Source organism: Flavobacterium chungnamense, from assembly GCF_039539165.1.
GTDB lineage: Bacteria > Bacteroidota > Bacteroidia > Flavobacteriales > Flavobacteriaceae > Flavobacterium > Flavobacterium chungnamense.
The window spans coordinates 115344-173014 of sequence record NZ_BAABCS010000015.1; the positions used below are offsets into that span (position 1 = coordinate 115344).

The 57671-nt window shown below is 31.2% G+C and carries 59 protein-coding genes and 2 tRNA genes (2 of these 61 cut by a window edge); 40 read left to right on the forward strand and 21 right to left on the reverse strand.

Translation table 11 applies throughout. The features are described from left to right. A protein-coding gene (gene pruA / locus ABD771_RS07620) for an L-glutamate gamma-semialdehyde dehydrogenase (RefSeq protein ID WP_345093002.1) crosses the window boundary here: on the forward strand, nt 1–743 show its final stretch. It extends 886 nt beyond the left edge of the window; the window shows 743 of its 1629 coding nt (coding positions 887–1629); the start codon falls outside the window, past its left edge; the stop codon is at nt 741–743. A 108-nt stretch (nt 744–851) separates the two neighbouring features. Further along, complete coding sequence (locus ABD771_RS07625) at nt 852–3134, forward strand: T9SS type A sorting domain-containing protein (protein WP_345093005.1); 2283 nt, start codon at nt 852–854, stop codon at nt 3132–3134. A gap of 31 nt (nt 3135–3165) precedes the next feature. On the opposite strand, the gene rsmG is transcribed toward ABD771_RS07625, so the two are convergent. Next, a complete protein-coding gene (rsmG, locus tag ABD771_RS07630) occupies nt 3166–3786 on the reverse strand; it encodes a 16S rRNA (guanine(527)-N(7))-methyltransferase RsmG (protein WP_345093008.1) in 621 nt (206 codons plus the stop codon). A 110-nt stretch (nt 3787–3896) separates the two neighbouring features. Here rsmG and ABD771_RS07635 point away from each other — a divergent pair, with 110 nt between their 5' ends. Genes ABD771_RS07635 through ABD771_RS07645 form a run of 3 tightly spaced genes read left to right on the forward strand, consistent with a single transcriptional unit; the run spans nt 3897 to nt 6663 of the window. Next, nucleotides 3897–4994, forward strand: a complete 1098-nt coding sequence (locus ABD771_RS07635) for a fatty acid desaturase family protein (protein ID WP_345093204.1) — start codon at nt 3897–3899, stop codon at nt 4992–4994. A 21-nt stretch (nt 4995–5015) separates the two neighbouring features. Then, on the forward strand, nt 5016–5444 hold the full coding sequence (locus ABD771_RS07640; RefSeq protein ID WP_345093011.1) for a copper resistance protein NlpE: 429 nt from the start codon (nt 5016–5018) through the stop codon (nt 5442–5444). A 28-nt stretch (nt 5445–5472) separates the two neighbouring features. After that, nucleotides 5473–6663 carry a pyridoxal phosphate-dependent aminotransferase gene (locus tag ABD771_RS07645; RefSeq protein ID WP_345093013.1) on the forward strand — a complete coding sequence of 397 codons (1191 nt, stop codon included), beginning with the start codon at nt 5473–5475 and terminating at the stop codon, nt 6661–6663. Nucleotides 6664–6717: 54 nt separating this feature from the next. On the opposite strand, the gene ABD771_RS07650 is transcribed toward ABD771_RS07645, so the two are convergent. Next, nucleotides 6718–7275: a sugar O-acetyltransferase gene (locus ABD771_RS07650; RefSeq protein ID WP_345093016.1), complete on the reverse strand. Its 558-nt coding sequence runs from the start codon at nt 7273–7275 to the stop codon at nt 6718–6720. Nucleotides 7276–7473: 198 nt separating this feature from the next. Between ABD771_RS07650 and ABD771_RS07655 the strand changes: the two genes are divergently transcribed. From ABD771_RS07655 to ABD771_RS07680, 6 genes are all read left to right on the forward strand, one after another. After that, nucleotides 7474–8049 carry a Crp/Fnr family transcriptional regulator gene (locus ABD771_RS07655; RefSeq protein WP_345093018.1) on the forward strand — a complete coding sequence of 192 codons (576 nt, stop codon included), beginning with the start codon at nt 7474–7476 and terminating at the stop codon, nt 8047–8049. Between the two features lie 78 nt (nt 8050–8127). Beyond that, nucleotides 8128–8844, forward strand: a complete 717-nt coding sequence (locus tag ABD771_RS07660) for a pirin family protein (protein ID WP_345093021.1) — start codon at nt 8128–8130, stop codon at nt 8842–8844. 25 nt (nt 8845–8869) lie between these two features. Further along, complete coding sequence (locus tag ABD771_RS07665) at nt 8870–9151, forward strand: GNAT family N-acetyltransferase (RefSeq protein WP_345093024.1); 282 nt, start codon at nt 8870–8872, stop codon at nt 9149–9151. Nucleotides 9152–9166: 15 nt separating this feature from the next. Beyond that, complete coding sequence (locus ABD771_RS07670; RefSeq protein ID WP_345093027.1) at nt 9167–9403, forward strand: (4Fe-4S)-binding protein; 237 nt, start codon at nt 9167–9169, stop codon at nt 9401–9403. Further along, the gene (locus ABD771_RS07675) at nt 9387–9599 is read left to right on the forward strand and encodes a putative antibiotic biosynthesis monooxygenase (protein WP_298305707.1); all 213 of its coding nucleotides are present in this window, start codon (nt 9387–9389) and stop codon (nt 9597–9599) included. Before ABD771_RS07670 ends, ABD771_RS07675 begins: the two co-directional genes overlap by 17 nt. Nucleotides 9600–9602: 3 nt before the next feature. Next, entirely contained in the window at nt 9603–10127 is a 525-nt protein-coding gene (locus ABD771_RS07680) for an NADPH-dependent FMN reductase (protein WP_345093031.1), read from the forward strand. 44 nt (nt 10128–10171) lie between these two features. Here ABD771_RS07680 and ABD771_RS07685 read toward each other — a convergent pair whose 3' ends face one another. After that, a complete protein-coding gene (locus tag ABD771_RS07685; RefSeq protein WP_345093032.1) occupies nt 10172–11800 on the reverse strand; it encodes a hypothetical protein in 1629 nt (542 codons plus the stop codon). A gap of 138 nt (nt 11801–11938) precedes the next feature. Between ABD771_RS07685 and fabD the strand changes: the two genes are divergently transcribed. From fabD to ABD771_RS07705, 4 genes are all read left to right on the forward strand, one after another. Beyond that, nucleotides 11939–12811 carry an ACP S-malonyltransferase gene (gene fabD, locus ABD771_RS07690; RefSeq protein WP_345093034.1) on the forward strand — a complete coding sequence of 291 codons (873 nt, stop codon included), beginning with the start codon at nt 11939–11941 and terminating at the stop codon, nt 12809–12811. Between the two features lie 10 nt (nt 12812–12821). Beyond that, nucleotides 12822–13499, forward strand: a complete 678-nt coding sequence (locus ABD771_RS07695; protein WP_345093038.1) for a peptidoglycan DD-metalloendopeptidase family protein — start codon at nt 12822–12824, stop codon at nt 13497–13499. A 2-nt stretch (nt 13500–13501) separates the two neighbouring features. Beyond that, nucleotides 13502–13756, forward strand: a complete 255-nt coding sequence (locus tag ABD771_RS07700) for a hypothetical protein (RefSeq protein ID WP_345093041.1) — start codon at nt 13502–13504, stop codon at nt 13754–13756. Between the two features lie 75 nt (nt 13757–13831). Further along, entirely contained in the window at nt 13832–14071 is a 240-nt protein-coding gene (locus ABD771_RS07705; protein ID WP_345093044.1) for a hypothetical protein, read from the forward strand. 57 nt (nt 14072–14128) lie between these two features. Here ABD771_RS07705 and galE read toward each other — a convergent pair whose 3' ends face one another. Both galE and ABD771_RS07715 read right to left on the reverse strand, forming a co-directional pair. After that, nucleotides 14129–15142: a UDP-glucose 4-epimerase GalE gene (galE, locus tag ABD771_RS07710; protein ID WP_345093047.1), complete on the reverse strand. Its 1014-nt coding sequence runs from the start codon at nt 15140–15142 to the stop codon at nt 14129–14131. A gap of 78 nt (nt 15143–15220) precedes the next feature. Continuing rightward, nucleotides 15221–16351: a DegT/DnrJ/EryC1/StrS family aminotransferase gene (locus tag ABD771_RS07715; RefSeq protein WP_345093051.1), complete on the reverse strand. Its 1131-nt coding sequence runs from the start codon at nt 16349–16351 to the stop codon at nt 15221–15223. Nucleotides 16352–16591: 240 nt separating this feature from the next. Here ABD771_RS07715 and ABD771_RS07720 point away from each other — a divergent pair, with 240 nt between their 5' ends. From ABD771_RS07720 to ABD771_RS07735, 4 genes are all read left to right on the forward strand, one after another. After that, complete coding sequence (locus ABD771_RS07720; RefSeq protein WP_345093054.1) at nt 16592–17824, forward strand: 3-deoxy-D-manno-octulosonic acid transferase; 1233 nt, start codon at nt 16592–16594, stop codon at nt 17822–17824. Nucleotides 17825–17850: 26 nt separating this feature from the next. Beyond that, nucleotides 17851–18294 carry a GNAT family N-acetyltransferase gene (locus tag ABD771_RS07725; protein ID WP_345093057.1) on the forward strand — a complete coding sequence of 148 codons (444 nt, stop codon included), beginning with the start codon at nt 17851–17853 and terminating at the stop codon, nt 18292–18294. A gap of 34 nt (nt 18295–18328) precedes the next feature. Next, nucleotides 18329–20476 (forward strand): S46 family peptidase, encoded by a 2148-nt coding sequence (locus ABD771_RS07730; RefSeq protein ID WP_345093060.1) that lies wholly within the window; start codon nt 18329–18331, stop codon nt 20474–20476. A 155-nt stretch (nt 20477–20631) separates the two neighbouring features. Further along, nucleotides 20632–20847 (forward strand): hypothetical protein, encoded by a 216-nt coding sequence (locus tag ABD771_RS07735; protein ID WP_345093063.1) that lies wholly within the window; start codon nt 20632–20634, stop codon nt 20845–20847. Between the two features lie 70 nt (nt 20848–20917). On the opposite strand, the gene ABD771_RS07740 is transcribed toward ABD771_RS07735, so the two are convergent. The 4 genes from ABD771_RS07740 to mutS form a co-directional block, all read right to left on the reverse strand. Then, on the reverse strand, nt 20918–21121 hold the full coding sequence (locus tag ABD771_RS07740; RefSeq protein ID WP_345093066.1) for a hypothetical protein: 204 nt from the start codon (nt 21119–21121) through the stop codon (nt 20918–20920). Between the two features lie 223 nt (nt 21122–21344). Continuing rightward, nucleotides 21345–21430 (reverse strand) — tRNA-Leu (locus ABD771_RS07745). Nucleotides 21431–21444: 14 nt separating this feature from the next. Next, nucleotides 21445–21517: transfer RNA gene (locus ABD771_RS07750), tRNA-Gly, on the reverse strand. 132 nt (nt 21518–21649) lie between these two features. After that, on the reverse strand, nt 21650–24217 hold the full coding sequence (gene mutS, locus ABD771_RS07755) for a DNA mismatch repair protein MutS (RefSeq protein WP_425556461.1): 2568 nt from the start codon (nt 24215–24217) through the stop codon (nt 21650–21652). 193 nt (nt 24218–24410) lie between these two features. Here mutS and ABD771_RS07760 point away from each other — a divergent pair, with 193 nt between their 5' ends. Both ABD771_RS07760 and ABD771_RS07765 read left to right on the forward strand, forming a co-directional pair. Beyond that, the gene (locus tag ABD771_RS07760) at nt 24411–24950 is read left to right on the forward strand and encodes a DUF1573 domain-containing protein (RefSeq protein ID WP_345093072.1); all 540 of its coding nucleotides are present in this window, start codon (nt 24411–24413) and stop codon (nt 24948–24950) included. A gap of 70 nt (nt 24951–25020) precedes the next feature. Further along, a complete protein-coding gene (locus tag ABD771_RS07765; protein WP_345093076.1) occupies nt 25021–25554 on the forward strand; it encodes an RNA methyltransferase in 534 nt (177 codons plus the stop codon). On the opposite strand, the gene folK is transcribed toward ABD771_RS07765, so the two are convergent. Beyond that, complete coding sequence (gene folK, locus ABD771_RS07770) at nt 25547–26680, reverse strand: 2-amino-4-hydroxy-6-hydroxymethyldihydropteridine diphosphokinase (RefSeq protein ID WP_345093079.1); 1134 nt, start codon at nt 26678–26680, stop codon at nt 25547–25549. The two genes, ABD771_RS07765 and folK, sit on opposite strands and share 8 nt — an antisense overlap. A 140-nt stretch (nt 26681–26820) precedes the next feature. Between folK and sppA the strand changes: the two genes are divergently transcribed. Together sppA and ABD771_RS07780 are read left to right on the forward strand one after the other, a co-directional pair. Beyond that, nucleotides 26821–28587, forward strand: coding sequence for a signal peptide peptidase SppA (gene sppA / locus ABD771_RS07775; RefSeq protein WP_345093082.1), 1767 nt, complete (start codon nt 26821–26823; stop codon nt 28585–28587). A 210-nt stretch (nt 28588–28797) separates the two neighbouring features. Then, nucleotides 28798–31410, forward strand: a complete 2613-nt coding sequence (locus ABD771_RS07780; RefSeq protein ID WP_345093085.1) for an AsmA family protein — start codon at nt 28798–28800, stop codon at nt 31408–31410. Between the two features lie 34 nt (nt 31411–31444). Here ABD771_RS07780 and ABD771_RS07785 read toward each other — a convergent pair whose 3' ends face one another. Together ABD771_RS07785 and ABD771_RS07790 are read right to left on the reverse strand one after the other, a co-directional pair. Further along, entirely contained in the window at nt 31445–32239 is a 795-nt protein-coding gene (locus tag ABD771_RS07785; RefSeq protein ID WP_345093088.1) for a DUF2797 domain-containing protein, read from the reverse strand. Nucleotides 32240–32271: 32 nt separating this feature from the next. Continuing rightward, on the reverse strand, nt 32272–33393 hold the full coding sequence (locus tag ABD771_RS07790) for a hypothetical protein (RefSeq protein ID WP_345093091.1): 1122 nt from the start codon (nt 33391–33393) through the stop codon (nt 32272–32274). 85 nt (nt 33394–33478) lie between these two features. Here ABD771_RS07790 and ABD771_RS07795 point away from each other — a divergent pair, with 85 nt between their 5' ends. From ABD771_RS07795 to ABD771_RS07810, 4 genes are all read left to right on the forward strand, one after another. Then, the gene (locus ABD771_RS07795) at nt 33479–35011 is read left to right on the forward strand and encodes a GH3 auxin-responsive promoter family protein (protein ID WP_345093094.1); all 1533 of its coding nucleotides are present in this window, start codon (nt 33479–33481) and stop codon (nt 35009–35011) included. 11 nt (nt 35012–35022) lie between these two features. Continuing rightward, nucleotides 35023–35163, forward strand: coding sequence for a hypothetical protein (locus ABD771_RS07800; protein ID WP_345093097.1), 141 nt, complete (start codon nt 35023–35025; stop codon nt 35161–35163). Between the two features lie 15 nt (nt 35164–35178). Beyond that, on the forward strand, nt 35179–36060 hold the full coding sequence (locus ABD771_RS07805; protein WP_345093100.1) for a DMT family transporter: 882 nt from the start codon (nt 35179–35181) through the stop codon (nt 36058–36060). Between the two features lie 71 nt (nt 36061–36131). Beyond that, nucleotides 36132–38336, forward strand: a complete 2205-nt coding sequence (locus ABD771_RS07810; RefSeq protein ID WP_345093103.1) for a TonB-dependent receptor domain-containing protein — start codon at nt 36132–36134, stop codon at nt 38334–38336. A 65-nt stretch (nt 38337–38401) separates the two neighbouring features. Here ABD771_RS07810 and clpX read toward each other — a convergent pair whose 3' ends face one another. From clpX to ABD771_RS07840, 6 genes are all read right to left on the reverse strand, one after another. Next, nucleotides 38402–39634, reverse strand: a complete 1233-nt coding sequence (clpX, locus tag ABD771_RS07815) for an ATP-dependent Clp protease ATP-binding subunit ClpX (RefSeq protein WP_345093106.1) — start codon at nt 39632–39634, stop codon at nt 38402–38404. Between the two features lie 79 nt (nt 39635–39713). Beyond that, nucleotides 39714–40370, reverse strand: coding sequence for an ATP-dependent Clp endopeptidase proteolytic subunit ClpP (clpP, locus tag ABD771_RS07820; protein WP_298305780.1), 657 nt, complete (start codon nt 40368–40370; stop codon nt 39714–39716). A 179-nt stretch (nt 40371–40549) separates the two neighbouring features. Continuing rightward, nucleotides 40550–41884 (reverse strand): trigger factor, encoded by a 1335-nt coding sequence (gene tig / locus ABD771_RS07825; protein ID WP_345093109.1) that lies wholly within the window; start codon nt 41882–41884, stop codon nt 40550–40552. 87 nt (nt 41885–41971) lie between these two features. Next, nucleotides 41972–42319, reverse strand: coding sequence for a phage holin family protein (locus ABD771_RS07830; protein ID WP_345093112.1), 348 nt, complete (start codon nt 42317–42319; stop codon nt 41972–41974). A gap of 28 nt (nt 42320–42347) precedes the next feature. Next, nucleotides 42348–43109, reverse strand: a complete 762-nt coding sequence (locus ABD771_RS07835; RefSeq protein WP_345093115.1) for an alpha/beta fold hydrolase — start codon at nt 43107–43109, stop codon at nt 42348–42350. A 1-nt stretch (nt 43110) separates the two neighbouring features. After that, entirely contained in the window at nt 43111–43824 is a 714-nt protein-coding gene (locus ABD771_RS07840; protein WP_345093118.1) for a pyridoxine 5'-phosphate synthase, read from the reverse strand. A gap of 114 nt (nt 43825–43938) precedes the next feature. On the opposite strand from ABD771_RS07840, the gene ABD771_RS07845 reads away from it, so the two are divergent. From ABD771_RS07845 to ABD771_RS07905, 13 genes are all read left to right on the forward strand, one after another. Next, nucleotides 43939–44598, forward strand: a complete 660-nt coding sequence (locus ABD771_RS07845; RefSeq protein ID WP_345093121.1) for a CBS domain-containing protein — start codon at nt 43939–43941, stop codon at nt 44596–44598. 3 nt (nt 44599–44601) lie between these two features. Beyond that, the gene (locus ABD771_RS07850) at nt 44602–45486 is read left to right on the forward strand and encodes an NAD kinase (protein WP_345093124.1); all 885 of its coding nucleotides are present in this window, start codon (nt 44602–44604) and stop codon (nt 45484–45486) included. 167 nt (nt 45487–45653) lie between these two features. Continuing rightward, on the forward strand, nt 45654–46334 hold the full coding sequence (gene porG / locus ABD771_RS07855) for a type IX secretion system protein PorG (RefSeq protein ID WP_345093127.1): 681 nt from the start codon (nt 45654–45656) through the stop codon (nt 46332–46334). 6 nt (nt 46335–46340) lie between these two features. Then, a complete protein-coding gene (gene uppS / locus ABD771_RS07860; protein ID WP_345093131.1) occupies nt 46341–47087 on the forward strand; it encodes an undecaprenyl pyrophosphate synthase in 747 nt (248 codons plus the stop codon). Beyond that, nucleotides 47014–49779, forward strand: a complete 2766-nt coding sequence (locus ABD771_RS07865; RefSeq protein ID WP_345093134.1) for a BamA/OMP85 family outer membrane protein — start codon at nt 47014–47016, stop codon at nt 49777–49779. Before uppS ends, ABD771_RS07865 begins: the two co-directional genes overlap by 74 nt. A 33-nt stretch (nt 49780–49812) precedes the next feature. Continuing rightward, nucleotides 49813–50802 (forward strand): OmpH/Skp family outer membrane protein, encoded by a 990-nt coding sequence (locus ABD771_RS07870; protein WP_345093137.1) that lies wholly within the window; start codon nt 49813–49815, stop codon nt 50800–50802. A 33-nt stretch (nt 50803–50835) separates the two neighbouring features. Continuing rightward, complete coding sequence (locus tag ABD771_RS07875) at nt 50836–51333, forward strand: OmpH/Skp family outer membrane protein (protein WP_345093207.1); 498 nt, start codon at nt 50836–50838, stop codon at nt 51331–51333. 71 nt (nt 51334–51404) lie between these two features. Next, on the forward strand, nt 51405–52184 hold the full coding sequence (murI, locus tag ABD771_RS07880; RefSeq protein ID WP_345093140.1) for a glutamate racemase: 780 nt from the start codon (nt 51405–51407) through the stop codon (nt 52182–52184). A gap of 68 nt (nt 52185–52252) precedes the next feature. After that, nucleotides 52253–53122: a pseudouridine synthase gene (locus tag ABD771_RS07885; protein ID WP_345093143.1), complete on the forward strand. Its 870-nt coding sequence runs from the start codon at nt 52253–52255 to the stop codon at nt 53120–53122. Between the two features lie 29 nt (nt 53123–53151). Next, nucleotides 53152–53514, forward strand: coding sequence for a nuclear transport factor 2 family protein (locus tag ABD771_RS07890; RefSeq protein WP_345093146.1), 363 nt, complete (start codon nt 53152–53154; stop codon nt 53512–53514). A 101-nt stretch (nt 53515–53615) separates the two neighbouring features. Then, nucleotides 53616–53816: a dodecin family protein gene (locus ABD771_RS07895; protein ID WP_298305198.1), complete on the forward strand. Its 201-nt coding sequence runs from the start codon at nt 53616–53618 to the stop codon at nt 53814–53816. A 37-nt stretch (nt 53817–53853) separates the two neighbouring features. Continuing rightward, nucleotides 53854–54243, forward strand: coding sequence for a YtxH domain-containing protein (locus ABD771_RS07900; RefSeq protein WP_345093149.1), 390 nt, complete (start codon nt 53854–53856; stop codon nt 54241–54243). Between the two features lie 61 nt (nt 54244–54304). After that, the gene (locus ABD771_RS07905) at nt 54305–55129 is read left to right on the forward strand and encodes a mechanosensitive ion channel family protein (RefSeq protein ID WP_345093152.1); all 825 of its coding nucleotides are present in this window, start codon (nt 54305–54307) and stop codon (nt 55127–55129) included. On the opposite strand, the gene tsaB is transcribed toward ABD771_RS07905, so the two are convergent. From tsaB to ABD771_RS07920, 3 genes are all read right to left on the reverse strand, one after another. After that, nucleotides 55122–55790, reverse strand: a complete 669-nt coding sequence (tsaB, locus tag ABD771_RS07910; protein WP_345093158.1) for a tRNA (adenosine(37)-N6)-threonylcarbamoyltransferase complex dimerization subunit type 1 TsaB — start codon at nt 55788–55790, stop codon at nt 55122–55124. The two genes, ABD771_RS07905 and tsaB, sit on opposite strands and share 8 nt — an antisense overlap. Nucleotides 55791–55813: 23 nt before the next feature. Next, nucleotides 55814–57109, reverse strand: a complete 1296-nt coding sequence (locus ABD771_RS07915; RefSeq protein WP_345093160.1) for an efflux RND transporter periplasmic adaptor subunit — start codon at nt 57107–57109, stop codon at nt 55814–55816. Nucleotides 57110–57285: 176 nt separating this feature from the next. Then, nucleotides 57286–57671 carry the end of a TolC family protein gene (locus ABD771_RS07920; protein WP_345093163.1) on the reverse strand. The gene runs 988 nt beyond the window's last position, so only the last 386 of its 1374 coding nucleotides appear in the window; its start codon lies beyond the right edge, outside the window — the gene reads right to left on this strand; the stop codon is at nt 57286–57288.

A 57671-nucleotide genomic window follows, 5' to 3' on the forward strand; every position in this document is an offset into this window, starting at 1 on the left:
GAAAAGATTTTGTCGTAGCTCATCCATCAGCAAATGTTAAACAAGTCGTTACCGGAATTACTCGTGGTGCCTTTGAATTTCAAGGTCAAAAATGTTCGGCAGCTTCAAGAGCTTACATTCCTCAAAGTTTATGGCCAGCCGTAAAAGAGCAATTAATTATTGATGTAAATTCTATGAAAATGGGAAGTCCAGAAGATTTTTCAAATTTCATTACAGCAGTAATTCACGAAGGATCTTTTGACAAATTAGCAAGCTACATCGACCAAGCAAAAAAAGATGCTGATGCTGAAATTATTCTTGGTGGAAATTATGATAAATCAAAAGGATATTTCATCGAACCTACAGTTATAGTTACCACAAATCCTAAATATACTACAATGGAAACAGAACTTTTTGGTCCTGTAATCACTATTTATGTGTATGAAGATGCTAAATGGAACCAAACTTTAAAATTAGTTGACGAGACTTCAGAATATGCATTAACTGGTGCAATTTTTAGTCAAGACCGATATGCAACAATTGAAGCTACAAAAGCTTTAGAAAACGCTGCAGGAAATTTCTACATCAACGACAAACCAACAGGAGCTGTTGTAGGAATGCAACCTTTTGGTGGCGCAAGAGCATCTGGAACAAACGATAAAGCAGGCTCAATGCAAAACTTATTGCGTTGGGTTTCGCCAAGAACTATAAAAGAAACTTTCGTAACTCCAGAAGATTATAGATATCCATTTTTAGGAGAATAATTTCAAAAACAAAGTAAAATTTTAAAAGCTCATTCAGAAATGTTTGAGCTTTTTTTATTTGGCTGATTACTAATTTTTTGTATCTTCGAAAATCAAAACTAAGAAACTATGAAGTCAAAAATTACTTTATTATTTATTTTTCTTATTTCAATATTTGGCTATAGCCAAGATAAGACTTATGATTTATTGAAAGAAAGAACTGAAACTAAAATCCTACACGATAGAGTTTTTGATTTGTCAAAAGCAGCAACAATTGACTCTAAACCCATTGATGCAAATACTTTCAATCAGTTTTACCATGAAATTCAAAGAGCTGATTTTTTACAACGCTTACCAAAATATGAAGTTTTAAAAAACGAAGCCAATTTTGGAAAAGCAACTAAACAAATTCCGTTAGCTATTTTAATCACTGAGTATGAAACTCTAAAAAGAACTTCAATTGATAATGGTGATGTTTTTCTTCAAAACAATCAATATAATGTTAAACCAAATGCTACTGGGCTTTTTGAAAAACATACTATTAGTCTAGTATCGCCTTTATTAAGTAAATCAAATAGTAACACATTTCTACTTAAAGATGATTTTATTTTAAATTCTACCATTAAAAAAATTCTTTCTGTTGAACTAAAACTGGAAGATTCTAAATGGGTAAAAATCAATTTTAACAAACCTTTTCAACTAAATTTCAAAGAAACTGACAAACAAATAGTCGATTATAAAATTGAATTTACTGATGGAAGCAAAGTTCAAAATTCATTTGAATTTGAAATCATATCTATTGAAAATATTCAAGGAAAAAATAATGAAGCCCAAGCTCCAAATATAGTTTTACCTATCACCTCAACCATTGCTTATCAAGGTTATAACGAAACTGCTCCTTATTTTGGGCAAGGTGAATATGAACTTTTTATGGATACTACAAATGGAGTTTTAGACAAACCTATTTTTTTAGTAGATGGTTTTGACCCAGGTGACTCAAGAAACAGTACAATAATTTATCAATCTTTAAATTATGGAACTGGTCAAAATTTGGCTACCGATTTAAGAGCACAAGGATTTGATATAATTATTTTAAATTTTCCTGTTTATACCAGAACAGGAACAACAACAGTAGTTGATGGTGGCGTTGATTACATTCAACGAAATGCAATGATTTTGGTTGAATTAATAAACCAAATCAATGCACAAAAAGTGGGCAACGAACAGAATGTGGTTATTGGCCCAAGTATGGGCGGATTGATATCGCGTTACGCGCTTCGCTATATGGAAATGAATAATTTAACTCATCAAACAAGATTGTACATTTCTTTTGATTCACCACATCTTGGCGCAAACGTTCCAATTGGTTTTCAACATTTATTTAATTACATGGCTTACGGACCACTTGGAAGTACAGCAGTTCAGCCAGTAGTTGATGGTTTAATTAAAAGTCCTGCCGCTAAACAAATGTTGATTGATCATTTTGAAGGACACCTGCAATCGGGAAGTGTATTTGAATTTAACACAGCTTCAAACTCTCTACTTCCAACTGGAGCACCTAATTTTAGAAATGCATTTCAAACTGAACTCAACACTATGGGATTTCCTGTTAACACAAGAAATGTTTCTATTTCAAATGGCGCAGGAAATGGCACTATGAATTACGCTCCAAATTTTGAAGCGATGAACCATACATTTAACGTAACTTCATCACAGAGAGCCATAATTAATTTAAGATTTACACCAGCTGCGAATCAAACTAATGAAGTTAGCCGATTTAGAGGACAACAATATTTTTTATTTTTCTGGATAACTGGTTATGAAAGCGCTGCTAACTCAAAATCGCCAACTTATACAGATGGTTTAGATTCTGCGCCAGGAGGAAGATTTGACATGGCTGGTTTTCAAGCTGGAGCAGGAACAGATCCTTTACTTACAGAGTTTTTTGATAATTTATTAGTTGACTATTTTTGTTTTATTCCTGCATGGAGTTCTATGGCAGTTTCAAATTCAACAAATCTTTATGCTCCAATAAATAGCAGTTCAACTACGCCATTTGCAGCCTCTTCAATTCCAACAGTAAATGAAAATCACGTTACTTTAAACGCCCAAAACACAGCATTTGCTTTAACAGAAATTTTAAATCCAGTTTTGGCAAACAATGAAAATTTAGCTTTGAATAGTTTTTGGATTCAAAATCCGATTCAGAATAGTTTACAAATTAACTCTAATTACACTATCGAAAACGCCTCAATAGTTGTGAAAGACATACTTGGAAAAACTATTGTTGAAATGAAAAATCAAACTATTAATGGTTTACTTGAAATCCCAATTTCACTATCAAACGGTGTTTACTTAGTAACATTAAAAAATAGTCAAGGAAGTGTGACTAAGAAAATAATAAAAGGTTAAAAACTAAAAAGTCTCCAAATTGGAGACTTTTTTATTTCAAAGGTAAATGAACTACTTTTTTGGTTTCAAAGAATTCATCAGAAAAATAATCAGATAAATTGTATACGGTTGCTTTTGAAAAATCTTTCAACTCTTCAGACAAATCGCCACCTTTTAAATATAAAATTCCGTTTTCTAACTCGTGTTTTGATTTTGTTTTCATTTTTCCTTTTACCCAACTAACAAAATCAGGCATATTGGTAACAGCACGACTAACAATAAAATCAAAATCATGCGTAACGATTTCGGCTCTTCTTTGTTCGGCTTTAATATTTTTTAACCCTAATGTTTTAATAACTTCATTAACTACTTTTATTTTTTTAGCAATAATATCAATTGCATAAAAATTACATTCAGGAAATAAAATAGCCAATGGAATAGCAGGAAAACCTCCACCAGTTCCAACATCCATAATTTTAGAACCCGATTTGAATTCTAAAATTTTAGCAATTCCTAACGAATGTAAAACGTGACGTGTGTACAATTCGTCAATATCTTTTCTCGAAATTACGTTGATTTTTGCATTCCAATCTTCATATAAATTTTGCAACTTTTCAAATTGTTGTATCTGATTATCAGTAAGATTTGGAAATTGCTTCAAAATTTCTTCCATAAATTGAATTTTCAACAAAAATAGTCTTTTTGGTTAATAATTATGATTTGTTTTTACTTCTAAAAAAAATATAATATTTACCTTTGAGCAAATTATTAGAATATCAAATTATGAATACCACAACTCCTGTCTTCTCAAAAAGTGACAATCTTAAATTTTTTAGAACTTTAAATAAAAGAGTAAACGATTATTTTAAAGAAAATAACATTGATAAAACTGGAAATTGGAAATTACATTTAAAAACAATTGTAATGTTTACCATTTTCTTAACACCATACTTTTTTTTACTTACAATGCAAATGCCTTTTTGGGCCTATCTTTTACTTAGCGCAGTAATTGGTGTTGGAATGGCTGGCGTTGGAATGAACGTGATGCACGACGGAAATCATGGCGCTTATTCTAACAAATCATGGTTAAACAAATTGATGGGCGGAAGCATTTACATTCTTGCTGGAAATGTTTACAATTGGCAAGTGCAACACAATGTTTTGCACCATACTTATACTAATATTTTAGGTCACGATGAAGATTTAGAAGCTGGAAGAATTTTGCGTTTCACCAAAGAGGCAAAATGGTACAGCCATCACAAATTTCAACATTATTATTCATTTATTCTTTACGGATTATTGACTTTCAATTGGGCAATTACAACCGATTTTCAACAAATGAGACGTTATTTAAAGAGAAATTTATCTTATGGAGAGTTTAAAAAACCTGTAATTCGTTGGACAACTTTAGTGATTACAAAAGTGATTTATTTTTCAATGTGGATTGTTATTCCAATTCTTATTGGACATGTAAGTTGGTGGCAAGTTTTAATTGGATTCTTCATTATGCATTATACTGCTGGAGTTATTCTGAGCGTTGTATTCCAATTGGCTCACGTAGTTCATGAAACGGATAATCCAATTCCAAACGAAGAAGGTGAAATAGAAAATACTTGGGCAATTCACCAATTATATACTACTGCTAATTTTGCTCCAAAAAATTGGTTAGTAAACTATTACACTGGCGGATTAAACCATCAAATTGAACATCATATTTTTCCAAATATCAGCCACATTCACTATAATAAAATAGCTGAATTTGTAAGAGAGACTGCTAACGAATGTAATCTTCCATACTACGAATTCAAAACTACAAGAGCTGCTATTTATTCGCACTTTACGCATTTGAGAGATTTAGGAAGACAACCACAATTATCATAAATCAATTATTGATTCTTAAAAATGAAAAAACTTATATTCGTTTTAATCTGTTTAACTTTTATTTCGTGTAAAAAAGAAAATGAGAAGCCACAAACCGAAGAAGAAAAATATAATATAATTGTTGACCAAGCTGATGAAATAAATTCGAAATCAATGTCAGGTAGTTATTCTGGCATGATTCCTTGTGCAGATTGTGAAGGCATTGCTGTTTTGATGACTTTAAAAGATGACAAGACCTATTCTTTAGAAACGTTGTATCTTGGAAAAGAAAAAAACCAAAAAGAGAACCAAAAAGGCACTTATAAAATCAAATCTGATTTATTAATTTTAGATATATCTGACGCTCCCAACCAATATAGAATCGGAGAAAATTACTTGCTTCAACTTGACATGGAAGGACAAGAAATTACAGGTGAAACTGCTAAAATGTATAAACTTGTAAAGAACTAATTTCAAAAAACAACAACACAACACAACAATGAGCAACCCATTATCAGATAGAATTAATCAACTATCTACATCACAAACTCTTGCTATGGCAGCATTAGCAAGAGAATTAAAAGCACAAGGAAAAGACATTATCAGTTTAAGTTTGGGCGAACCCGATTTTAATACACCTGATTTTATCAAAGAAGCTGCTAAAAAAGCTATCGATGAAAACTACTCAACCTACTCTCCTGTTGATGGTTATATGGAATTGAAAGAAGCTATTTGCAGAAAATTTAAACGTGATAATAATTTAGATTACAAACCTGCAAATATTGTGGTTTCTACTGGAGCAAAACAATCTTTATACAACATTGCCCAATGCATGATTAATGAAGGTGATGAAGTTATTCTTCCTGCGCCATATTGGGTTTCTTACTTTGAAATTATAAAAATGGCTGGTGGAATTCCAGTTGAAGTTCCAACTTCGGTTGAAAGTGATTTCAAAATTACACCGGAACAATTAGAAAAAGCTATTACTCCAAAAACTAAAATGATTTGGTATAGTTCGCCATGTAATCCTAGTGGTTCTGTATATAATCGTGAAGAATTGACGGCTTTATCAAAAGTGATATTGAATCAAACAAACGAAATTTATGTAGTTTCAGATGAAATCTACGAACACATTAATTTCTCAGGAACTTTTTGTAGTATAGCTACTATTGATGGAATGTTTGACAGAACGATTACCGTAAATGGTGTTGCCAAAGCATTTGCTATGACTGGATGGAGAATTGGATATATTGGTGCTTCTGAAATAATCGCAAAAGCTTGTACAAAAATGCAAGGACAAGTTACTTCTGGAGCGAATTCTATTGCTCAAAGAGCTACAATTACTGCAGTTGATGCTGATCCAAGCGTGTTGAACGAAATGGTTACAGCTTTCAAAAATCGTAGAGATTTAGTAGTTGGTTTAGTAAAAAAGATTCCTGGATTAAAACTAAATGTACCCGAAGGTGCTTTTTACGTTTTCCCTGATGTTTCTTATTATTTTGGAAAAACTTTACGTGGAAAATTAATCAATAATGCTGATGATTTTTCGATGTATTTATTGGCAGAAGCTAATGTTGCAACTGTAACAGGTGATGCTTTTGGAAATCCAAATTGTATTCGTTTTTCTTATGCAACTAGCGAAGCATTATTAGCTGAAGCTATGAAACGTATTAAAGAAGCGGTTTCTTAAAAAAAATAAATTTAAATAAAAAATAGACCTCAAAATTCAAACTTTGAGGTTTTTTTATTGGTTTAATTTCCGAATCACTTTTGCAGGATTTCCAACGGCGAGTGAATTGTCAGGAATATCTTTTGTTACAACTGAACCAGCTCCAATCGTGCATCCGTTTCCAATTTTTAGACCGGGACAAATTACAGAGTTACCTCCTATCCAACAATCGTCACCTATTGAAACAGGTTTTGAAAACTCAACGGTTCGTCTTTCAACAGCGTCAAGTGGATGCGTTGCTGTGTAAATATGAACATTTGGACCAAAGAAAACATTATTACCGATTTCGATTTTCATGGTATCAAGAACCACACAATTCACATTGAAATACACATTTTCACCTGAATGAATATTATAACCATAATCGCAGTGAAATGGTGGTTCGATATATAATCTTTTGTGCGCATTAGGCATTAGTTCGCGTAGAATATTTCTTGAATTTCCATTCATAACATACTCAGTAACATTCAATCTATGAAGTAACTTTTTGGCTCGTAATCTTTCAGCTATTAAAACTTTATCATTAGCAAAATAGATTTCTCCATCGAGCATTTTTTCTTTTTCGGTTTTCATATTTGCAGAATTTATTTTTTAGAGCTCAAATATGGTATCGCTTTATTTAAAAGTGTTTGCTTAGCAAACTTTTTGTTGATGCGATTTCATAATTCAATTTTAAACGATCAAATATACTATTTTGCCACAGATTAAACAGATTAAACAGATTAGAAAAATATTTGTTAGAAAAACTATTTTAATTGTATTTTTGAGCTGATGCAATCTATCCTACAAAATATCGCTAAACATGTTTCTTTAACTTCTGATGAAGAATCTTTGTTTTTATCTAAAACCGAAACCAAACACTTAAAAGCTAAAACTATTTTATTGAGTTCGGGCGAAATTACTGATTGTACTTACTTCGTTAATTCGGGTATTTTGAGAAGTTTCAATATAAACGACAACATTATCGAACACGTTTTGCATTTTGCTTGTGAAGGCTGGTGGATTGGCGATATGTACAGTTATATATCAGGAAAACCTGGTAATCTTTTTATAGAAGTTTTAGAAGATGCCGAAGTGGTCATCATTACTAAAGAAAATCACCAAGAATTATACAAGGAAATTCCAAAATTAGAACGTTTTTTCAGAATTTTAGCTGAGAACTCATTGGTTTCACACCAAGAACGCTTAATGGATAATTTAAGTTTATCTGCAGAAGAACGCTTTGAAAAATTCTGTTCTAAATATCCAACATTAATTCAAAAAATACCACAAAAACAAATTGCTTCTTATATTGGAGTTACACCTGAGTTTTTCAGTAAAATGAAAGCTCGTTTACTTAAAAAATAATTTCTTAATCTACATTAAGTGCTTTTGGAATCTTATCGCTGTAAATTTGTATCATAATAATTAATACATTTATACATTATGAAAAATACAGTTTTACATACAGCAGATTCAAGAGGTCACGCCAATCATGGTTGGTTGAATGCTTATCATAGTTTTAGTTTTGCAAGTTGGTACAATCCGGATAGAGTTCAGTTTGGAATGTTACGCGTTTTAAACGACGACACTGTTGCTGCAGGAATGGGTTTTGGAACTCATCCACACGACAATATGGAAATTATAACTATTCCATTAGAAGGAGATTTGGCTCATAAAGACAGCATGGGAAATACTGAAACCATCAAAACAGGTGACGTGCAAGTTATGAGTGCTGGAACTGGAGTGCAACACAGCGAATTCAATCCGAATGCTGATCAACACACTAAATTATTTCAAATTTGGTTGTTTCCTAAAGTTAGAAACGTTGAGCCACGTTACCAACAAATTACTTTAGATGTAGCCGAGCAAAAAAATAATTTTGCACAAATTCTTTCTCCAAATGCTGATGATGAAGGTGTTTGGATTCATCAAGATGCGTGGTTTTATTTGAGTGATTTTGACAAAGATTTCTCTAAAAAATTGACTCTTAAAAAAGAAGGAAACGGATTTTACATCATAAACATTGAAGGTGAAATTGAAGTAAATGGAGAAAAATTAGAAAAAAGAGATGCGATTGGAATTTGGGAAACTTCTGAAATTGAAATTAAAGCGAATACTGATGCTAAGTTTTTAGTAATGGAAATTCCGATGGAACAGTAATTAGTGTTCAGTTAAAAAATAAATTATGGACGAAGTACAATTAAAAATCAATGATAAAAACGGTATTTTTTATATTGATGTTGATGGGAAACATGAAGCCATGATGACTTTTGTTTTTGCATGCGTTGACAAAATTATCATCGACCACACCGAAGTTAATCCCGGAAATGAAGGTAAAGGCTTTGGCAAAAAAATGGTGGTAAAAGCAGTAGAATACGCTCGTGAAAAAGGAATTAAAATTATTCCGCTTTGTCCATTTGCTAAAAGTGTATTTGATAAAACACCTGAATTTAGAGACGTTTTATAATTTAAAAAATCAATCATGGATGCAAAAGAACTAACCAAAGAATACACCAATGGCGAAGTTACCATTGTATGGAAAAATAGCCTGTGCAAACACGCTGCCGAATGTGTAAAAAACAATCCAGATGTTTTTAAACCTAAAGAAAAACCATGGATTCATGCAGAAAATTCGACTACTGAAAAAATTATTGAAACTATAAAGAAATGCCCTTCTAGTGCACTAACCTATTATATAAACAATGAAACAACCACCTAGATGGAAGTTTGCTGTAATGGTTTGGATAGCAATTTATCCAACAATTACATTAGTTTCTCTTTTAATTGGAGATTACATTAAAAATTTACCGCTACCTTTAAAAACATTAATCATGACTGGAATTTTAGTTCCCTTAATGGTTTTTGTTTTACTTCCTTTTTTAGGAAAAATATTAGGTAACTGGCTGAAAAAATAAATTATGAAAAAAATCATCGCTTTTGGAGCATCGTCAAGTAAGACTTCAATAAACAAACAATTAGCAACCTATGCTGCTAATCAATTTCAAAATGCTTCGGTAGAAGTTTTGGATTTAAACGAATTCGAAATGCCAATTTATTCGGTAGACAAAGAAAAGGATAACGGAATTCCTCAATTAGCTCAAGATTTTTATGCCAAATTGGGAACTGCAGATGCTATAGTGATTTCTTTTGCAGAACATAATGGTGCTTATTCGGCTGCTTTCAAAAACATTTTTGATTGGACTTCAAGAATCAATGCCAAAACGTTTCAAGAAAAACCAATGCTTTTACTTTCAACTTCTCCAGGACCTCGTGGCGGAAGTTCGGTTTTAGAAATAGCAAAAAATCGTTTTCCTTTTCAAGGCGCTGTTGTAAAAGGTAGTTTTTCTTTACCAAACTTCAATGATAATTTTGATGCTGAAAAAGGAATAACCAATGAAGATTTAAAAAATCAATTACTGGGAATTATAAGTTCAATCGAATAATATAAAAAAACGCCTGATAGATTTCAGGCGTTTTTACTTCTATTCTATTTCTTCTTCATTGTGGTATTTTCAAATGTAGCTACATCAATTACTTCTTCATTATCTATATCAAATGAAATTCTGATACTATCACCCACAATTGTTACAGGCAACTGATTGGATATTTGAGAAGAACCTACAAAAATATTCGGATAGTCTTTTGTTGTAAAATAATAAAAACTATTTCCATTTTTAACATCATTAGTTATTCTTGTTACAATGCTCTTAAGTTGCTTTTTATTTGTCAAACTGGAAGCATTCAATTTATTTCCAGTCATATTGTAAGCACTTTTAAAAGAAGTTAGCGCTTCACGCATCGAATTTCCAACACCCACAATAGTGTAATCACTAATGGCTACCATTGCGTACATTTTTACCAAACCTCCATCATCTTTTAAAGTCATAACATAAGTTGGTATCGAATTGATATTATAAGGAATTGGTAAAGATGATTTATATCCTTTTTCTTGAACTTTTCCCTCTGCCGAGCCTTGAGCTGCAAATTCAGTTGCTCCGCTTTGTTTATAAAAAGTAGTTTCTTTGGTTCTTGTGTCAACTAAAACAAATCCAACTGCAGATTCGTCTTTTCCTACAGAAGTTAAACCCGTATACCAATAAGATTTATTGTCTTTTCCGTAAACCAAAGTTAATCCTTCTGTAATCTGTAATTTATTAGCATTTGAAAAATTCCAATAACCATGAACATATTCACCCCAATCGTTTAGTTGTTCTTCAACAAAATCTATAGGTTGAACTCTATCCACCCATTTTGGAGCTTCAGCAATTTTGAATTCGGTCATTGCTCCTGTTTGGGCATCAACAACTACAATTCCTGTTGCGTCGTTTCCTGCAAAACCAATTTTTTTATCATAAACCGTTGCCACCCAAAACGGATTTCCTAAATCGTCAATTTCAAATGTATAATCGGTTAAACCAACGGTTGCAAATCCGTTAAAATATAAATGTCTTTGAATTTGACTTCCAAAAAATGCTTCTGTTTGGTATTTAATTTTAATGTCTTTTCCTCCAATATTCTGAACTAACTTTACGTCACGTTCGTTGGTTGCCGAAACCATCACATAACCCGAAGTTCCTTCTTGATTGTTCCACCATTTAAAAAAACCTGAATGTAATAATGGAGCCACCCAATACAAATCATCACCCACTTTTTGAATACAAAAATGTCCTAACTCCACTTGACTTCCCAAAGCAGGTTGTGAACCAAGAATTTTCTCACCAAGTAAATAAGCCAATTCTTCATCAACCACACGAATTTCATCAATTGATATGGGTTCGATATGATTGGCAATAGATTTACCATCGGCTACACTACCTATTAAATTTTTAAAAGATTGACTTCTAAACATTGGAAGACTTGTGAATAACGGAAAAACAAGCATATAAAACAGCAGTAACCAAATAATTATAAAAAATAACTTATTAGGTTTTTCAATCATTTGAATTTTCTTTTCGTTCACCACTTTGAATCGAGTGAAGATAAAAACTCCAATAATAGTTACTATTAAAAGAATTATTGGCAATGCAATGAATCCATAATTTAGTACCGGCAGATTAAAATAAAACAATAAAAAAGCAACGATAAAAAGTAGTAAAATAGCTTTAATTTTTTTCATAAGTTTATGATTATTTAGTACCTAATTAGACGTGATAATAAAATTAAAGTTACACAATTTAAATAAAATAGTATTTTTGCTATAGTTTTGGGTAATCCTTTTAAACTCTTAATCTTTTTAAACTTTTAAACTACATTTATGAAAGCATACATATTTCCAGGTCAAGGTGCACAATTCTCAGGTATGGGAAAAGATTTATATGAAAATTCAGCAGTAGCAAAAGAATTATTCGAAAAAGCTAATGACATATTAGGATTTAGAATTACAGATATTATGTTCGAAGGAACTGCAGAAGAATTGAAGGAAACTAAAGTTACGCAACCTGCCGTTTTTTTACATTCTGTAATATTAGCTAAAACATTAGAAAACTTTAATCCTGAAATGGTGGCTGGTCATTCGTTAGGCGAATTTTCTGCTTTGGTTGCCAATGGTGCACTGAGTTTTGAAGACGGATTAAAATTAGTTTCACAAAGAGCCATTGCAATGCAAAAAGCTTGTGAAATTACTCCATCAACAATGGCAGCCGTTTTAAATTTAGATGATAAAATCGTAGAAGATATTTGTGCTTCCATTGATGGTGTTGTAGTTGCTGCAAATTATAATTGTCCGGGACAATTAGTAATTTCTGGAGAATACAAAGCGGTAGAATTGGCTTGCGAAAAAATGAAAGAAGCTGGCGCAAAACGCGCTTTGATTTTACCAGTTGGTGGAGCATTTCACTCACCAATGATGGAACCAGCGAGAGAAGAATTGGCTGCTGCAATTGAAGCAACTACTTTTTCAACACCAATTTGTCCAGTGTATCAAAATGTAACTGCTAGCGCGGTCTCGTCACCAGACGAGATTAAGAAAAACCTAATTATTCAATTAACTGCTCCTGTAAAATGGACACAATCGGTTCAACAAATGATTAAAGACGGAGCTTCAAGTTTTACAGAAGTTGGTCCAGGAAAAGTATTAGTTGGATTGGTAAATAAAATTGATAGAGAAGTTGAAACTATTTCTGCTTAACATCTAGTTTATGCAAAATTTTGTAGACTTTTTATTGCATTTAGAATCAGAAAAAGTCATCGAGCCTAGTATCACATATTACGATTATGTAGCTTTAGATTTATCTATTTCAAACACAGAATTGAATAATCATAAACTTGAAACTGCTTACGATTATGAAGTTTTTATTCAGAATCATTTAGATAAAAATAATGCAAGAATTGCTTATGGTGGCTATTTAGAAACCAGAAACATATATAAAAGAAGTTCTGTTTTTAAAAACGAAAATACTGAAGAACGCAACATTCATATAGGTTTAGATTTATGGATAAATAAATCAGCTTCTATTCATGCGGCGCTAGATGGAACGATTCATAGTTTTCAAAACAACACTGCTTTGGGCGATTATGGTCCGACTATAATTTTAGAGCATAATATAAACGAATTTAAATTTTACACTTTGTATGGTCATCTAAGTGAAGACTGTTTATCGGACAAAAAAGAGGGACAAAAAGTGTTAAAAGGAGAGCAAATTGCAAATCTAGGTTTGCCACCAATAAATGGAGATTATGCTCCACATTTACATTTTCAAATTATTCTTGATATACAAAAAAAAATTGGTGATTATCCCGGAGTTTGTTCTGTAAATAATTTAGATTTTTATAAAAAAAATTGTCCTAACCCAAATATATTATTAAAAATTAAATAGTTATGAGAAAAATAATTTTATCCTTAGTATTAACTACATTACTAATTTCATGCAAGGAAGAAACTAAAGAAAAAGTAAAAGAAGCTTCAAAAGCCGTTGGCGCTGATTTAAAACAAGCCGCTGATTCTGCAAAAGTAAAAGCTAAAAAAGTTTTAGACTCTTCTAAAGTTGGTGAAAAAGCTAAAGCAATAATTGCAAAAGGTGCAGAAAAAGTAGAACAAGGAGCAAAAAAAGTTCAAGAAGCAACAAAAAAATAATTTTAAGCATTATTTAAACTATTTGGCATCTAATTTGTATTACTGAAATTGTTATTAATTTTAATCTTTAAAAAAATGCAAAAAACAATTTTAGCAGTAGCATTTATGGCTGTTGCATTGGTGTCTTGTGGAGACAAAAAAGTAGAAGGTGAGCCAACTGTAGGAACAGAAATTGGTGAAAAAATTGACACTGTTGCACAAAAAACAGAAGAAGTAATTGACACTACTCAAGCTAAGGCAGGTGAAGCTCTTGAAGAAGGTGCAGAAAAACTTGATGAAGCTGGCAAAGAACTTAAAGAAGCCGCTAAGAAGTAAAAAAAGAAATCCTCATAAAGTTATGAGGATTTTTTTATTTGTATAAATGTATAATATTTAGCTTCTTATCTTCTGTTCCCATTTCCAAGCACTAGCCAAACTATCTTCTAAAGTTGATTGAGCTTTCCAACCTAAAACATTATTAGCTTTATCGGTATTAGCATAAGCAGAAGTAATATCACCTTCTCTTCTACCTACAATTTGGTAATTCAGTTTTTGCCCTGAAACTTTTTCAAAAGCAGTAATTACTTCTAAAACTGAACTTCCTGTTCCTGTTCCAAGATTGAAAGTTTCTATTTTATCTAAATTTTGTTTGTTTAAAAGTCGTTTCAATGCAACAACATGCGCTTTAGCTAAATCTACCACATGAATATAATCACGAACGGCCGTTCCGTCAGCAGTTGGATAATCATTACCATAAACCGAAAGTTTCTCGCGCATTCCAATAGCAGTTTGTGTGATAAATGGCACTAAATTCTGAGGAACACCAAGTGGCAATTCTCCAATTTCAGCACTAGGATGCGACCCAATTGGATTAAAATATCTTAGTAAAATAGAATTAATATTGGTCACTTTTGCAACATCAGTTATAATTTCTTCGCCAATTTGTTTGGTATTTCCATATGGTGAAGCTGCAGGTTGCACTGAAGCATCTTCAGTAATTGGCATTTTTTCTGCTTGACCATAAACAGTACAAGAAGAACTAAAGATAAAATTCGGGTTAGACAATTCTTTCAATTCCTGAAGTAAATAAACCAATGCGTTGATATTGTTTTCGTAGTATAACAAAGGATTTTCTACACTTTCTCCAACTGCTTTTGATGCAGCAAAGTGAATTACTCCAGCAATATCATTATACTTTTTAAAGAAATTTTGAACCGACGCTTTATCACGCAAATCCATTTTTTCAAAAATTGGTTTTTTACCTGTAATTCTTTCTATTCCATCCAAAACACTTTCTGATGAGTTGGATAAATTATCAATCGCTACTACTTCAAAACCTTCATTTTGTAACTCAACAACTGTATGCGAACCTATAAAACCTAAACCTCCTGTTACTACTATTTTCATTTTTTTGAGATAATAGAAAAAAGAAGCAAGAGAAAAGACAATAAAAACACTTGCATCTTTTCTCTTGTTTCTTTTCTCTTATTTTAAATATTCTAAAACCGTATCCGTTATAAATTTAATTTGCTCGTCGTCCAATTCGGTGTGCATTGGTAATGCAATCACTTCTTTACATAATTGATTGGTTACCGGAAAATCTTCTTCTTTATATCTCGAATCCGCATATGCCTTTTGACTGTGCAACGGAATTGGATAATAAATCGCACATGGAATTCCTTTTTCTTGCAAATGTGCTAACAATCCGTCACGCTTTCCATTCATAATTCTGATGACATATTGATGAAAAACATGACAATCACAAGTTTCGCAAATAAAGGGCGCCCAAATATTTGAATTCACACTCAATGCAACAGAATATTTTCTAGCCGCATCTTGACGTGCTTTATTGTAAGTGTCTAAATGTGGTAATTTAGCTTTCAAAACTCCAGCTTGAATACTATCCAAACGTGAATTCACTCCTACTACATCATGATGGTAACGCTCATACATCCCGTGATTTACAATTCCGCGTAATGTGTGAGCTAATTTATCATCGTTTGTAAAAATTGCTCCACCATCACCATAACAACCTAAATTTTTAGATGGAAAAAAAGATGTCGCTCCAACGTGACCAATCGTTCCTACTTTAACTTTTGAACCATCTTTTGAAGTATAATCGGCTCCAATTGCTTGTGCATTATCTTCAATTACATACAAATTATGTTCGTTTGCAATTTCCATAATCGAGTCCATATTGGCAGCACGACCAAACAAATGCACCGGAACAATCGCCTTAGTTTTTGGAGTTATCGCTTTACGAATTCCATCCAAAGAAATATTCATATTATTCATATCCACATCTACCAAAACCGGAGTTAATTGCAACAAAGCAATCACCTCAACAGTGGCAGCAAAAGTAAAATCAGCAGTAATAACTTCATCACCAGGTTTTAAATCCAATCCCATCATCGCAATTTGCAACGCATCAGTTCCGTTAGCACAAGGAATCACGTGTTTTACACTTAAATAATCTTCTAAATCTTTCTGAAATTGATGAACCAAAGGTCCATTTATGTATGTATTATTTTCTAAAACATCTTGAATTGAAGCATTCACTTCTTCTTTTATTTTTTCGTATTGACCTTTCAAGTCAACCATTTGCAGTTTTCTCATTCTAAAAAAAATTTGAAATACAAAAGTATAACATTTCTTATTATTTGGAGCGAATGGTTAGGGCTTTTTTTGGTTTCCTTTTTCCTGCTTTTCGCTCTACTCTGTGCCGCTACAATCAGGGCTAATTAGCATTTGTCTTTTGTAAAATCAGATTTTCAAAAGAAATTTAGTTGTGAAAATCCGTTTAATCTGTAAAATCTGTGGCAAAAAATCTTATTTTTACCCAACTAAAATTCAATAATGCTTTTTCTGTATAATTTAATTATAATTCTTGCTTCACAAGTTGTAAAACTATTGGCGCTTTTCAGTCCGAAAATGAAACTTTTCATTGATGGAAGAAAAGAAGTTTTTTCAATTTTAAAAAGCAAAGTCAATACAACCTACAAAACTATTTGGTTTCATGCAGCATCATTAGGTGAATACGAACAAGGTTTACCAGTTATTGAAAAAATAAAAGCTCAATATCCAAACCATAAAATAGTTGTTACATTCTTTTCACCATCAGGTTACGAAGTAAGAAAAAACAATACGGTTGCCGATGCTACAGTTTATTTGCCATTAGACACAAAATCGAATGCACAAAAATTTATAAAAGCTATAAATCCAGAATTAGTTTTCTTCATTAAATATGAATATTGGCCAAATTATCTGAATGAACTGAAAAAACTTCAAATAAAAACCTACTTAATTTCAGGAATTTTTAGAGAAAAACAAGCCTTTTTCAAATGGTATGGCGGATTTTACAGAAATGCTTTAAAAACATTCGAGTACTTTTTTGTACAAAACGAAAGTTCCAAAAATCTGATTCGATCTATTGGTTTCAATAACGTAAAAGTTTCCGGTGATACACGTTTTGACAGAGTGGTTGCAATTTTAGAAAGAGATAATTCATTAGATTTTATAGAACAATTTAAAGACAACAAAACAACAATCGTAATAGGAAGTTCGTGGCCAAAAGACGAAAATTTATTAGTAAACTACATTAACAATGCATCGGATGAAATTAAATTTATCATCGCACCACACAATATAAAATCCGAACAAATTGCAAATCTTAAATTACAAATTACAAAATCAACCATTCTTTTTTCAGAAAAAAACAATGTTGATTTATCAAATTTCAACGTTTTCATTATTGATACCATCGGAATTTTAACCAAAATATATTCCTACGCAGATATTGCCTACGTAGGTGGAGGATTTGGAAATCCTGGTGTTCATAATATTTTAGAACCTGCAACATTTGGCGTTGCGATAATTATTGGTCCAAATTACTCGCATTTTGCAGAAGCAACTGCATTAGTGCATCAAGAAGGTTGTGTTTCAATTTCAACCCAAAATGAATTAAATGATGCATTCAATCTATTGATAAACAACGAAGATGAACGCAACGAAAAAGGGCATATTTGTTCCACTTTTGTGCAAATGAATAAAGGTGCAACAGATATTATTTTGAAACATATAACAGAATAATCATATTTAATAAGTAAACCTCTTATATGATTCAATTTAAAACTTTAGAAACCTCCCAAATTGAAGCCATCACAACCATGATGCAAGATTTTTATGCAATTGATAACTATCCAATTGATGTTGAAGTTTCTAAAAAACTATTTCAAGAGTTTATTACTAATGAACATCTTGGAAAATCTTGGTTGATTTATTCGGAAGATGAATTAGTTGGTTATGTAATTCTAACTTTTGTTTTTAGTTTTGAATACAAAGGAAGAATAGCATTTTTAGACGAATTATACATTAAAAAAATTGCACGTGGAAAAGGAATCGGTACCACAATAATTCAATTCATAAAAGAACAAGCTAAACAATTAAATGTTAAATTACTTTATCTAGAAGTTGAAAACCATAATGAAAATGCACAAAAATTGTATCTTGCAAACGATTTCGAAGTTCACAATCGGAAACTACTAAAATTCAAATTCTAACTTTCTAAAAATCCAATAATCTAAAAATCTAATTATGAGATTCATTAAATTACTACTCTTATTATTTGTCATTCAAACACAAGCGCAACAAGGCGGAATGTGGATTCCATCGATGCTAAAAGGAATGAACGAAGGCGAAATGAAAACCTTGGGAATGAAAATTTCTGCCGAACAAATTTATTCTATAAACCAATCGAGTTTGAAAGATGCCGTTCCTCATTTTGATGGAGGTTGTACTGCTGAAGTAATTTCGGACAAAGGATTGATTTTGACCAATCACCACTGTGGTTTTGACAACATTCAAAGTCATTCAACTGTTGAACACGACTATTTAACCAATGGTTTTTGGGCATACAAAATGGAAGAAGAATTACCAAATAAAGATTTGGAAGTAACTTTTGTGGTAAAAATTGAAGATGTAACTTCCAAAATAATAGAAGGTATTGCAAGTTTAACTTCGGAAGCTGAAAAACAAAAGAAAATTCAACAAAACACTTCGGAATTAGTTAAAAATTCTCCAAAAGAAGCTTGGCAAGAAAACCGTGTAAAAACATTTTATGACGGAAATCAATACCTATTATTTGTAGTAGAAAGCTATAAAGATATTAGATTGGTTGGTGCACCACCGAGTTCGATTGGAAAATTTGGTTCTGATACTGATAATTGGGTTTGGCCTAGACACACTGGAGATTTTTCTTTATTCAGAATTTATGCTGATAAAAACAATCGTCCAGCAGCTTATTCAGCTGATAATGTTCCATACAAACCAAAACATTTCTTCCCAATATCTATCACAGGTTTGAAAGAAAACGATTTTACAATGGTTATGGGTTATCCTGGAAGAACTACTGAATATTTACCATCGGTAGCCGTTAATCAAATTGTTGAAACCTTAAATCCTGCAAAAGTAGAAATTCGTGATGCTGCTTTGAAAGTGCAAGATCGTTTTATGAGAAAAGATAAGGCTATCAAAATTCAATATGCAGCTAAATATGCATCGGTTGCTAATTATTGGAAAAAATGGATGGGTGAAACAAAAGGTTTGAAAAAAGCCAATGCAGTTGCTGAGAAACAAAAATTTGAGAAAGACTTTCAACAAAAAGTAGCAAAAGCAGGCAAACAAGCTGAATACGGAAATTTATTATCAGAATTTGAAAAAAATTATACTGAAATTAAAGACTATGCTTTAGCAAGAGATTATTTTTCTGAAGTTGCCTTGAGAAACACCGAACTACTTTCTGTTGGATATAAATTATACCAATTGGAACAAATTTTAAATTCAAAAGGTGATCAATCTTTTACAGATAGAAAAAATACACTCTCAAGCGGAATTGGAGATTTTTATAAAGATTATAATGCAGAAGTTGATAAAAATGTATTTGAGCAACTAATCAATTTGTATGCAACTAAATCCCCAAAACAGTTTTTACCTGAAAGTTTGAACAACATTAATGCATCTCAATTGACAACTGAAGTTTTTGCAAATTCAAAATTAACATCATTAGAAAAATTTAGATCTTTACTAGAAGGTGATTCGAAAACTGTTATTGAAAAGATGAATGCTGATAAAGGATATCAAGTAATTAAATCAATGGCGGATGCTTTTACTAAAAATGTAGCTCCAAAATATGACGAATTAAATTTAAAAAATATTGCTTTGCAAAGAACTTATATGAAAGCCATTTTAGAGTTAAGTCCAAAATCGGCTCGTATTTTCCCTGATGCCAACAGCACTTTACGAGTAACTTATGGGAAAATAAAAGGATATAAACCAAATGATGCAGTATATTATGAGCCATTTACAACACTTGATGGTGTTATGGAAAAATATGTTCCTGGTGATTATGAGTTTGATGTTCCTCAGAAATTAATTGATTTGTATAATGCCAAAGATTATGGTATTTATGGAGTGAAAGGGAAAATGCCTGTTTGTTTCATAGCTACTAATCATACTACTGGAGGAAATTCAGGAAGTCCGGCTTTAGACAAAAACGGAAACTTAATTGGCTTGAATTTTGATAGAGTTTGGGAAGGAACAATGAGTGATGTTTATTACTCTCCAGACATTTGTAGAAACATTATGGTGGATTCTAGATACATACTATTTATTATTGATAAGTATGCTGGAGCAAAAAACATCATTAATGAATTGAAAATCATACAACCAGCTAAGAAAAAATAAAATTTATGTTTTATTGCATTTTGGCATGAAATTTGTATAGTAAAATACGGAACTCGAAGATAGAATTTTTAAAAAAAGTTAAATAAAAATTTTTTCGATTAAAAAAATTTATATCTTTGCTCCGAATTAATAATTAACCTTTTATTTAAATTAAGATGAAAAAAGTATTTTTAAGCTTAGCTGTTATTGCTGCATTAACTGTAGTATCTTGTAAACAATCAGAAAACGCTGCTACAGAAGCTACTGACACAACTGCTGTTGACACAACTGCTGCTCCAGCTGACACAACTGCTGCTCCAGCTGATACAACTGCTGCTCCAGCTGACACTACTGCTGCTCCAGCTGAGACTGCTGCTCCAGCAAAAAAATAATTAGAACTAGTTCTAATTACAAAAAATAAGCTCTGCAATGCAGAGCTTTTTTTTTACTTTATATTTAAATTTATCCGAAGATTTCTTCTGCAGGTGGAAAAACATCATTCTGATTTGAAAAGTCAAGAACTTCAGAATTGTGTATAGTTCGTTCTATTTCTGCGATTCCCTTTTCCATTAATAATTGAGTAGTATACTTCCTACTTACAGCAATTTCTTTTTCGTTTAAAATTATTTTAAAATAAAGCTTCCCATTCTTTGACTTGAACTTCATAAAAAATAAACTTGCTAAAGATTTTTTAAGTAATTCAATATTGTCTTCGCACTCAAACCGTAATTCAAAATCATTACTCAACAATATCACTTTACCTTTCCTAGAAGTAAACTCATATTTATAATATCCATTTAATCTTTTACTTATAACAAAAGTACCCATATTACTCAAATCAAAATCAAATTAAAACAAAAAAAGCTCCAAACATAGTTTGAAGCTTTAGTACTCAGAGCGGGACTTGAACCCGCACGAACATTACTGTTCACTGGATTTTAAGTCCAGCGTGTCTACCAATTTCACCATCCGAGCATTATAGGTGGTTGAGCGAAAAACGGGGCTCGAACCCGCGACCTCGACCTTGGCAAGGTCGCGCTCTACCAACTGAGCTATTTTCGCATTATCAGATTTTGTATGAACGACAATACTTGTTCCGTATTGCGGAAGCAAATGTAATATTAAAATTCAATTATACAAACGTTTTTTATAAAAAAAACTTCACAAAAACATAACCTATTGAAAACCTATTTGTTACTTTTTAAGCAACATCCGTTTTATTTCGTTTAGTTTCATTAAAGCTTCTACTGGAGTCAAGGTATTGATGTCTAAACCCAGTATTTCCTCTTTAATTTCCTCCAACAATGGATCGTCTAAATTAAAGATACTCAACTGCATTTCATCTTTAGCTGATTTTATTCCATGTAAAGCGTCTCCTGAATGGTCTTTTTCTAATTTCTTAAGTAACTTTTGCGCTTTTTGAATTACTATCTGTGGCATACCAGCCATTTTTGCAACATGAATTCCAAAACTATGTGCACTACCTCCTTTTACTAATTTTCTTATGAAAAGAACATTATCTTTTAACTCTTTTACCGAAACATTGTAATTTTGAATTCTCGGAAGCATTTCACTCATTTCATTCAATTCATGATAATGTGTTGCAAAAAGTGTTTTTGGTCGAGCAGGATTTTCGTGCAAAAACTCTGCAATTGCCCATGCTATAGAAATACCATCATACGTACTTGTTCCACGACCAATTTCATCTAAAAGAACTAAACTTCTATCGGAAATATTATTCAAAATAGAAGCTGTTTCATTCATCTCTACCATGAATGTAGATTCGCCCATCGAAATATTATCGCTTGCGCCTACCCTAGTAAAAATTTTGTCTACAACTCCCATTCTAACGGCTTCTGCCGGAACAAAACAACCCATTTGCGCAAGTAATACAATCAAAGCTGTTTGACGTAAAATAGCTGATTTACCCGACATGTTTGGTCCGGTTATCATAATTAGCTGTTGGGTTTCTCTATCTAAAAAAACATCATTAGCAATATAAGGAACTCCAACCGGAAGTTGCTTTTCAATAACAGGATGACGGCCGTTTGTGATTTCTAATTCATACGTTTTATCTATTATTGGACAAACATAATTGTTCTCAATTGCTAACTGCGTGAAAGAAGTTAAACAATCTAACTGAGCAACCAAATTAGCATTCAACTGAACTGGTTTTATGTAAGTTGCAATCCAATTGACCAATTGTTCGAAAAGCTGTCCTTCTATTTGATGAATTTTTTCTTCGGCACCCAGAATTTTGGTTTCGTATTCTTTTAATTCTTCTGTAATGTATCGTTCAGCGTTTACTAATGTTTGCTTTCTAATCCATTCAGCAGGAACTTTATCTTTATGTGTATTTCTAACTTCTATATAATATCCAAAAACATTATTAAAAGATATTTTTAAAGAAGAAATTCCTGTTGCTTCAGATTCTCTTTTCTCAATTCCTTCTAAAAATTCTTTTCCTGAAAAAGCAATACTTCTTAATTCATCTAATTCGGCATGAACTCCTGTTGCAATAGCATTTCCTTTTGAAATAGCAACTGGAGCATCTTGATTTAAGGTTGTTTTTATCTTTTCACGAAGTAAATCACAGCTATGAAAACTATCACCAATTATTCTTACTGCTTCTTGCTTACTTTCTAAAGCTAATGTTTTTATTGGAATTATTGCATCCAATGATTCTTTCAAATAAATAACTTCTCTTGGAGAAACTTTTCCTGTTGCAATTTTAGAAATCAATCGTTCTAAATCGGAAATCTGCTTTATTTGATATTGTATTTTTTGAAGTATTTCTTGATTTTCTTTCAAATAAGTAACCACTTCATGACGACTTCTAATTTTATTTGCATCTTTTAAAGGCAATGCTAACCATCGTTTTAACAAACGCCCACCCATTGGCGAAAGCGTTTTATCGATTACATCTAATAATGTTACAGCATTAGGATTATAACTATGATATAATTCTAAATTTCTGATGGTAAATCGATCCATCCAAACATAGGCATCTTCGGCAATTCGTTGAATACTTGTTATGTGTTGAACTCTATTATGCTGTGTTTCTGATAAATAATATAATATCGCTCCTGAAGCAATAATTCCATCTTGCAATTCCTCAATGCCAAAACCTTTTAACGAATTGGTTTGAAAATGATTGGTCAATGTTTCAAAAGCATAATCTTCTTGATAAACCCAATCTTCAAGATAAAATGTATTAAAATCTTCTCCAAAACTTTCTTTAAATTGATTTCGATTGTTCTTTTGAATTAGAATTTCACTCGGATTGAAATTTTGAAGCAACTTATCAATATATTCTTCATTCCCTTGAGCCGTCAAAAATTCTCCTGTAGAAACATCTAAAAATGAAACTCCTAATTGCTTTTTCCCAAAATAAATTGATGCTAAAAAGTTATTAGATTTAGATTGCAAAACTTCATCATTCATTGCAACTCCTGGAGTAACTAATTCGGTAACACCACGTTTTACAATAGTTTTAGTCATTTTTGGATCTTCAAGTTGATCGCAAATGGCTACTCGAAGTCCCGCTTTTACAAGTTTCGGCAAATAGGTATTAATAGAATGGTGAGGAAAACCTGCCAAAGCCGTTTCTGTTTCTGAGCCAGCACCTCGCTTTGTCAAAGTAATACCAAGAATTTTTGATGCACGAATAGCATCCTCCCCAAAAGTTTCATAAAAATCTCCTACTCTAAACAATAAACAAGCATCAGGATACTTCCTTTTAATCTCGTTATATTGCTTCATTAATGGTGTTTCTTTCGGGCTTTTATCTTTAGATGACAATGGTTTTATTATTTTAATTTTAGCTTACGAATTTAATTATTTAATATTAAATTTTATCATTAACAATTCATTTAATAAAAATTTAAGTTTCATTGTGACTCTTGAACTTTTTTTTATATAAATTTGTCTTGTTAAATTATTAATTTTATAAAAAATGAAAAAAATATTACTAGTAGCAGTTTTAGCAGTTTTCAGTTTAACTTCTGCAAATGCTCAAACAAAATCTAAAACAAAAAAAGCTAAGAAAGCGGTATCAACTAAAGTTGAAACTCCCAAAGTTGATGGTGCAGGAATGGTTTTTGAAAATGAAACTATTGATTACGGAAGTATTCCGCACAATGCTGACGGACAAAGAGAATTTGTTTTTACAAATAATGGAAACAAGCCTTTAGTTATTGAAAACACTCAAGGATCTTGTGGTTGTACGGTACCATCTAAACCAGAAAAACCAATTCAGCCAGGAGAAACAGGTAAAATTGGAGTTAAATACGATACTAGCAGAGTTGGTCCATTTACTAAAACAGTAACTGTAACTTCTAATGCTGTAGGCTCAAATGTTACTCCAGTAACGACTCCATCAACAACTCCAGGTGCTGCTCCAGTTCCAACAGGAAAATCTACAAAAATTATTACTATTAAAGGTAATGTTCTTCCAGATGCTCCAGCTGCTCCAGCTACAGAGACTAAAAGCTAATATTTTTTCCTCATAAAAAAGAGCTTCCGATTTTCGGAAGCTTTTTTTTGAATACCTTTACCAAAAAAAAATGCGAAAATTAGAAAACAGCGAACTTGAAAGAAAATCTGTTGAAGATTTTAAACAAGCTGAAAAAACACCAATAATAATTGTCTTAGACGATATTAGAAGTCTTCACAATATTGGCTCGGTATTTAGAACTTCTGATGCATTCCTAATTGAAAAAATTTATCTCTGCGGAATAACCGCAACACCTCCAAACAAGGAAATTCATAAAACCGCACTTGGAGCAACTGAAACCGTCGCATGGGAACACAATAAAAGTGTTATTGAAGTTATTGAAAAACTTAAAAAAGATGGCACTTCTGTTTATGCTATTGAACAAGTTGAAAATGCTATATTCTTAGATGATTTTAAACCTGAAAAAGAAAAAAAATACGCATTAGTATTCGGAAATGAAGTATTTGGAGTTTCACAGGAGGCTATTAATTTAAGTGATGGCGTTATAGAAATCCCACAATTGGGAAGTAAACATTCATTAAACATTTCTGTAAGTACTGGAATTGTAGTTTGGGATTTATTTCAAAAAATAAAATCTAATTAAGTTTTTTCTTAATTTCTTCAAGGATAAAAATATAATCTTCTTGATTTTTTACAAAATCTCTTTCAGAAACATCTACTATAAGTACATTCAAATCTTTCTGAGTTTTGATATAATCGAGATAACCGTTGTTGATTTTTTCTAAGTATTCTGCTGGAATTTCTTGTTCGTAACTTCTTCCTCTTCGCTTGATATTTGCCAATAATCGTTCTGTATTTTGGTACAAATAAACATACAAATCTGGTTTTGGCATTTCTTTGTAAATGATATCGAAAAGCGTTTTATACAATCGGTATTCATCTTCAGCTAAAGTTACTTTAGCAAAAATTAAAGATTTAAAAATATGATAATCGGCAATGATAAAATCTTTAAACAAATCAAACTGAGCTAAATCGTCTGATATTTGTTGGTACCTATCGGCCAAAAAAGACATCTCTAGCGGAAAAGCATATCGGTTTTGATCTTTATAAAATTTAGGTAAAAACGGATTGTCTGCAAATCGTTCTAAAACAGTTTTGGCATTAAAATCTTCTGCTAATTTAGAAACCAAAGTTGTTTTTCCTGCTCCAATATTTCCTTCAATAGCAATGTAATTGAAATCGTCAAAATTGATTTTTTGCAATGGTGCATTCAATTTTGAAATCTTCACACAATTACCTTCATCCTTACAATCTTTTAAAATATCTGAAACTGATTTTTGGGAAATAGGATGTGTCCAATCGGAAACCACTTCCATCATTGGCAACAAAACAAAAAGTCGGTCTTGAAGATGTTTGTGCGGAATTTGTAATGATTCAGATTCAATAATTTCATCATCAAAAGAAATCATATCGACGTCAATAACTCTTGATTGATAATCGGAACTTTCTGTTCGAACTCTACCTAACTTTTTTTCAACTTTCAAAATGTTTTTTAAAAGTTTTTGCGGATTTTTATGCGTATGAATTAAAACGGCACAATTGTAAAAAGAATCACTAGAAAAACCCCAAGAATCTGATTCAAACAAAGAAGAAACCTTAACCACAGTTCCAACTTCTTGATGCAATAAATCAATACAATGCTCAATGTTCTCAAGGCGATTACCTTGATTACTACCTAAAGAAAGTATGACTTGATGTTGCTGATTCATATTTGGCAAAATAACTAAAAGAATTTTAGAATTGAAGTATATTTGTAGCTTGTGTTGATAACTATTTTTATTTTATAATTAATCAAATGGTTTGTAACAAATTACCTTTTTCAACTACTAATTAGTAAAAATTAAATATTATGAGATTTTTAGGAAATGTATTAGCCACTATTGTTGGGCTATTTATTTTTTGCATGATTTTTTTCTTTGGAATTATTTTAATTGGAGCTATTGCCGGAAGTGGCGACTCCGAAACTGTTACTGTTCAAAGTAACTCTGTAATCGAATTGGATTTATCAAAAATCAACTACGATTATGCTGGTAAAACCAATTATGATGACATGCCGTTTTTAAATGACAAAGACAAACATGATGGTTTATTTGATGTAATTAACGCTATAGAATATGCCAAAACTGATTCGGATATTGAAGGAATTTCAATTTTAAACAATTTTTCAAATTTAGGAATTGCTCAAACCAAAGCTTTGCGTGATGCTTTAGAAGATTTCAAAAAATCAGGTAAATTTATCTATTCTTATGCCGATGTTTATTCGCAAAAAGACTATTATTTAAATTCGGTTGCCAATACCATTTATTTGAATCCTATTGGAGAATTAGAATTCAAAGGTTTATCTGCTGAATTGATGTTCTTTAAAGATTTACAAGAAAAATCAGGTGTTAAAATGGAAGTAATTCGTCATGGAAAATACAAAAGTGCGGTGGAACCCTTTTTAGAAAATAAAATGAGTGATGCCAATAGAGAACAAACCACGCAACTGTTAACTTCAGTTTGGAATTCGGTAGTAACAGAAGTTGCTAAAAGCAGAAAAGTATCTGTAGCACGACTAAATCAAGTTGCTGATGGACTTTTAGCAAGAACGCCACAAATGGCAAAAGCCGAAAAATTAATCGACATTATCGCTTACGAAGATGTTTATCACAACGACATCAAAAAAGCTTTAAAAGTAGCATCTGACGAAGATTACGAAAGTGTTTCTATTGAAGATTATGCCGAAAAAGTTGCTTCAACATCAAAGGATTATTCAACTAAAGATAAAATTGCTATTATTTATGCTCAAGGTGAAATTGGTAGCGGTGAAGGTGATGTAAACCTTATTGGCGAAGGTGCGATGCGTCGTTCATTGCAAGAAGCTCGTGCTGATAAAAATGTAAAATCAGTAGTTTTAAGAATTGATTCTCCTGGAGGAAGTGCTTTAACATCGGAACTGATTTGGAGAGAAATTGAATTGACTAAAAAAGTAAAACCTGTCGTGGTTTCCATGGGAAATTATGCAGCTTCTGGAGGTTACTATATTGCTTGTAATGCTAATAAAATTTTTGCAGAAGCCAATACAATCACAGGTTCAATTGGAGTTTTTGGAATTCTACCAAACTTTACCGTTGCTGCAGATAAAATTGGTTTAGACATCGAACAAGTAAAAACACATACTAATGCTGCAGGTTATAGTCCATTTATGCCATTAGATGAAAACTATCGCGGTTTTGCTCAAGAAGGCGTTGAACACATTTATTCTACTTTTGTAAACAGAGTTTCTGCAGGAAGAAAATTAACTTTCGAGCAGGTTGACGCTATCGGTCAAGGAAGAGTTTGGAGTGGTCAAGATGCTTTAAAAATTGGTTTAGTTGACAAAATTGGAGGAATGGATGAAGCTATAAAAGAAGCAGCTAAACTTGGAAAAACAACAAAATATAGAATTCAAAATTTCCCAGAATATGAGAAGAGTTTTGAAGATATTTTAGCACAATTTGGATTTGCACAATCGCGTCAAGCTATTATAAAAGAAGAAATTGGTGAGCAAAATTACAAAGTGCTTCAGCAAATAAAACAAATGACCAACCAAAAAGGTGTTCAAGCAAGAATGGCTTATGAGTTGAAAATTAATTAATCAAAAAACGATTGGGTTAGTTGTTTTTATCCGTCTTATTGAAAAATGAGACGGATTTTTTATTTGTAAAAGTATTTCTACATCATTGAAAACATCAAACATTTTATGAAAATTTTACAAGCTATAACTATCATAAAACACTAAATTTGTTGTTATTATAGTTAAGGCAAGATATTTGCTTTAAAAAAATGGATCAAATTTTAAATCATCATGGTAAAAAAAATTTTAAAAATCGTTGGAATTGTATTGTTGCTACTAGTTGTCTCTGCTTTTGCAATTCCGTATTTATTTGAAGACCAAATAAAAGCTAAAATTTTAAAATCTATCAACGAAAGTGTCGATGCCAAAGTGGCTTTTACTGATGCCGATTTGAGTTTATTCAAAAGTTTTCCTAATGCGAATGTAGCTATGGAAAATTTATCTATTGTAAACAAAGCTCCATTTGAAGGTGATACCTTAGCTTCTTTTAAAGAACTGAATTTAAAAATGTCGGTAATGGAACTTTTCAATGATGACAACGAACCTTTAAACATTGATGCCATTTCCTCTAAAAACGGATTAATTAATATCATTTTCAATAAAGATGGTGTTGGAAATTTTGACATTGCTTTAAAAAATCAAAACCAAAAAACAGACGATGGGAAAAGCAAACCACTTGCTTTAAAAATTAAAGAATACGATGTTGAAAATTTCAAGTTCAAATATTTTGATGAAGCGTCTAAAATTTCGATGGTTATTGATAGCATCAATCATTCTGGAACTGGCGATTTTACTAATGATGTTTTAGATTTAGACACCAAAACAACAGCCAAAGTTTCATTGAATATGGATAAAGTAAATTACATGAATAAAGTAAATGTTTCTTTGGATGCCATTCTCGGAATTGATTTAAAAAACAGTAAATATACTTTCAAAGAAAACAAAGCGAAAATCAACGAATTACCTTTAGAATTCAACGGATTTATTCAATTAGTAGATGCTGGACAATTATATGATTTAACATTTAAAACACCAACTTCATCCTTCAAAAACTTCTTAGGCTTGATTCCGCCTGCTTATTCAAGTAGTCTGGATAATGTAAAAACTACAGGTGATTTTACTGTTGCTGGTTTTACTAAAGGAATGTTGACAGATACCACTGTTCCTAAATTTAATATAGCCATTGCTTCCAATAATGCGTCTTTTCAATATCCTGATTTACCAAAATCGGTTAAAAATATTGTTATCGACACCAAAATCATTAATGAAACTGGTGCAATGAATGACACTTATGTGAATTTAGACAAACTATCCTTTTCTATTGATCAAGATGTTTTTAACGCTAAAGCAAACATTAAAAACATTGCAACAAATGCTTTGGTTGATGCCGCTTTGAAAGGAACGATTAATTTGGCTAATTTGTCAAAAGCTTATCCTATTAAATTAGAAAAACCTCTTTCAGGTATTTTGAAAGCTGATGTTACTACTAAATTTGATATGGCATCGGTTGAAAAAAGTCAGTACCAAAACATCAATAATGCTGGAAATATCAACTTAACTGGATTCAAATATGTGGATGAAAACGGCAAATCGATGAATATTAATAGTGCCATTGTTCAATTCAATCCGAGTCGTGTCAATCTTCAAGAATTTAAAGCTACTACAGGAAAAAGTGATATGAATGTGACTGGAGTTTTAGAAAATTTCTACGGCTTTATTTTCAGAAATCAGAATTTGCAAGGAAACTTTAATTTGACTTCCAATCAACTTGCGGTTTCCGATTTTATGACAACAGCTGAGCCAACAGCTAAAACAGAAACGAAAGCTAAAACTGAGGCTATGAAAATTCCTGCTTTCTTAGATTGTTCACTTACGGCAAAGGCTAACACAGTTTTATACGACAATTTAACGTTAAAAGATGTTTCTGGAAAACTGATTGTAAAAGACCAAACAGTAACTTTACAAAATGTGAAAACCAATATTTTTGGCGGTTCAATTGGTGTAAACGGAATGGTTTCTACCAAAGCAAAAATACCAACTTTCAATATGAATCTTGGTTTGAATCAAGTAAATATTGCAGATAGTTTTACCCAATTAGACATGTTGAAAAAAATTGCTCCAATTGCAGGAATCATAAACGGAAAGCTAAATTCAACTATCAAATTATCTGGAAATTTGGATGCTAATGAAATGACTCCTGATTTAAAAACACTTTCTGGAGATTTATTAGGTCAATTGTTATCAACTACTGTAAATTCTAGTAATTCTACTCTTTTGAGTGCTTTAGATTCCAATTTGAATTTTATTGATTTAAAGAAATTAAATTTAAACGATTTAAAAGCAGCATTAACCTTTAAAGATGGAAAAGTTACGGTAAAACCGTTTGATTTAAAATACCAAGACATAAAAGTAACGGTTGGTGGAACGCATGGTTTTGACCAATTGATGAATTACAATTTAAAATTTGATGTCCCTGCCAAATATCTTGGAACTGATGTAAATAATTTAATTGCTAAATTAACTCCGGCCAACGCAGCTAAATTGGAAAATATTCCTGTAAATGCAGTTCTTGGTGGTTCTTTTACAACGCCAAAAATCACAACTGATATAAAAGCAGCAACTACAACTTTAGTAAATAATTTAGTAAAACAACAGAAAGAACAGTTGATAGGAAAAGGTAAAAATGAATTAGAAAATTTAATCAACAAAAACAAAAAACCTGGCGATACTACAAAAACTAAAGTTCCAGCGACTAAAGAAGAAGTTAAAACCAAAGCCAAAGATTTATTGAATGGTTGGTTGAAGAAAAAAGAAAAACCTGCAAGTACTACAACAACTCCATAAATTAAGATGCCTTTCGATTTGAAAGGCATTTTTTTTACAAACTAATCTTCACTACATATCCTTCAAACGTTCTAATATTAAAAACCGTTCCATCTTCAAAAATTAAATATTGACCTTTTATTCCGGTAAGTCTTCCTGCGAAGTTTGGAGATTTATCTAAACTTAAACTGGAAACCTTTTTAGGATATTCCAAAACTGGAAAATGCAAATCATATAAATCTTCCTTTTCTGGATGGTAAAATTCTTGCACTTCTTTTGGAATTAGGTATTTCAAATTGGCACGTTCTTTTACTAAATCGGCAGCTGGAACTTCATTTTTTAGCATTTTTTGCCAATTGGTTTTATCCGCAAAATGATTTTTCAAAGCGACTTCGGTAATTCCTGCCAAATATCGATTTGGAACCTCAACAATTGGAATGGCTTGCACTGCACCTTGATCTATCCATCGAGTTGGCACTTGTGTTTTTCTTGTTACACCAACTTTTACCTCACTTGATAATGCTAAATATACAATATGTGGTTGCAATTGTACTCGTTTTTCGTATTCCAAATCTCTATCTTCAATATCTAAATGAGCTGTTGATAATTCGGGTTTCATAATCCAATCGCCTGCCGATGCGCTACTCATAAAGCAATCATAACAAAATCCTTGACGGAAAATCTTTTTCTTTTTTCCACAATTCAAACATTGATATCCAAGAAAATTAATTTCCATAGATTTATTCAATAGCTGATTCAAATTCAAAAAACTGTTTTCAAAAACCAAATAATATTGAATTGGATTCGAAAACTCGGTTTGCATTTTGGTGAGAACGCCTTCGTATGTCATTTTTAATATAAATTTACTCGATTTTTATAAAACTAATAATAATCTATTTCTCTTTTCCAGATAAATAGTTTTTTACCATTAACGAATTTTGATTGTTCAATCCAATTATTATAGCTATCGTATTTGTATTCAAATTGAACAACAATTTCTTTTTCAGAAGATGATTTTACTATTAATTTATATAACTCACCTTTATCATTATAAAAAAATTCTTTTTTATAATCAAAAGTATTAGTACTGTTTAACGTTTTATTTTCTTCTTTAATTTTTCTATTTATTCTATCGTATTCTTTAGATTGAACATATATAATATTTGGATTCGATGCAAAGTTAAGCCTTGTTTCAATACAATTTCCTCGTTCATCATATTCAAAATATTTGGTTTCTGACAATCCACCTTCAGAGTCATAATCAGGAGGAAAAAATGACTCGGATTTAATAATTTGCTTTTTTTGATTAAAATACTTTTTTAAAGAAGTAAAATATGTCCCAATGGAATCTTTCTTTTCGTAATAAGAAACCGAATCATACTTTGCCCAAATAGTAGGTTTGTGGAGTATAGTTTTATCTTGTAAACCTAGTTTATTTAACGTGTAATATACTTCTTTTTGTTTACCTTCTTGTGTCAAAAATTCTTCTCCAATTAAATTGTACTTTTCATTATAGTAAAAAATCTTGAGGCTAAAATTTTCACAATTATTTGTCCAATAATTTAATTTACTCTGAATGAATTTTTTATGATTATATGAAATATTTGAGATGTAATAATCTACATTATCGTATTTCTTAGTAATTCTACATAAGCTATCAAAGTCTGTATATTTATATTCATATGAGGCACATTGCTTATCATTTTTATAAAACCAATCTTCACTTTTCAAAAGTCCTTTTTCATTATAAAATTTTTTATTATTAATGTAATGAACAAAAACCTCGTTGAACCAATTATCATAAAATCTATCAACTGTTCCTTGAGGATTAGTAAATCCAGAATGTCCATAATCACCATCATTATTAAATAATTTATAATTTTGGATTGAATCTGTAACAAAGTATAATTTCTCCCTTGTAGATTTTACTTTTCCAATTAAAGTTTTCTGCTGAGAGCAAAGCATTATTGGAGTGATTAATAATACTAATACAAATGATTTCAATATAGCTTATTGTTTTAAATTATTTACTATTTTAGCGTAAAGTTATAATTCGTAATTCGTAATTCATAATTCTTAATTCAAAATCATGCCTTTTCCAATAATTAATTCTATCGCATCTTGGGTTTTGAAGCAGCGCATTCATCAGATTGAGTTGTTTCTTAAATACCCTAATGAAGTTCAGGATGAGTTACTTATGAACTTAATTCGCAATTGTGAAGAAACCGTTATTGGAAAAAAATACGATTTTGAATCGATACGAAATTATAAAACATTTACAGAAAGAGTTCCGGTTTCAACCTACGAAGAATTGGAACCTATGATTGAACTCACTCGAAAAGGTGCACAAAACGTTTTTTGGAATACACCCATAAAATGGTTTGCTAAATCGAGCGGAACTACAAACGCTAAAAGTAAATTTATTCCCGTAAGCAATGAAGCTCTAGAAGATTGCCACTACAAAGGCAGCAAAGATTTGTTGTGTATGTACTTGAACAACAACGAAAATTCCGAAATGTTTCTTGGAAAAAGTTTGCGTCTTGGTGGCAGTTCACAGATTTATGAAAACAACAATACTTCGTTTGGAGATTTATCGGCAATATTGATAGAAAATATGCCAATGTGGGCTGAATTTAGCAGCACACCAAGCAATAAAGTTTCGTTAATGAGCGAATGGGAAACCAAATTGACTGCTATTATTAACGAAACTAAAAAAGAAAACGTTACTAGTTTTGCTGGCGTTCCATCGTGGATGTTAGTATTACTGAATCGAATTCTGACAGAAACCACCAATTCTAATTTGATGGAATTATGGCCTAATTTGGAAGTATATTTTCATGGTGGCGTGAATTTTGAACCTTATCGTGAGCAATATCAAAAGATTATTCCTAGTAGTGATTTTAAATATTATGAGATTTACAACGCTTCGGAAGGATTTTTTGCGATTCAAGATTTGAATTATTCCAATGATTTATTGTTGATGTTGGATTATGGAATTTTCTACGAATTCATTCCGATGGACACTTTTGGAACGCCCAATCAGCGCATTATACGTTTAGCTGATGTTGAATTGTTTAAAAATTATGCCATTGTAATCACAACTAATTCAGGATTATGGCGTTATATGATTGGTGACACCGTTCGATTTACTTCTTTAAAACCTTACAGAATTAGAGTTTCAGGAAGAACAAAACATCATATTAATGTTTTTGGAGAAGAATTGATGGTTGAAAATACAGATCAGGCAATTGCTAAAACAAGTTCGGTATTGAATTGTGAAGTTAAAGATTACACGGTTGCACCTATTTTCATGAAAGGAAAAGAAAAAGGCGCACACGAATGGATGATTGAATTTAAAAAACATCCCGAAGATATGGAGCAATTTCAAAAAGTATTGGATGAAACGTTGCAAACAGTCAATTCCGATTATGAAGCTAAACGTTACAACAACATGACATTAAATCAATTGAAAGTAAATGTTGCGCGTGAAAACTTGTTTTATGATTGGTTAAAAGAACAAGACAAATTGGGTGGACAACATAAAATACCGAGATTATCTAACGAACGTGATTATTTGGAGCAATTGATTGGGATGCAAACGAGTATAAATTCCAAAGGTTAAAATTCTAAAAAATGAAAAAAACTGCCATCTTATTACTTCTCTCATTTTCCATACTTTCTTGTGGACCTAAAAGAATGAAATGTTATGGAAAACGTTGTGTGGAAACTTCAATTAAAAAAGAAAGTTCAGTACCTTCGCATCGCAATTCGTAATTCCCAAATTCTTTTTTGAAAACTAAACTTTACTTAGCATTATTTTGTGTTGCTTTCTTTTGGGGAACCACATTTTTAGGCATTCGAATTGGTATTGAAACCATTCCTCCTTTTTTACTTGCAGGCATTAGAAACTTAATTTCGGGTTTTATCATTTTCTTTTATTTATTGTTTCAACGAAAATTAGAACCTGTAAACCCAAGGCAATTTCTTAGAGCTTTTATCCTATCTATAATGATGATTGTTCTTGCTAACGGATTAACAACCTATTCTGAAAAGTACATTACTAGTGGTTTGGCTTCATTAATATCTACATTATCACCTTTTTTTGTACTGATTTTGAATTTGATTTTAGGCAATGAAAAACTTTCCATTAAAACGACACTTGGAATCTTACTAGGTAAGTTTGGAATTTTTCTAATCTACCAAAACAGTCTTTCCGATTTATTGAATCCTGAGTATCGACAAGGTGTTTTTGCTATTTTAATTGCTGTTTTAATGTGGGCAATTGGAACAATTATCACCAAAAAAGGAAGTGAAAATTCGTTAACCATGCTCATGAATGTAAGTATCCAAATGATCATTGCTGGAATTATTTTGACTGCAATTCAATTCATTTTAACTCCAACAATCTCTACTGAGAATTGGAGTTTGCGTAGCGTTTTAGCAATGGTTTATTTAGCCGTTTTTGGTTCGGTTGTTGGTTATGTTGCTTACAGTTATTTGATAACACAAATGTCTTCTACCAAAGTTTCTGTTTTATCCTATGTCAATGTTGTAGTTGCATTATTTCTTGGTTGGCTTATTCTAGATGAGACCATTACTTCTCGAATTATCATTGCTGCTTCATTAATAATTGGTGGTGTCTTTATTGTAAATTATAAAAAAGCAAAATAAATTTCATTTTCGCTGTAACATTTGTTGATGATAAAAGTCTTATAGTGAATCATCAATCAAATCAAATTACAATGAAATCACTATTTCTATCTATTACATTATTAGTAGCAAATGCTTTATTTGCACAAGAAAAAAAACAAGATTCTGAAACACCAAAAGATACTATCAAGAAAAAAGTTGAAGTTCTTGACGAAGTAAAAGTTTCCACAAAAAAACAACTTATCAAAGTTGAATCCGACAAAACAACCGTTTCTATAAAAGATAACGCAATGTTGAGTACTGGAACAGCTTATGATGCCGTTAAAAAATTACCAGGAGTTATCGCTTCGCCAACAGGAGGTTTGACTTTAAATGGTAAAGGTGTTGCAATTTATATCGATGGCTCACCAAGTACGCTAAGCGGATCTGATTTGGAAAATTATTTATCATCGCTTCCTGCTAATGCTATTGAAAAAGTAGAATTGATTTATAATCCTGGTGCAGCATTTGATGCTAACGCTAGTGGTTCAGTAATCAATTTAGTAACTAGTAACAAACGTTTAAAAGGCATCAATGCAACATTCAATTTAAATTATAATTTTAATAAATATCAGAAACCTAGTCCGCAGATATTATTGAATGGTAAAGAGAAAAACTTGAGTTGGCAAACTATGATAGGTTACAACTATATTGATCGTGAGCAAAAATCAAAAAACGGACAAACTTTTACTTCATTCGATCCAGATAAGTACATCGACCAACAAAGACTATCTGTTACAACAAACCGAAATTTCTACATGAGAATTGGAACTAATTATAAGTTAAGTGAAAAATCTAATTTGTTATTCAATTACAATTCTACTTATAGCAATGACAGAGATGTTTTTGATGCAAAAACTACTGGAAGTGAAATTTCAGATTATTTGAATGACGGAAGTACCAAAACAAAGTCTAACAATCAAGAATTTAGTTTGCAATATAAAACTAAGTTAGATACTATTGGAAGAACACTTGATATCATTGCTTTTGCAAATACTTTCAATAGAAATCCGAATTCTAAATCTAATGCTTTTGATGGTGTAACTTCTAGTTATAATAATTTTACCAATGACTTTGGTTTGCTAAATTATTATTTGAAATATGATTTTGCAATTCCTTTTGAAAAACTAAAACTTTCTATCAACACTGGTGGAAAATTTAATACCATCAAAGTAAATAACACCGGAAATTACAATTTGAATTCTCCAATTACAGACATTATTGATTTTGATTATAAAGAAACAAATTTGGCTTTCTATGCTGAAGCAAGAAAAAAGATTAAAAAGTTCAATTTTACTTTAGGACTTCGCTTTGAAGATTTTAATGTAAATAGAACTGGAATTGTTGACAACACAAGAACAGATATCGATTTCAATAACAGAAATTTATTTCCTAATGTAAGTGCTTTGTATGAAATTGCTCCAAGCGTAAATATGAGCGCCTCTTATTCAAGAAAAATTTCGCAACCAAGTTATGGTGTTTTAGACCCGAATGGTTCTAATTTTGACCAGTACAATTCTTCTTCAGGAAATTTATTATTGAATCCGTCGTTTTTTGACAATTATGAATTCAAGATTTCGGCAATGGATTTCATACAATTAGGAACAAACTACACCGTTTCAAAAGATCATAATTTATTCATTTTTAATGCCGAGCCAGGACAATTGGTAAGTACACAAACGTTCCAACAATTTGATCGTTTTAAAACAATGAGTGTTTTTGCCAACTTCCCAATTCCGTTAGATTACTTCTTTAAAGGAAAAGAAGAGTTCAAAAACAGAATGAACAATATTGATAAAATGAATTACATCTTTTTGAACATCAATTACATCAAAAACTTGACGGAAGGATATGACTTTTCATTCAAGTCTAAACCAATTTGGAACTATGCTGCTCAAGCCCAAATTATGTTACCATGGGATATTAAAAGTAGTATGACTTACTTCATTTTGCCTCAAGGTGGTGTTTGGGAAATATATAAAATCACAAAACCAATTCAACAATTTGATATTTCTTTGAACAAAGATTTCTTGAATAAGAAATTAAAATTAGGAATTCACGCATTTGATTTATTCAATCAAAATGAGATTAACGCTTTAGTTTCGTCAACCAATTTAGAAACAAAATTCTATGAGAAAAATGATTCTAGAGTTTTTAGAATTTCGTTAACCTATAGATTTGGTAATTTAAAATTAGAAAAAGAAAACACCGACATTCAAACAGAAAAAGTGAAAAGTGGCGGTGGATTAGTGAAGTAATTTAAAGATTAGTTGTAAAATAAAACCCGATTTTGAAATTTCAGAATTGGGTTTTTGATTTTTAGTTATGAAGCAATTTCCAATCGTTTCAATAAATTTTTATTCAAGGTATGCTCAGCGTATTCTTTATCAATTTCTAAAGATTTGTCATCCGAACTTGGTAATTCATACATCGCATCGGTTAAAATTGCTTCGCATAACGAACGTAATCCACGCGCACCTAATTTGTATTCTAAAGCTTTTTCCACAATGTAATCTAAAGCTTCGTTGGTGATGGTGAATTTTACATCATCCATAGCAAATAGCTTTTCGTATTGTTTTATCAAAGCATTTTTTGGTTCGGTTAGAATAGAACGTAACGTTTCTTTATCTAAAGGATCCATGTGAGTTAATACCGGTAAACGACCTATGATTTCTGGAATCAAACCAAAATCTTTAATGTCTTTTGGGATGATATATTGCAATAAATTATCCTTATCAATATTGTCAACATTTTTAGAAGTTGAATATCCAACAGCGGTTCTGTTTAAACGTTTTGAAATAATTCTTTCAATTCCGTCAAAAGCTCCACCAGCGATGAATAATATATTTTGAGTATTTACCTCAACAAATTTTTGGTCTGGATGTTTTCTTCCTCCTTTTGGTGGTACATTCACAACAGTTCCTTCCAATAATTTCAACAAGGCTTGTTGCACACCTTCACCAGAAACATCACGAGTTATTGATGGATTATCACTTTTACGAGCAATTTTATCAATTTCGTCAATGAAAACGATTCCTCTTTCTGCTTTAGTAACATCATAATCGGCTGCTTGAAGTAAACGAGTTAAAATACTTTCCACATCTTCTCCAACATAACCAGCTTCGGTTAAAACAGTCGCATCAACAATAGCTAAAGGAACATCTAACATACGTGCAATCGTTTTTGCTACTAATGTTTTTCCGGTTCCTGTTTGACCAACCATAATGATGTTTGATTTTTCAATTTCAACATCTTCGGCTACTTGTTGTTGCATTAATCTTTTGTAGTGATTGTACACTGCAACCGACATTACTTTTTTGGTTTGCTCTTGACCAATAACATATTCGTCAAGAAATGCTCTGATTTCTTTTGGCTTACGCAAAACTAAATCGGTAGCAATTTTTGCATTGGAATTGGTTTTTAATTCTTCTAAAATAATTCCATGTGCTTGTTCAATACAGCGGTCGCAAATGTGCGCGTCGATTCCGGCAATCAATAAATTGGTTTCCGGTTTTTTTCTTCCGCAGAAGGAACATTCTAATTTTTCTTTTGCCATCTTTTTGGGTTGGATGCTGGAAGATGGATGCTGGAAGATGAGAAAACACCCAACTTCCAGCTTCTAACTTCCAACTTTATTATCTTCTTAAAACTTCATCAATCATTCCGTATTCTTTTGCTTCATCAGCAATCATCCAATAATCTCTTTCAGAGTCTCTATGAACTTTTTCGAAAGTTTGACCTGAATGGTTTGAAATTATTTCATACAACTCGTTTTTCAATTTCAACATTTCTTTCAAGTTGATTTCCATATCGGTTGCAACTCCTGAAGCGCCACCTGAAGGTTGATGAATCATTACTCTTGAATGTGGTAATGCCGAACGTTTTCCAGCTGCACCAGCACAAAGTAAAACGGCTCCCATTGAAGCTGCCATTCCTGTACAAATTGTTGCTACATCTGGTTTGATGTATTGCATTGTGTCATAAATTCCTAGACCTGCGTAAACGCTTCCGCCTGGAGAATTGATATAAATTTGAATGTCTTTAGAAGCATCCACTGATTCTAAAAACAATAATTGTGCTTGAATGATGTTCGCCATATAATCATCAACTCCTGTTCCCATGAAGATGATTCTATCCATCATTAAACGAGAGAAAACGTCTAATTGTGAGATATTTAATTGGCGTTCTTCAATAATATAAGGCGTTAAACTAGCTACCATTTTATCGTAGTACAAGCTATTTACTCCATGATGCTTAGTAGCGAATTTTTTAAATTCTTTTCCGTAGTTCATTTTAAAATATAGTTTAAAAGTTTATATGTTTAAAAGTTTAAAGTTGTTGGACTAAACTTATAATTTATTTCTTTATTGCAAATGTCGTTCCTTTTATTTTAAGTGACAAACTGTCTGAAAACAAAAGCGTCAAAATCAATTGACTTTGACGCTCAAATATAATAAATTATCTTTTACAATTAGTGGTTTAGTTCACCATACATTGCTTTAATAAACTCTTCGTAATTAACTTCTTTTGTTTTAGCTTTTACTTTTTCTTTGTAAAGGTTCAACATTTTTTCACTCATTACTTGCTCAGAAAGGCGTTTTACCTCGTCTTGGTTACCCATAACACGAGCTACAATTCCTTGAACATCTTCGTCTGTAGGATTCATTTGTCCGAATTGCGCCATTTGTTTTTTAATTAAACCTGAAGTAAAATCTTTTAATTCTTCGAAAGTAATTTGAAGATTATTATCTGCCATTACTTTACCTTCGATTAATTGGTAACGCAATCCGTTTTCAGATTTTGCATATTCTTCTTCAGCTTGTTCTGATGTTAATGGATTTTCACCTGCTGATTGAATCCATTTTTTTAAAAATGTTGAAGGTAAATCAAATTTTGTATTAGTAATTAATGATTCAGTAACGTCATTTAAGAACTTTTGATTCGCTTGTTGTTCGAATTGTTGTTCAGCGTCTTCTTTTATTTTAGCTTTCAATTCTTCCAATGAATTTACAACTCCAGGTCCGAATAATTTATCGAACAACTCTTGGTTTAATTCAGCTGGTTCACTTGCAACAACTTCATCAATTGTAAAAGTAACTTCAATATCTAAACCATGAACATCATCGTGAACAATAGCCAAAACATCCATTAATTTATGGTCATCATTGAATAAACCTTTAGTTTTAAGAGTAACAACATCACCTACTTTTTTACCTAAGAACAATTTTGCTGTTTTTGCATCAGCAAACAATTCCATATCTAAAGTTGTTCTATTGTTGATTCCTTTTTCTTCATTAGTAAAAATCCCTGAAACATCATTTCCTTCTGCAACAACAGTTGCTGAAACTATTTTACCATATTGTTTTTGGATTCTTGCAACTTGTGCGTTCAACATGGTGTCGTCTGCAATGATTTTATATTGAACCACATCATTTTTTGCTGCTAAATCAACAGAGAATGTTGGTGCTAAACCTAATTCGAAATCAAATTTGAAATCTTCAGCATCCCAATTGAAACTGTCTGTTACAACAGGAAGTGGATTTCCTAAAATATCTAATTTTTCTTCTTGTAAATATCTGTTTAGATTTTCTTGTAAAACTTTGTTTACTTCTTCCAATAAAATTGCTTTTCCGTATTGTTTTTGGATTAAGCTCATTGGTACAGCGCCTTTTCTGAAACCGGGAATCGCTGCATTTTTACGATAATCTGCTAATACTTTTTCTACTTTTGGAGCATAATCAGCTTTAGAAACCTCAACAGTTACTACAGCATTTAATGCATCTACATTATTTCTTGTAATATTCATTTCTTCGTGTTTTATACATACTAAAATTGGGTTGCAAAATTATAACATTTCTACAACCCAACCAATTTTATTTTATTGATTTTTAAACTATTGTTTCCCTTCTCCTGTAAGTTGATAAACCAATGATTGTGAAAGCGATAAAATGATGCTAAAGAACAAGGCTGTCCAAAATCCGTTTACATCAAATCCATCTACAAAATGGTCGCACATTAGAATTATTATCGCATTGATAACCAATAAAAACAGTCCAAGAGTAAAAACGGTTACTGGTAAAGTAAACAACACTAGCACTGGTTTTACAAAAAAGTTCAACAATCCTAGCACAATTGCAACAATTAATGCTGTAGAGAATTCGTCAACCACAACTCCTTTCATAAGGTAAGATATAACCATAACAAGGGTGGATGTTATTAAAATTCTTAAAAGTAATTTCATATTTTCTAATTAATTTTTATTTACAATATTATTCCAAAAAACGTGCCGTTTCCTCAAAAAACAACTGCGGATTTTCTGCATGAAGCCAATGTCCTACATTTGGAATTGTTGCTAATTCAAAGTTAGGAAAATGTTTTTTTATTTCAGGTAAATCTGTATCAAGAATATACCTTGAATTACCACCACGAATGAAAAGTGTTGGTTTTTCAAATTGAGCTTCTTCTGGCAAAGCCGTTCCAATAACTTCAATTTTATCATTAAAAACTTTCAAATTAAAACGAAAATATAATTGTCCTGGGGCTGCCCAATATAAATTTTTCATTAGAAATTGACGTGTCCCAAAATCTGGAATAAAAGGATATAAAGTTTCTTCTACTGAAGCTCTGTCTGGCTTTGAAGTAAAATCTACTGCATTCAATCCTGCTAATATGTCTTGATGATGTGGTGCATAATATTTTGGACCAATATCGGCTACAATTAATTTTTCTACCATTTCCGGATAATTGGTTGCAAAAATCATAGCTACTTTTCCTCCCATGGAATGTCCTATTAAGGAAACTTGATTCAAATTATGATTTTGACAATATTCCAAAACATCTTGAGCCATAATATCATAATTAAAATCTTCTGAGTGAAAGCTTTTTCCATGATTTCTCAAATCTAAAATATGAACTTGAAATCCTTTGGCAGCATATAAAGCTCCAAAAGATTTCCAATTGTCAGACATTCCTAAAAATCCGTGAATTATCAGCAATGGTTTTCCTTCTCCTTCTATTCTTGAATGCAACATTTTACTTCAATTTTTGCAAATACATATTAACAACATTATCCAATCCTAAATATAATGCTTCAGAAATTAGAGCATGACCTATAGAAACCTCTAATAATCCTGGAATATTTTCCTTGAAAAATTTGATATTATCCAAACTTAAATCGTGACCAGCATTGATACCTAATTCTAATTCATTTGCTAAAACTGATGCTTTAGTGTAAGGTTCAATTCCTTTAAAATTTCCTAAACCATATTGATGTGCAAATTCTTCTGTGTAAAGCTCTATTCTTTCTGTTCCAGTTTGTTTAGCACCTTCTACCATTTCTAATATTGGATCAACAAAAATTGATGTTCTGATTCCATTCCTTTGAAACTCTTGAATTACTTCTTTCAAATACGATTGATTTTTTACAGTATCCCAACCAGCAGAAGAGGTAATAGCTCCAATTGCATCTGGAACCAAAGTCACTTGTGTTGGTTTACATTCTAAAACTAAATCAATAAAATTGTGTTGTGGATTACCTTCAATGTTGAATTCTGTATAAACAATTGGTTTTAAATCGCGAGCATCTTGGTAACGAATATGGCGTTCATCAGGACGTGGATGAATAGTAATTCCTTGCGCTCCAAACTTTTGAATATCTTTGGCTACTTGCAACAAATCAGGAACATTTCCACCACGTGCATTACGTAAGGTTGCTATTTTATTAATATTTACACTTAATTTTGTCATAACTTTTTTTTTGAAAATTTCATTTTTGAAATTCTGATTACAAAAATACAAAGTTAAAATAAGGATTTATATCCTAAAATTTGATTATTTTGCAACAAATATTGATTAATTGCTATGACCGAAATTACAGATTATATAACTAATGATTACAAAGCCATTGATAGTCAGCAAACTATTGCTGATGTTCAAGACTTTTTTTTAGATGTTCCTTATTCTCACTTTTCTGTTTTAAATGAAGGTATTTATATTGGAAGCATTGCTGCTGATGATGTAGAGACTTTTGACATTGATAAAAAAGTAGCTGACTACAAATATACTTTAGAAGGATTCTTCGCCAGAAAAAATATGATATGGCTAGATGTTTTGGAAGTTTTTGCTAAAAACCATACCAATATTGTACCTGTTTTGGATGAAGAAAATTCTTATCTAGGATATTATGAATTAGAAGATATTGTCAAGTTTTTTCATGAAACTCCATTTCTTAAAGAACAAGGCGGCATCATTGTAGTAAAAAAGAGTCTTATAGATTATTCCATGAGTCAAATTGCCCAAATTGTAGAGAGCAATAATGGTAAACTTTTAGGGTTATTTGTTTCTGAAGCAGATGTTGAAAGTGTTCAAATAACAATAAAAATTGCTCTTGGAAGCATGAATGATATTATTCAAACCTTCAGAAGGTACAATTACGAAATAGTTTCTGAACATCATGAAGATAATTATTTGAACAGTTTGAGAGAGCGTTCCGATTATTTGGATAAATATTTAAACATCTAGAAAATGAAAGTTGCAATCTTCGGACAATATTATCAAAACGATACTCGACCAATTATTCGAGACATTTTTTTGTTTTTCAACAACAATAATGTTGAATTGGTTATAGAAGAAAAATTTCTCAAAATATTATATGATGAAGAAATTCTGAAAAAAGAGTATAAAACATTTAATGACTTCAAATGTTTAAATTCAAGTTTTGATTTACTTATAAGTATAGGTGGAGATGGTACTATATTGAGAGCAGCTACCTATATAAGAGATTCAGGAATTCCCATTCTTGGTATTAATGCAGGAAGATTAGGTTTTTTAGCGAAAGTTCAAAAAGAAAACATTGAGACATTTTTGCAAGTTGTATTAAAAAAAGAATACACTCTTTCTGAAAGAACGCTACTTAGCTTGGAATGCAATCCTGAAAACGAACAAATCAATGAACTGAATTTTGCCATGAATGAAGTAACAGTAAGCAGAAAAGACACTACTTCGATGATTACAATTGACACTTCATTAAATGGTGAGCATTTAAATTCCTATTGGGCAGACGGATTAATTATTTCAACTCCGACAGGTTCAACAGGTTATTCTTTAAGTTGTGGTGGACCAGTTTTAACTCCAGAAGTCAAAGGATTAGTAATTACTCCTATTGCGCCTCATAATTTGAATGCACGTCCATTGGTAATTCCTGATGATACCGAAATTAAATTGAAAGTTTCAGGTAGAGAGGAACAATATTTAGTTTCATTAGATTCTAGAATTGCAACTCTTAATAACAATGCAGAATTAATTATTAGAAAGACTCCTTTCAAAATTAATATGGTAGAAATCCCAAACGAAACTTTCCTAAAAACATTAAGAAATAAACTTCTTTGGGGTGAAGATAAACGAAATTAATACTCTTTTTAAAATACTACTTCCTACTTTTTTCCGTTAAATAGCAGTTCATTTTAAATGAATTTTATTTTAAACTTTAACTGTGTCAATTTTAATTTATTATAAATACTAATATCATGTTTTATTAGTGGCTATAATTGTTATATTTGCACGCTATTTTTCAATTAATGAAAAGGATATTTTTATTTATTTTTATATTAGGATTAACAAAATTAAACGCTCAGATTCACGAAGTTGGAGTTTTTCTTGGTGGTAGCAATTATATTGGTGAAGTTGGAAAAGCAAATTATGTGAATCCAAATGAGTTGGCTTATGGCCTGATTTACAAGTGGAATAAAAGTCCTAGACACTCATGGAGAATATCTTACACACAATCTAAAATAACAGCAAATGATTTAGATTCAGAGGTGCCAGGAAGATATAAAAGAGGGTATGATTTTGAAAATAGCATTAAAGAATTATCTTTAGGTTTGGAGTTTAATTTTTTCGATTTTAATCTTCATAATTTTGATAAAATAGTAACACCATATGTCTATTCAGGATTGAGTTACACTAATTATGATGAATTATATGTAATTAATGGGGTTTCAAAAATTGACATCAATCATGGTACATTTGCAATACCTATGATAGTTGGTGTAAAATCTAACATAATGCCTAATTTAATTTTGGGAGTTGAAGTTGGAGCAAGATATACAATGACAGATAATTTAGATGGTAGTTTGCCAAAAAACGAAAATTTGGAACCATTAAAATTTGGAAATATAAATAGTAAAGATTGGTATGTTTTTTCTGGTTTTACATTAACCTATACCTTTGGTGAAAAACCATGCTATTGTGCAGATTAAAAAAATATGAGTTTATTAGAATCAATAAATAAAGAGAATTTACCTAAACACCTTGCTATCATTATGGATGGCAATGGTCGTTGGGCAAAACAAAAAGGTTTGTTGAGAACTTTAGGTCATGAAAGCGGAACAAAATCTGTTAAAGTTACCGTTGAAACGTGTGCAAAAATGGGCATAGAAAACTTAACCTTGTATGCCTTTTCTACAGAAAACTGGAACCGACCAAAACTTGAAGTAGACACTTTAATGAAGTTACTAGTTGGTTCGTTAAGAAAAGAATTAAAAACACTTCAAGAAAACAACATACGCCTTAATTCCATTGGAAATCTTTCCAAAATGCCGAAGTCAATTCTAAAAGAATTAAATGAGGTAATAGAAAAAACAAAAAATAATACTCGAATGACTTTAACCTTAGCATTAAGTTATGGTTCGCGAGAAGAATTATTAAATGTTGTTAAAAACATTAGTAATAAAGTTAAAAATAATATAATTTCAATAGACGCTATTGATGAATCAATTATAAATGAGCATCTTTACACGCACAATCTACCTGATGTAGATTTATTAATCAGAACGAGTGGCGAACATAGAATCAGTAATTTTCTGCTTTGGCAAATAGCTTACGCAGAATTGTTTTTTACTGATGTTTTGTGGCCCGATTTTACAGAAGAACATTTATATGAAGCCATCATTAGCTATCAAAAAAGAGAACGAAGATTTGGAAAAACAAGTGAACAAATTAAACAATCCTAAAGTGTCAATCAATCATATTAAAACTTTACTAACACTTTTATTCTTAGGAGTTGTTTTTCAATCAAATGCACAAGATAGATTGCCGTTTGACCAAGGAAAAAAATACATTCTTGGAAATGTAAATGTATTAGGTAAAATCAGCTACAATCAGCAAACAGTTGTTACTTTTTCTGGATTAGAAAAAGGTCAAAATATTTCAGTTCCTGGAGAAGAAATTAGTGCAGCAATAAAAAAGCTTGGCAAATTAGGTTTATTTAGCGACATCGATTTTTATATTAATGAAATTAAAGGAGATAGTATCTTTCTAGATTTAGAAATCGTAGAATTACCTAAATTAAGTGAAGCTAAATTTGTTGGTATCAAAAAAAATAAAGTTGAAGAATTAATTAAAGAAAACTCACTTACAAAAGGTAAAATTGTAAATGAAAATTTAATTACAACTACAAAAAATTACCTAGAAAATAAATACAAAAAAGACGGGTTTTTTAATACTAAAGTAAATATTAGAACCATAGCAGATACTACTTCAAATACTGTCAATATGGTTGTAAATATTGATAAAGGTGAAAAAATAAAAATCAAACAAATAGCATTTCAAGGCAATAAAGAGTTTTCTAGTAAAAAACTAAAAAAGTCTATGAAAAACACTAAAGTTGTTAATCCTGTCAGAGTATTTAAAGCTTCAAAATTTATTAAAACAAAGTATGAAGAGGATTTGGTAAAAATTGTTGACAACTACAAAGAGAAAGGGTTTCGTGATGCTAGGGTTGTTAGTGATTCCGTTTGGTTAGATAAGAAAAAAAATAAACTTGCAATAAATATTAAGGTAGAGGAAGGAAGAAAATACTACTTTGGAAATATTAAATTCTTAGGTAACTCAGTATATTCAGATCAACTTTTAAGCACAATTCTTGGAATCAAAAAAGGAGATACTTACAATGGTGTTCTTCTTGAAAAAAGAGTTGCAGATAAAACGAAACCAGACGGAGAAGATTTAACTAACCTTTATCAAAATAACGGTTATTTGTTTTCTAACATTAATCCTGTAGAAGTAAAAACAGCTAATGACTCTATTGATTTTGAAATTAGAGTAACTGAAGGACCAATTGCTTACTTCAATAAAATTACTGTTGTTGGTAACGATAAAACAAATGATAAAGTAATCTATCGTGAGTTAAGAACAAAACCAGGTGAAAAGTATAGTAAAGACGACTTAGTTAGAACTATTAGAGAAATTGGACAATTAGGATTCTTTGATCCTGAAGCAATCGATCCAAAATTCAAAAATGTAGATCCAACTGCTGGAACTGTTGATATTGAATATAATTTAGTTGAAAAAGGATCAAGCCAAATTGAACTTCAAGGAGGTTATGGAGGTGGTGGTTTCATTGGAACACTTGGTTTATCATTTAACAACTTCTCTGTAAAAAATATGTTCAAAAAAGATGCCTACAAACCTCTTCCAATGGGTGATGGACAAAAAGTCTCTTTACGTTTACAAGCAAGTACTTTCTTTCAAACCTATAGTTTATCATTTTCAGAACCATGGTTTGGTGGAAAAAAACCAGTAAGTTTTTCTACATCTTTATCTCAAAGTAAACAATTTTTATATACTGGTTCTTCAGCGAGTGTAGATAAAAGTAAAAGTTTCAACATTACATCATTATCTGTAGGTATTGCCAAAAGATTAACTGTTCCAGATGATTATTTCACACTTTCAAATGCTGTAAGTTTTCAATATTATGATTTAAATAACTACAACACAGGTTTGTTTACATTTGGTAATGGTTCTTCAAGAAACCTTGCTTTCAATATTGGATTAAGCAGAAATAGTAAAGGTAACAACCCAATATATCCAACAAAAGGATCAGAGTTTAGTCTTTCAACGAAATTTACGTTACCTTATTCTCTTTTCAACAATATAGATTATGCTAATTTAGGAGACCAGGCAGAATACAAAAAAAGATATTCGGCATCATCAATTCAAGATTTAAATTTTGGTGCTGATGGAGTTTTAATTAACGATGGAGATTATATTAAAGAAGCTACAGTTGTAAATCCATTAACTGGACTAACTACAACAGGTATAGTTAAAGTTAATGATTTTAGCGAAGCAGATGCAGACCAATCTAAAATTGACCAAAAAAGATTTAATTGGTTAGAATATTATAAAGTAAAATTTAAAGCTGATTGGTTTACTAAATTATATGGTAATGATCAAAACGCACTTGTTTTGAGAACCTTAGGAGAATTTGGTTATCTTGGAGCATACAATTCTGCTAGAGGAGTTGTTCCTTTTGAAAGATTCTTTGTTGGTGGAGATGGTTTAGCCAACTTTGCTTTAGATGGTCGTGAAGTAGTACAATTAAGAGGTTATCCAAATCAATCATTATCTTCTGTAAATGGTGGTTCAATCTATAACAAATTCTCATTAGAATTAAGATATCCTATTACTTTAAAAGCACAAGCTTCAATTTATGCCTTATCTTTTTTAGAAGCAGGAACATCGTTTGACAATTTTAAAGACTATAATCCGTTCTCATTACAACGATCTGCCGGATTTGGAATTAGAGTTTTCATGCCAGCGTTCGGATTATTAGGAATTGACTTTGCACACGGCTTTGATGCAGTTCCAGGTTTAACAGAAAAAAGTGGATGGCAAACACATTTTATTATTGGTCAACAATTTTAGTATATTTGCTTAACATTTCTAAAACTTAAGTTTATGAAGAAATACATTTTACTAGCATTATTTGTAACATTAGCCGTAACAAACAATGTAAATGCGCAAACAAGAGGGATCAAAGTTGGCTACATCGATATGGAGTACATCTTAGAAAAAGTTCCTGATTATGCTGAAGCAAAAAACCAATTGGAACAAAAAGCAGAAAAATGGAAGCAAGAAATTGAAACCAAAAAAAATGATATTGCAAAGTTAAAAGAAGCTTTAAAAACCGAAAAAGTTCTCCTTACTAAAGAACTTATTGCAGAAAGAGAAGAAGAAATTGCTTTTCAAGAAAATGAATTATTAGAATATACTCAGAAAAAATTTGGTCCAAATGGCGAACTAATTGTTCAAAAAGCCGTTTTAGTAAAGCCTATTCAAGATCAAGTATTCAACGTTGTTCAAGATATTGCTGAAGCAAAAAAATACGATTATATTTTCGACAAATCATCTGATTTAACAATGCTTTTTGCTGCAAAAAAACACGATATTAGTGATCGTGTTGTAAGTGCTCTAACTCGTTCCGAGAAAAGAAAGGAAATGACTGCCAAACAATTGAAGCTTGAAGAAGAGAGAGAACGCAAGCAAGATATGATTGACGATAATCCAGCACTTTCTGATAGACAAAAACAAGTTGAAGAAAGAAAAGCAGCTCGTCTAAAAATGATTGAAGACAAGAAACTTCTTGCTGAAGAAAAGAAAGCTGAAGCTGAAGCAAATAGAAAACAATTGCTTGAAGAGAAGAATAACAAAAAAAGTGGCACAGTTTCTGATAAGCCTAATACAGATAATAAAGATGCAGACACAAAAACAGATGCAGTAGCTGATAAAAAGGCAGAAGTTGAAGCTCAAAAGAAAAAATCTTTAGAAGAAAGACAAAAGCTAATTGATGATAGAAAAAAAGCAGCCGAAGAAAAAAGACTCAAAATATTAGCCGATAGAGAAGCTGCAAAAAAAGCAAAAGAAGACGCAAAAAATAATAAACCTTAAAATAAATAAAAACAATAATTAATACGAAGAATGATGAAACAATTTAGAACTTTTTTAATAGCAGCAGTAGCTTTATTTGGCTTTCAAACAATGAGTGCTCAAACTAAAGTAGCACATGTTGATACTAATGATATCATGACTAAAATGCCTGCTGTACTTGATGCTCAAAATCAATTGAAAAAATTGAGTGATACTTACACTGCTGAGTACAAAACTATGGTAGATGAGTATCAAGCTAAAATTAAAAAATATGATGCTGAAGCTGCAACTGTAACTGATGCTGTAAACCAAACACGTCAATCAGAAATGCAAGACATGGGAAGAAGAATTGGCGAATATCAAGAAACTGCTCAAAAAGATTTACAAAAGAAAGAAGCAGACCTAATGAAACCTATCACTGAAAAAGTAAAAGCTTCTATCCAAAAAGTTGGAAAAGCTAAAGGTTTTAATTACGTACTAAACGCTGGTGATTTATTATTGGCTGATGGAACAGACATTACCGCTGATGTAAAAAAAGATTTAGGATTTTAATCCAATTTAAAAATCTAAAATATTTAAAAACTGCTCAAATAAATTGAGCAGTTTTTTTTTACATTTGCTTTATGACAAACAACAATCCTATTGGACTATTTGATTCGGGAATTGGTGGAACTTCAATCTGGAAAGAAATTCATCAATTACTTCCTAATGAAAATACCATTTATTTAGCGGATAGCAAAAATGCTCCCTATGGTCAAAAATCCAAAGATGAAATTATTCATTTAAGTAGTAAAAATACAGAGTTTCTTCTTAATCAAAATTGTAAAATTATAGTTGTAGCTTGCAATACAGCTACAACCAATGCAATAAAAGAATTACGTGTAAAATACGACATCCCATTTATAGGAATTGAACCAGCTATAAAACCAGCAGCATTACATTCTAAAACACAAAAAATAGGAATTCTTGCAACTAAAGGAACCTTAAATAGTGAGTTATTTTACAAACATGTAGAGCAATTTCAAGACATACAAATAATAGAACAAATTGGATTTGGTCTTGTTGAACTAATAGAAAATGGTGAAATAAATTCTAAAGAGATGAAGGATTTATTGAAAAAATATCTAAATCCTATGATGGAATGTAACATAGATTATTTGGTGCTTGGGTGTAGCCACTACCCTTACTTAATCCCTCAAATAAAAAAAATTCTACCATCAAATATCAAAATAATAGATTCTGGAGAAGCAGTTGCCAAGCAAACCAAAAAAATCTTATATGAAAAAGTAGGCTTTAGAGAAATAAATGAGAAAAGTGAGCAACTTTTTTATACCAATACCAACCCAAAAGTACTTATTGAAATTCTTGGAAATAAGTTTAAGGTTTTAGAAAAAGACTTCTAAATCCCTTTGCTTTCATATTCTTAGCAAAAGTTAAGCTCAAATAGAGTATCTTTGCAAAAAATATAAGCATGAATAATTCTAATAATAAAAAACGAACTGGACCTAGTAAACCAAGTGGTGATAGAAAAAAATCTACTACGACTTCTAAACCTGCTATGGACAAACGTTCTCAAAATAGAAAACCCGTAGTTAAAAAAGATTCTCCAAATGTTCCAAAACCAATAAAATCAGATGATATTCGTTTGAACAAATACATCTCAAATTCTGGTGCTTGCTCTAGAAGAGATGCTGATATTTATATTCAATCTGGGAATGTAAAAGTAAATGGAATTGTCATTACAGAAATGGGACATAAAGTTAAGCCTGGTGATGTTGTAAATTTTGACGGCGCAACTTTAATGCCTGAAAAGAAAGAATATTTTGTTTTAAACAAACCCAAAAACTTCACGACTTCAAATGATGAAGATGGCGATCATAGAAATGTTTTGGAACTTATAAAAGGAGCAACAACATCTAAGATGCAACCTATTGGTAGAATGGATAAAAACACCACTGGATTATTAGTTTTTACAAATGATACCGATATTATTAGAAAATTTAGTTTACCAAATCAAAAATCTCCAAAAATCTATCAAGTTACCTTAGATAAAAATTTAAAATTTGAAGATTTAGAAAAAATTTCAAAAGGTGTAACATTAGATGGTCATAAACTATTTGTAGATGAAATAAGTTATATCGAAAATGAGCCAAAGAATGAAATTGGAATCAAGTTAAGAACTCCAAATGTAAAAGTTGTTAGAGCTATATTTGAAAACTACAACTATACTACAATAAAAATTGATCGTGTTGCCTTTGCTGGCTTAACCAAAAAAAATCTGCCAAGAGGAAATTGGAGAGCGCTGACAGAACAAGAAATAATTAATTTAAAAAATATCTAACCAGGCAAAAGCTTGGTTTTTTTATCCCTATGACAACTCAAAAAAATTTATCTATAGCTCATGCTTGGTTTGAAGCATTTAACACGCATAATTTAGAAAAATTACTTTCACTATATGATAATGAAGCGGAACACTTTAGTCCGAAATTAAAAATTAGACATCCTGAAACAAATGGACTAGTTAAAGGGCAAGACGCACTAAGAACATGGTGGCAAGATGCTTTTGAACGGTTACCAAGTTTGCAATATAAAGTAACTTCCCTAACAGCAAATTCTGACAGAGTATTTATGGAATATATAAGAAATGTAGATAACGAAGAAGCAATGCTAGTTGCAGAAGTATTAGAAATAAAAGAAGGCCTAATAGTTGCTTCACGAGTATATCATGGCTAAAATTATGCAAAACAGCTAATTGTAGCAATATTTCTATAAAACAAAATACTATCGTATTTATAAATTTTGTAATTTTATTACTTTAACCAAATAAATAAATTATGGCAGTATTAAAAGTAATCGAAGTACTTGCAAGCTCAGAAAAAAGCTGGGAAGATGCAACACAAAAAGCGGTTGAACAAGCAGCAAAATCTTTAAAACATATTCGATCCGTTTATGTTCAAGAGCATAGTGCAGCTGTAAAAGATGGAAAAGTAACAGAATATAGAGTAAATTTGAAACTTACTTTTGAAATTGAATAAACAATATTAATTTTAACCAATACAAAAAACAAAAACTATGGGATTAGGAGGATTTTTTAAAAATTTATTTGGTTCAGCCAAAGAAAAAGTAAGTGAAGTTGCTGATAAAGCTGAAGATTTTGCTGAAGAAGCAATTGAAAAAGTAAAAGAAACAGCTGCACCTTTAGTAGAAAAAGCTGAAGAATATGCAGAAATTGCAAAAGAAAAAGTAGCAGAATATGTTCCTGCTGCTAGTGAAGCAATTGAGAATGCTGTTGATACTGTAAAAGAAAAAGCAGGCGAACTTGCAGATAAAGCAGAAGAAATGGCCGGAAATGCCGTTGATACTGTAAAAGAAAAAGTTAACTCTTTAACTGGTGATGCTGACGAAGCTGCACCAGCGACTCCGTCGGAAGAAGCAAATAGAGTTGAAGAAGATGCTGATTAATTTTGGAAAAAAGCTATCTTTGTAAAAATTTAAATCACACTTTTTAGTGTGATTTTTTATTATGGAAAAGACACTACACATTAACAGTTTAGAAGAATACACAAAGCAATTTTTTGATGTATTAATTAGTTATTCGCCAAAGTTAATTTCAGCATTCATCATTCTTTTTGTTGGAATTTATGTAATTCGATTTATAAATCGATTGGTTAAGAAATTAATGGTTCAACGTGAGTTAGACCCAACGCTTTCAAAGTTTTTGGCGGATATTTTAAATTGGGTTTTACGAATTTTGTTATTCGTGACTTTTATATCAAAACTTGGAATAGAAACTTCGTCATTTGTAGCAATTTTAGGAGCTGCTGGTTTGGCTGTTGGTCTTTCCCTTCAAGGTTCTTTATCAAATTTTGCAGGTGGAATGTTGATTATTCTTTTTAAACCATTTAGAGTTGGAGACACTATTGAAGCACAAGGAGTAATTGGGACAGTAACAGAAATTCAAATATTTGTAACCAAACTTACTTCAGCCAACAATCAAACCATTTTTATACCGAATGGAATATTATCCAATGGAATTATTACAAACTTTTCTGTTGCAGGAATGAGAAGAGTTGATTTGGTATTTTCACTTTCTTATGAAACAAACATTAAAGAAGCTAAAGAAGTTGTCTTAGAAGTAATGAGAAGCCATTCAAAAGTTTTGAAAAATCCAGAACCTATAGTCGTTGTAAAAGATTTATCAGATAGTGCAATCCACTTAGCAATTCGTCCGTGGTCTAAAAACGAAGATTTTGGAGAAGTATCCTCAGATATATTAGAAAATTGCAAAGCTGCTTTTGATAAAAAAGGTATAATAATACAACCTTTTGTAAGAGAAAATTCTAAATAGATTTTGTTTGCAACATAAAATCTTTCAAGTAATAAGGTTCGAAATAAGCCACATCTTCAAAAGAATTATTTATAAACTTTTTATACGAAATAGAACTCATTTCCTTAGCTGAAGGATAAAAAATTGTGTCAACAAAATTAAAATTAGATTTTGATAATATTGTTTTTGCTTTTTCATTACTATCACCCACGAAATAAACAGCATCCTCAATATCTGAAAAACTAGAATCCGTAAGAATTTCAGCTTGAACTTCCCTTATCATTTCTTTTTTTGCATTAAAAATAGCGCTATAAACTTCCATTCTTCGTGCATCAATCATCGGAATAATAATTCCTTTTTCTATTTGCAATTGATTTGCTAAAATTGTCAAAGTATCAACTGAAATCAATGGTATTTCTAGTGCATAACATAATCCTTTTGCAGCAGAAACGCCAATTCGTAATCCTGTATACGAACCAGGTCCTTGACTTACTGCAACAGCACTTAAATCAGAAAATATTATTCCTGCTGACTTTATAATCTCTTCAATAAACAGATGTAATTTTTCTGCATGAGAAAATCCTTGTTCAGCCATTTCTCTACATAAGATAGTTTCACCATTTTTGGCTAAAGCCACAGAACAATTTTTGGTAGCCGTTTCAATATTAAGAATATAACCCATTTAAAAGATAATCTTTTTAAGTTCTATTTTTTTGCCTCTTCTTTCTTAGCAGTGATTTTAACTTTATCTCCAGAATTTAGATTTTTGGAAACTGTTACATAAGGCCCAACAATTACTTCATCACCTTTTTGAAGACCAGAGATGATTTCAATGTTAGTATCATCTTGGATTCCTGTTTTTACTACTTTTATTTTAGCTTTATCACCTACTTTTACAAAAACACATTCCAGTTTTTTATCCGACTTAGCTTTAACCTTGTTCTCCTCTTCTCCATCTTCAACTTCAAATTTCTTAGTTGCCGTTGTATCCGATTTTATAACTACAGAACTAATTGGCACACCAATAACTTTTTCTTTTCTTGTAGTAATGATATCAACAGTAGCTGTCATTCCTGGTCTAAAAGGAGAATAAGTATCTGGTTTTCCTTCAATTAAATCTAAATATGATTCTTTTAAAATTCTAACTTTTACTTTGAAGTTTGTTACTTGATCAGCTGTTGTAGTTGAGCTAGCAGAGTTAGAAATACTTGTAACAATTCCTTTAAACTCTTTTTTCAAATAAGCATCAACTTGAATATTTGTTTCGTCTCCTATGTTGATTTTAACGATGTCATTTTCGTTGACATCAACTTCAACTTCCATGTTGTTTAAATTGGCAACTCTTAAAATTTCAGTTCCTGTCATTTGTTGGGTTCCTAAAACTCTTTCACCCAATTCTACATTCAACATAGAAATTGTTCCATCTGCTGGAGAGTAAATTGTAGTTCTTCCTAAGTTGTCCTTTGCTTCTTTTACAGTTGCGTTAGCACTTTGAACATTATAATAAGCCGATTGTTTGCTAGCTTTTGCCACTTCAAATGAAGCAATAGCTTTATCCCAATCTGAACGTGATATAATTCCTTTTTCATACAACGATCTGTTTCTATCATAGTTGGCTTGAGCTTCTTTAAAAGAGGCATCAGCTTGACTTAATCCAGCTTTAGTACCAGAATAATTTGATACAGAACGATTCAATCCAGAAGTGTACAAATCAGGATTAATTTTCACTAATAAATCACCTTTCTTAACCACTTGACCTTCTTTTACAGGCAAAGCAATAATTTCTCCAGAAACTTCAGAAGATATTTTTACTTCAATTTCTGGCTGAATTTTTCCAGTTGCTGATACTGTTTCTATGATAGTTATTTCGTCAACTTTGGCAGTTTCAACTTCTGTAGAATTATCTCTATCTCCAAAAACACCAGCTTTTGATAAAGCTATTAATAAAACTACTAATCCTAAAATAACTCCAGTTATTATGTAAATTTTCTTTTTTGACATGATCTTATTTATTTTTTATATAGGTATTATTTCTTGCATGAATACTTAAAGTTATGAATCCAAAAATTATTGGCATCGAGAGCGAATCCGTTTTTCTGAAATACATAAATATTAATCCAATAATAGCACCAATGGAAAACGCTTTAATACATTCTAATAGCACTTTTTTATTCATTTTATTTATTTTCAATAATTGGAATTCCAAAATAAAACTCTACAACTTTAACTTTAAAAATGTAATCGTATTTAGTTCTTATTACTTCTGATTGTGCATTAGCATATAATAATTGTGCCTGATTGTAATCAAAACTATTCATCATACCTACCGCATATTTTTCTTTAGCATAATTAAAAGCTTCTTTACGAGCTTCTAAAGTTGTGGTTGCTGACTCGTAAGCATTAAGTGCTCCTTTAGCATCAGTAATTGCTGTGTAAACATTTCGTTCTAAATCTAATGTAGCTTGTTTTTCAACTGTCTTAGAACGCTCAAAAGCAATTTTTGAACGCTCAACATTATTCTTGATTGACAAACCATTCAGTACCGGAATATTTAATTGCATTC

Coding starts and splice junctions, on each gene's coding strand:
- ABD771_RS07680 (WP_345093031.1), top strand. CDS start 9,603: ATGAAAAAAATCATCGCTTTTGGAGCATCGTCAAGTAAGACTTCAATA.
- ABD771_RS07655 (WP_345093018.1), top strand. CDS start 7,474: ATGCAATCTATCCTACAAAATATCGCTAAACATGTTTCTTTAACTTCT.
- ABD771_RS07835 (WP_345093115.1), bottom strand. CDS start 43,109: ATGTTGCATTCAAGAATAGAAGGAGAAGGAAAACCATTGCTGATAATT.
- ABD771_RS07800 (WP_345093097.1), top strand. CDS start 35,023: ATGAAAAAAACTGCCATCTTATTACTTCTCTCATTTTCCATACTTTCT.
- ABD771_RS07645 (WP_345093013.1), top strand. CDS start 5,473: ATGAGCAACCCATTATCAGATAGAATTAATCAACTATCTACATCACAA.
- ABD771_RS07905 (WP_345093152.1), top strand. CDS start 54,305: ATGGAAAAGACACTACACATTAACAGTTTAGAAGAATACACAAAGCAA.
- sppA (WP_345093082.1), top strand. CDS start 26,821: ATGAGATTTTTAGGAAATGTATTAGCCACTATTGTTGGGCTATTTATT.
- ABD771_RS07670 (WP_345093027.1), top strand. CDS start 9,167: ATGGATGCAAAAGAACTAACCAAAGAATACACCAATGGCGAAGTTACC.
- ABD771_RS07725 (WP_345093057.1), top strand. CDS start 17,851: ATGATTCAATTTAAAACTTTAGAAACCTCCCAAATTGAAGCCATCACA.
- ABD771_RS07830 (WP_345093112.1), bottom strand. CDS start 42,319: ATGAAATTACTTTTAAGAATTTTAATAACATCCACCCTTGTTATGGTT.
- ABD771_RS07850 (WP_345093124.1), top strand. CDS start 44,602: ATGAAAGTTGCAATCTTCGGACAATATTATCAAAACGATACTCGACCA.
- ABD771_RS07810 (WP_345093103.1), top strand. CDS start 36,132: ATGAAATCACTATTTCTATCTATTACATTATTAGTAGCAAATGCTTTA.
- ABD771_RS07720 (WP_345093054.1), top strand. CDS start 16,592: ATGCTTTTTCTGTATAATTTAATTATAATTCTTGCTTCACAAGTTGTA.
- galE (WP_345093047.1), bottom strand. CDS start 15,142: ATGAAAATAGTAGTAACAGGAGGTTTAGGTTTTATAGGTTCGCATACA.
- ABD771_RS07675 (WP_298305707.1), top strand. CDS start 9,387: ATGAAACAACCACCTAGATGGAAGTTTGCTGTAATGGTTTGGATAGCA.
- fabD (WP_345093034.1), top strand. CDS start 11,939: ATGAAAGCATACATATTTCCAGGTCAAGGTGCACAATTCTCAGGTATG.
- ABD771_RS07915 (WP_345093160.1), bottom strand. CDS start 57,109: ATGTCAAAAAAGAAAATTTACATAATAACTGGAGTTATTTTAGGATTA.
- ABD771_RS07740 (WP_345093066.1), bottom strand. CDS start 21,121: ATGAAGTTCAAGTCAAAGAATGGGAAGCTTTATTTTAAAATAATTTTA.
- ABD771_RS07715 (WP_345093051.1), bottom strand. CDS start 16,351: ATGAGAAAACTGCAAATGGTTGACTTGAAAGGTCAATACGAAAAAATA.
- ABD771_RS07635 (WP_345093204.1), top strand. CDS start 3,897: ATGAATACCACAACTCCTGTCTTCTCAAAAAGTGACAATCTTAAATTT.
- ABD771_RS07870 (WP_345093137.1), top strand. CDS start 49,813: ATGAAGAAATACATTTTACTAGCATTATTTGTAACATTAGCCGTAACA.
- ABD771_RS07695 (WP_345093038.1), top strand. CDS start 12,822: ATGCAAAATTTTGTAGACTTTTTATTGCATTTAGAATCAGAAAAAGTC.
- ABD771_RS07730 (WP_345093060.1), top strand. CDS start 18,329: ATGAGATTCATTAAATTACTACTCTTATTATTTGTCATTCAAACACAA.
- rsmG (WP_345093008.1), bottom strand. CDS start 3,786: ATGGAAGAAATTTTGAAGCAATTTCCAAATCTTACTGATAATCAGATA.
- uppS (WP_345093131.1), top strand. CDS start 46,341: ATGAGTTTATTAGAATCAATAAATAAAGAGAATTTACCTAAACACCTT.
- murI (WP_345093140.1), top strand. CDS start 51,405: ATGACAAACAACAATCCTATTGGACTATTTGATTCGGGAATTGGTGGA.
- clpP (WP_298305780.1), bottom strand. CDS start 40,370: ATGAACTACGGAAAAGAATTTAAAAAATTCGCTACTAAGCATCATGGA.
- ABD771_RS07895 (WP_298305198.1), top strand. CDS start 53,616: ATGGCAGTATTAAAAGTAATCGAAGTACTTGCAAGCTCAGAAAAAAGC.
- ABD771_RS07765 (WP_345093076.1), top strand. CDS start 25,021: ATGCGAAAATTAGAAAACAGCGAACTTGAAAGAAAATCTGTTGAAGAT.
- ABD771_RS07885 (WP_345093143.1), top strand. CDS start 52,253: ATGAATAATTCTAATAATAAAAAACGAACTGGACCTAGTAAACCAAGT.
- folK (WP_345093079.1), bottom strand. CDS start 26,680: ATGAATCAGCAACATCAAGTCATACTTTCTTTAGGTAGTAATCAAGGT.
- tsaB (WP_345093158.1), bottom strand. CDS start 55,790: ATGGGTTATATTCTTAATATTGAAACGGCTACCAAAAATTGTTCTGTG.
- ABD771_RS07845 (WP_345093121.1), top strand. CDS start 43,939: ATGACCGAAATTACAGATTATATAACTAATGATTACAAAGCCATTGAT.
- ABD771_RS07625 (WP_345093005.1), top strand. CDS start 852: ATGAAGTCAAAAATTACTTTATTATTTATTTTTCTTATTTCAATATTT.
- ABD771_RS07780 (WP_345093085.1), top strand. CDS start 28,798: ATGGTAAAAAAAATTTTAAAAATCGTTGGAATTGTATTGTTGCTACTA.
- ABD771_RS07890 (WP_345093146.1), top strand. CDS start 53,152: ATGACAACTCAAAAAAATTTATCTATAGCTCATGCTTGGTTTGAAGCA.
- mutS (WP_425556461.1), bottom strand. CDS start 24,217: ATGAAGCAATATAACGAGATTAAAAGGAAGTATCCTGATGCTTGTTTA.
- ABD771_RS07685 (WP_345093032.1), bottom strand. CDS start 11,800: ATGAAAAAAATTAAAGCTATTTTACTACTTTTTATCGTTGCTTTTTTA.
- ABD771_RS07785 (WP_345093088.1), bottom strand. CDS start 32,239: ATGACATACGAAGGCGTTCTCACCAAAATGCAAACCGAGTTTTCGAAT.
- ABD771_RS07700 (WP_345093041.1), top strand. CDS start 13,502: ATGAGAAAAATAATTTTATCCTTAGTATTAACTACATTACTAATTTCA.
- tig (WP_345093109.1), bottom strand. CDS start 41,884: ATGAATATTACAAGAAATAATGTAGATGCATTAAATGCTGTAGTAACT.
- ABD771_RS07900 (WP_345093149.1), top strand. CDS start 53,854: ATGGGATTAGGAGGATTTTTTAAAAATTTATTTGGTTCAGCCAAAGAA.
- ABD771_RS07760 (WP_345093072.1), top strand. CDS start 24,411: ATGAAAAAAATATTACTAGTAGCAGTTTTAGCAGTTTTCAGTTTAACT.
- clpX (WP_345093106.1), bottom strand. CDS start 39,634: ATGGCAAAAGAAAAATTAGAATGTTCCTTCTGCGGAAGAAAAAAACCG.
- ABD771_RS07650 (WP_345093016.1), bottom strand. CDS start 7,275: ATGAAAACCGAAAAAGAAAAAATGCTCGATGGAGAAATCTATTTTGCT.
- ABD771_RS07840 (WP_345093118.1), bottom strand. CDS start 43,824: ATGACAAAATTAAGTGTAAATATTAATAAAATAGCAACCTTACGTAAT.
- ABD771_RS07735 (WP_345093063.1), top strand. CDS start 20,632: ATGAAAAAAGTATTTTTAAGCTTAGCTGTTATTGCTGCATTAACTGTA.
- ABD771_RS07705 (WP_345093044.1), top strand. CDS start 13,832: ATGCAAAAAACAATTTTAGCAGTAGCATTTATGGCTGTTGCATTGGTG.
- ABD771_RS07795 (WP_345093094.1), top strand. CDS start 33,479: ATGCCTTTTCCAATAATTAATTCTATCGCATCTTGGGTTTTGAAGCAG.
- ABD771_RS07640 (WP_345093011.1), top strand. CDS start 5,016: ATGAAAAAACTTATATTCGTTTTAATCTGTTTAACTTTTATTTCGTGT.
- ABD771_RS07660 (WP_345093021.1), top strand. CDS start 8,128: ATGAAAAATACAGTTTTACATACAGCAGATTCAAGAGGTCACGCCAAT.
- ABD771_RS07865 (WP_345093134.1), top strand. CDS start 47,014: ATGAAGCCATCATTAGCTATCAAAAAAGAGAACGAAGATTTGGAAAAA.
- porG (WP_345093127.1), top strand. CDS start 45,654: ATGAAAAGGATATTTTTATTTATTTTTATATTAGGATTAACAAAATTA.
- ABD771_RS07665 (WP_345093024.1), top strand. CDS start 8,870: ATGGACGAAGTACAATTAAAAATCAATGATAAAAACGGTATTTTTTAT.
- ABD771_RS07875 (WP_345093207.1), top strand. CDS start 50,836: ATGAAACAATTTAGAACTTTTTTAATAGCAGCAGTAGCTTTATTTGGC.